At 57.0% G+C, this 57671-nt stretch carries 51 protein-coding genes and 2 tRNA genes (1 of these 53 running past the window's edge); 25 read left to right on the top strand and 28 right to left on the bottom strand.

Going from position 1 to position 57671, the window contains the following annotated elements; genetic code table 11:
• The 3 genes from hflC to ACIQZK_RS03550 form a co-directional block, all read left to right on the top strand.
• Positions 1-644: the 3' portion of a protease modulator HflC gene (gene hflC / locus ACIQZK_RS03560; RefSeq protein ID WP_395635470.1), read on the top strand. Its footprint begins 199 nt before the window's first position; 644 of the gene's 843 nt are visible here — the last part of the coding sequence; the start codon falls outside the window, past its left edge; the stop codon is at positions 642-644.
• A gap of 117 nt (positions 645-761) precedes the next feature.
• A complete protein-coding gene (locus ACIQZK_RS03555) occupies positions 762-2255 on the top strand; it encodes a trypsin-like peptidase domain-containing protein (RefSeq protein ID WP_397574956.1) in 1494 nt (497 codons plus the stop codon).
• A 39-nt stretch (positions 2256-2294) separates the two neighbouring features.
• The gene (locus ACIQZK_RS03550; protein ID WP_397574938.1) at positions 2295-3497 is read left to right on the top strand and encodes a M20 family metallopeptidase; all 1203 of its coding nucleotides are present in this window, start codon (positions 2295-2297) and stop codon (positions 3495-3497) included.
• A 26-nt stretch (positions 3498-3523) separates the two neighbouring features.
• Here ACIQZK_RS03550 and ACIQZK_RS03545 read toward each other — a convergent pair whose 3' ends face one another.
• Genes ACIQZK_RS03545 through ACIQZK_RS03535 form a run of 3 tightly spaced genes read right to left on the bottom strand, consistent with a single transcriptional unit; the run spans position 3524 to position 7209 of the window.
• Positions 3524-4720, bottom strand: coding sequence for a dipeptidase (locus tag ACIQZK_RS03545; RefSeq protein WP_397574937.1), 1197 nt, complete (start codon positions 4718-4720; stop codon positions 3524-3526).
• The gene (nadB, locus tag ACIQZK_RS03540; protein WP_397574936.1) at positions 4717-6291 is read right to left on the bottom strand and encodes an L-aspartate oxidase; all 1575 of its coding nucleotides are present in this window, start codon (positions 6289-6291) and stop codon (positions 4717-4719) included. Before nadB ends, ACIQZK_RS03545 begins: the two co-directional genes overlap by 4 nt.
• Positions 6292-7209, bottom strand: a complete 918-nt coding sequence (locus ACIQZK_RS03535) for an ABC transporter ATP-binding protein (RefSeq protein WP_397574935.1) — start codon at positions 7207-7209, stop codon at positions 6292-6294. It abuts the gene before it with no gap.
• 223 nt (positions 7210-7432) lie between these two features.
• Here ACIQZK_RS03535 and ACIQZK_RS03530 point away from each other — a divergent pair, with 223 nt between their 5' ends.
• Positions 7433-7618: a zinc-finger domain-containing protein gene (locus ACIQZK_RS03530; RefSeq protein ID WP_395635448.1), complete on the top strand. Its 186-nt coding sequence runs from the start codon at positions 7433-7435 to the stop codon at positions 7616-7618.
• On the opposite strand, the gene ACIQZK_RS03525 is transcribed toward ACIQZK_RS03530, so the two are convergent.
• The 7 genes from ACIQZK_RS03525 to ACIQZK_RS03495 all read right to left on the bottom strand — a co-directional run bounded on the left by ACIQZK_RS03525 (position 7579) and on the right by ACIQZK_RS03495 (position 12149).
• Entirely contained in the window at positions 7579-8295 is a 717-nt protein-coding gene (locus ACIQZK_RS03525; RefSeq protein ID WP_397574934.1) for a Crp/Fnr family transcriptional regulator, read from the bottom strand. The genes ACIQZK_RS03530 and ACIQZK_RS03525 overlap by 40 nt on opposite strands.
• Positions 8296-8383: 88 nt before the next feature.
• Positions 8384-8460, bottom strand: a tRNA-Met gene (locus ACIQZK_RS03520).
• An 87-nt stretch (positions 8461-8547) separates the two neighbouring features.
• Positions 8548-9054, bottom strand: a complete 507-nt coding sequence (locus ACIQZK_RS03515; protein WP_397574933.1) for a 2'-5' RNA ligase family protein — start codon at positions 9052-9054, stop codon at positions 8548-8550.
• A gap of 180 nt (positions 9055-9234) precedes the next feature.
• Complete coding sequence (rplI, locus tag ACIQZK_RS03510) at positions 9235-9912, bottom strand: 50S ribosomal protein L9 (protein ID WP_397574932.1); 678 nt, start codon at positions 9910-9912, stop codon at positions 9235-9237.
• A gap of 11 nt (positions 9913-9923) precedes the next feature.
• Entirely contained in the window at positions 9924-10148 is a 225-nt protein-coding gene (gene rpsR, locus ACIQZK_RS03505) for a 30S ribosomal protein S18 (protein WP_143774744.1), read from the bottom strand.
• Positions 10149-10151: 3 nt separating this feature from the next.
• Entirely contained in the window at positions 10152-10592 is a 441-nt protein-coding gene (gene rpsF / locus ACIQZK_RS03500; protein WP_395636811.1) for a 30S ribosomal protein S6, read from the bottom strand.
• A 162-nt stretch (positions 10593-10754) separates the two neighbouring features.
• A complete protein-coding gene (locus tag ACIQZK_RS03495) occupies positions 10755-12149 on the bottom strand; it encodes a glutamate ligase domain-containing protein (protein ID WP_397574931.1) in 1395 nt (464 codons plus the stop codon).
• A gap of 188 nt (positions 12150-12337) precedes the next feature.
• On the opposite strand from ACIQZK_RS03495, the gene ACIQZK_RS03490 reads away from it, so the two are divergent.
• The 7 genes from ACIQZK_RS03490 to mltG all read left to right on the top strand — a co-directional run bounded on the left by ACIQZK_RS03490 (position 12338) and on the right by mltG (position 18400).
• Positions 12338-13174, top strand: coding sequence for an LD-carboxypeptidase (locus ACIQZK_RS03490; protein WP_397574930.1), 837 nt, complete (start codon positions 12338-12340; stop codon positions 13172-13174).
• Positions 13175-13210: 36 nt separating this feature from the next.
• Entirely contained in the window at positions 13211-14149 is a 939-nt protein-coding gene (gene fabD, locus ACIQZK_RS03485; RefSeq protein ID WP_397574929.1) for an ACP S-malonyltransferase, read from the top strand.
• A complete protein-coding gene (locus tag ACIQZK_RS03480; protein ID WP_333569313.1) occupies positions 14149-14952 on the top strand; it encodes a crotonase/enoyl-CoA hydratase family protein in 804 nt (267 codons plus the stop codon). The genes fabD and ACIQZK_RS03480 overlap by 1 nt, the downstream gene beginning before the upstream one ends.
• Position 14953: 1 nt before the next feature.
• Complete coding sequence (gene fabG, locus ACIQZK_RS03475) at positions 14954-15691, top strand: 3-oxoacyl-[acyl-carrier-protein] reductase (RefSeq protein ID WP_395629468.1); 738 nt, start codon at positions 14954-14956, stop codon at positions 15689-15691.
• 93 nt (positions 15692-15784) lie between these two features.
• Positions 15785-16018: an acyl carrier protein gene (locus tag ACIQZK_RS03470; protein WP_125229739.1), complete on the top strand. Its 234-nt coding sequence runs from the start codon at positions 15785-15787 to the stop codon at positions 16016-16018.
• Positions 16019-16167: 149 nt separating this feature from the next.
• Positions 16168-17424: a beta-ketoacyl-ACP synthase II gene (gene fabF, locus ACIQZK_RS03465; RefSeq protein ID WP_397574928.1), complete on the top strand. Its 1257-nt coding sequence runs from the start codon at positions 16168-16170 to the stop codon at positions 17422-17424.
• A gap of 4 nt (positions 17425-17428) precedes the next feature.
• Positions 17429-18400, top strand: coding sequence for an endolytic transglycosylase MltG (gene mltG / locus ACIQZK_RS03460; protein ID WP_397574927.1), 972 nt, complete (start codon positions 17429-17431; stop codon positions 18398-18400).
• Positions 18401-18404: 4 nt separating this feature from the next.
• On the opposite strand, the gene ACIQZK_RS03455 is transcribed toward mltG, so the two are convergent.
• A complete protein-coding gene (locus ACIQZK_RS03455) occupies positions 18405-20351 on the bottom strand; it encodes an alkyl/aryl-sulfatase (protein WP_397574926.1) in 1947 nt (648 codons plus the stop codon).
• Positions 20352-20448: 97 nt separating this feature from the next.
• A complete protein-coding gene (locus tag ACIQZK_RS03450) occupies positions 20449-22626 on the bottom strand; it encodes a primosomal protein N' (RefSeq protein WP_397574925.1) in 2178 nt (725 codons plus the stop codon).
• 175 nt (positions 22627-22801) lie between these two features.
• On the opposite strand from ACIQZK_RS03450, the gene fsa reads away from it, so the two are divergent.
• The 4 genes from fsa to ACIQZK_RS03430 all read left to right on the top strand — a co-directional run bounded on the left by fsa (position 22802) and on the right by ACIQZK_RS03430 (position 25898).
• Complete coding sequence (gene fsa / locus ACIQZK_RS03445) at positions 22802-23455, top strand: fructose-6-phosphate aldolase (protein WP_395635459.1); 654 nt, start codon at positions 22802-22804, stop codon at positions 23453-23455.
• Between the two features lie 160 nt (positions 23456-23615).
• Positions 23616-24251: a GTP cyclohydrolase I FolE gene (folE, locus tag ACIQZK_RS03440; RefSeq protein WP_324479518.1), complete on the top strand. Its 636-nt coding sequence runs from the start codon at positions 23616-23618 to the stop codon at positions 24249-24251.
• 80 nt (positions 24252-24331) lie between these two features.
• On the top strand, positions 24332-25180 hold the full coding sequence (gene nadC, locus ACIQZK_RS03435; RefSeq protein ID WP_397574924.1) for a carboxylating nicotinate-nucleotide diphosphorylase: 849 nt from the start codon (positions 24332-24334) through the stop codon (positions 25178-25180).
• On the top strand, positions 25167-25898 hold the full coding sequence (locus ACIQZK_RS03430; protein WP_397574923.1) for a ribonuclease T: 732 nt from the start codon (positions 25167-25169) through the stop codon (positions 25896-25898). The genes nadC and ACIQZK_RS03430 overlap by 14 nt, the downstream gene beginning before the upstream one ends.
• On the opposite strand, the gene ACIQZK_RS03425 is transcribed toward ACIQZK_RS03430, so the two are convergent.
• From ACIQZK_RS03425 to ACIQZK_RS03385, 9 genes are all read right to left on the bottom strand, one after another.
• Positions 25895-26317: a DUF4112 domain-containing protein gene (locus ACIQZK_RS03425; protein WP_397574955.1), complete on the bottom strand. Its 423-nt coding sequence runs from the start codon at positions 26315-26317 to the stop codon at positions 25895-25897. The two genes, ACIQZK_RS03430 and ACIQZK_RS03425, sit on opposite strands and share 4 nt — an antisense overlap.
• 19 nt (positions 26318-26336) lie before the next feature.
• Entirely contained in the window at positions 26337-27791 is a 1455-nt protein-coding gene (locus ACIQZK_RS03420) for an ABC transporter substrate-binding protein (RefSeq protein WP_397574922.1), read from the bottom strand.
• Between the two features lie 42 nt (positions 27792-27833).
• The gene (locus ACIQZK_RS03415; RefSeq protein WP_397574921.1) at positions 27834-29393 is read right to left on the bottom strand and encodes a S1C family serine protease; all 1560 of its coding nucleotides are present in this window, start codon (positions 29391-29393) and stop codon (positions 27834-27836) included.
• Complete coding sequence (locus tag ACIQZK_RS03410; RefSeq protein WP_397574920.1) at positions 29390-31498, bottom strand: transglycosylase domain-containing protein; 2109 nt, start codon at positions 31496-31498, stop codon at positions 29390-29392. The genes ACIQZK_RS03415 and ACIQZK_RS03410 overlap by 4 nt, the downstream gene beginning before the upstream one ends.
• A gap of 135 nt (positions 31499-31633) precedes the next feature.
• Positions 31634-32626, bottom strand: coding sequence for a quinolinate synthase NadA (nadA, locus tag ACIQZK_RS03405; RefSeq protein ID WP_397574919.1), 993 nt, complete (start codon positions 32624-32626; stop codon positions 31634-31636).
• A 109-nt stretch (positions 32627-32735) separates the two neighbouring features.
• Complete coding sequence (locus ACIQZK_RS03400; protein WP_397574918.1) at positions 32736-33647, bottom strand: MBL fold metallo-hydrolase; 912 nt, start codon at positions 33645-33647, stop codon at positions 32736-32738.
• A gap of 109 nt (positions 33648-33756) precedes the next feature.
• Positions 33757-35352: a M56 family metallopeptidase gene (locus ACIQZK_RS03395; protein WP_397574917.1), complete on the bottom strand. Its 1596-nt coding sequence runs from the start codon at positions 35350-35352 to the stop codon at positions 33757-33759.
• The gene (locus ACIQZK_RS03390) at positions 35349-35720 is read right to left on the bottom strand and encodes a BlaI/MecI/CopY family transcriptional regulator (RefSeq protein ID WP_395636283.1); all 372 of its coding nucleotides are present in this window, start codon (positions 35718-35720) and stop codon (positions 35349-35351) included. Before ACIQZK_RS03390 ends, ACIQZK_RS03395 begins: the two co-directional genes overlap by 4 nt.
• A 236-nt stretch (positions 35721-35956) precedes the next feature.
• Positions 35957-38350: a TonB-dependent receptor gene (locus ACIQZK_RS03385; RefSeq protein WP_397574916.1), complete on the bottom strand. Its 2394-nt coding sequence runs from the start codon at positions 38348-38350 to the stop codon at positions 35957-35959.
• Positions 38351-38562: 212 nt separating this feature from the next.
• Between ACIQZK_RS03385 and ACIQZK_RS03380 the strand changes: the two genes are divergently transcribed.
• Genes ACIQZK_RS03380 through ACIQZK_RS03365 form a run of 4 tightly spaced genes read left to right on the top strand, consistent with a single transcriptional unit; the run spans position 38563 to position 43566 of the window.
• Complete coding sequence (locus ACIQZK_RS03380) at positions 38563-40575, top strand: alpha-glucosidase (RefSeq protein ID WP_397574915.1); 2013 nt, start codon at positions 38563-38565, stop codon at positions 40573-40575.
• Positions 40572-41603 (top strand): LacI family DNA-binding transcriptional regulator, encoded by a 1032-nt coding sequence (locus tag ACIQZK_RS03375; protein WP_395636277.1) that lies wholly within the window; start codon positions 40572-40574, stop codon positions 41601-41603. The genes ACIQZK_RS03380 and ACIQZK_RS03375 overlap by 4 nt, the downstream gene beginning before the upstream one ends.
• The gene (locus ACIQZK_RS03370; RefSeq protein ID WP_397574914.1) at positions 41600-42502 is read left to right on the top strand and encodes an aldo/keto reductase family oxidoreductase; all 903 of its coding nucleotides are present in this window, start codon (positions 41600-41602) and stop codon (positions 42500-42502) included. Before ACIQZK_RS03375 ends, ACIQZK_RS03370 begins: the two co-directional genes overlap by 4 nt.
• Positions 42499-43566 carry an LLM class flavin-dependent oxidoreductase gene (locus tag ACIQZK_RS03365; RefSeq protein ID WP_397574913.1) on the top strand — a complete coding sequence of 356 codons (1068 nt, stop codon included), beginning with the start codon at positions 42499-42501 and terminating at the stop codon, positions 43564-43566. The genes ACIQZK_RS03370 and ACIQZK_RS03365 overlap by 4 nt, the downstream gene beginning before the upstream one ends.
• A 106-nt stretch (positions 43567-43672) precedes the next feature.
• Here the strand turns inward: ACIQZK_RS03365 and prfA are convergent, their stop codons facing one another.
• Together prfA and hisS are read right to left on the bottom strand one after the other, a co-directional pair.
• A complete protein-coding gene (prfA, locus tag ACIQZK_RS03360; RefSeq protein WP_397574912.1) occupies positions 43673-44752 on the bottom strand; it encodes a peptide chain release factor 1 in 1080 nt (359 codons plus the stop codon).
• Positions 44749-45969, bottom strand: coding sequence for a histidine--tRNA ligase (hisS, locus tag ACIQZK_RS03355; RefSeq protein WP_397574911.1), 1221 nt, complete (start codon positions 45967-45969; stop codon positions 44749-44751). Before hisS ends, prfA begins: the two co-directional genes overlap by 4 nt.
• A gap of 95 nt (positions 45970-46064) precedes the next feature.
• Here hisS and ACIQZK_RS03350 point away from each other — a divergent pair, with 95 nt between their 5' ends.
• From ACIQZK_RS03350 to ACIQZK_RS03340, 3 genes are read left to right on the top strand one after another with little or no spacing between them, the layout of a single operon-like run.
• Complete coding sequence (locus tag ACIQZK_RS03350; RefSeq protein WP_397574910.1) at positions 46065-46649, top strand: hypothetical protein; 585 nt, start codon at positions 46065-46067, stop codon at positions 46647-46649.
• A 23-nt stretch (positions 46650-46672) separates the two neighbouring features.
• Entirely contained in the window at positions 46673-47209 is a 537-nt protein-coding gene (gene ppa / locus ACIQZK_RS03345) for an inorganic diphosphatase (RefSeq protein WP_397574909.1), read from the top strand.
• The gene (locus ACIQZK_RS03340) at positions 47206-47517 is read left to right on the top strand and encodes a hypothetical protein (RefSeq protein WP_397574908.1); all 312 of its coding nucleotides are present in this window, start codon (positions 47206-47208) and stop codon (positions 47515-47517) included. Before ppa ends, ACIQZK_RS03340 begins: the two co-directional genes overlap by 4 nt.
• Positions 47518-47569: 52 nt before the next feature.
• Here ACIQZK_RS03340 and sppA read toward each other — a convergent pair whose 3' ends face one another.
• The gene (sppA, locus tag ACIQZK_RS03335) at positions 47570-49444 is read right to left on the bottom strand and encodes a signal peptide peptidase SppA (protein WP_397574907.1); all 1875 of its coding nucleotides are present in this window, start codon (positions 49442-49444) and stop codon (positions 47570-47572) included.
• A 445-nt stretch (positions 49445-49889) separates the two neighbouring features.
• Positions 49890-50420 (bottom strand): hypothetical protein, encoded by a 531-nt coding sequence (locus ACIQZK_RS03330; protein WP_397574906.1) that lies wholly within the window; start codon positions 50418-50420, stop codon positions 49890-49892.
• Between the two features lie 49 nt (positions 50421-50469).
• Between ACIQZK_RS03330 and ACIQZK_RS03325 the strand changes: the two genes are divergently transcribed.
• Positions 50470-51210 carry a TlyA family RNA methyltransferase gene (locus ACIQZK_RS03325; RefSeq protein WP_397574954.1) on the top strand — a complete coding sequence of 247 codons (741 nt, stop codon included), beginning with the start codon at positions 50470-50472 and terminating at the stop codon, positions 51208-51210.
• A 132-nt stretch (positions 51211-51342) separates the two neighbouring features.
• Here ACIQZK_RS03325 and ACIQZK_RS03320 read toward each other — a convergent pair whose 3' ends face one another.
• The 3 genes from ACIQZK_RS03320 to ACIQZK_RS03310 form a co-directional block, all read right to left on the bottom strand.
• Positions 51343-53103 carry an AMP-dependent synthetase/ligase gene (locus ACIQZK_RS03320; protein ID WP_397574953.1) on the bottom strand — a complete coding sequence of 587 codons (1761 nt, stop codon included), beginning with the start codon at positions 53101-53103 and terminating at the stop codon, positions 51343-51345.
• Positions 53104-53248: 145 nt separating this feature from the next.
• Entirely contained in the window at positions 53249-54991 is a 1743-nt protein-coding gene (gene ggt, locus ACIQZK_RS03315; RefSeq protein WP_397574905.1) for a gamma-glutamyltransferase, read from the bottom strand.
• A gap of 44 nt (positions 54992-55035) precedes the next feature.
• Positions 55036-56073: a quinone-dependent dihydroorotate dehydrogenase gene (locus ACIQZK_RS03310; protein WP_397574904.1), complete on the bottom strand. Its 1038-nt coding sequence runs from the start codon at positions 56071-56073 to the stop codon at positions 55036-55038.
• A gap of 480 nt (positions 56074-56553) precedes the next feature.
• On the opposite strand from ACIQZK_RS03310, the gene ACIQZK_RS03305 reads away from it, so the two are divergent.
• Positions 56554-56628, top strand: a tRNA-Thr gene (locus ACIQZK_RS03305).
• Positions 56629-57175: 547 nt separating this feature from the next.
• Positions 57176-57671 (top strand): cation:proton antiporter (locus ACIQZK_RS03300; RefSeq protein WP_397574903.1); only part of this gene is annotated, 496 nt, incomplete at its 3' end.

The raw sequence follows: 57671 nt of genomic DNA, 5'->3' as shown, positions 1-57671 counted from the left end.
TCCCTTTTGTTGAACAAATCCAGATTGTCGACAAGCGCGTGTTGAGCGTCGAAATGGATCAACAGGAAGTGCTTTCCACGGACCAGCTGCGCTTACAAGTCGACGCCTTTGCGCGGTTCCGCATCACGCAACCTGATGTCATGTATCGGACCATCCGTACCGAAGATCGCCTGCGTGACCAGTTGAAGACAATCTTGGGCTCATCGCTTCGCAACGAATTGGGCAAACGCACATTTGTTGCCTTGCTGAGTGCCGAGCGCGGTGAAGTTATGGAAAATATCCAGACTGCGTTGAACCGCGAAGCCAAGAAATATGGCGCCGAAGTTATTGATGTCCGCATTAAGCGCGCCGATTTGCCCGCAGCAACGCTGCAGTCGGCCTATAACCGGATGCGCAGCGCGCGGAATCAGGAAGCGATTGCCATTGATGCCGAGGGCCAGAAAGAAGCGCAGATTATCCGTGCTGATGCCGAAGCCGAAGCTGCACGTATCTACGCCATAAGCTATGGCAAGGATCCGGGTTTCTACGACTTCTACCGCGCCATGCAGAGCTATCGTCAGACTTTCCAGAATGGCGAGGGATCAAGCAACATCATCTTGTCACCGCAGAACGCGTATCTTGAGAAATTCCGTACCGGACGTTAATCGAACGACGGAGGACTTTGGCCAATTGGATGGCATCCATTCAATTGGCGTTAAGCTTTAATTCGCCATCGAATGGCTGATTTCCGGGCCTGCTGCCCATATGAGTATATGAGAGGAATGATATCCGTGCGTTACGCTTATGCAGTTACCACCGCGCTTTTAATGACAGGTGCCGCCGTAGCTTTGGTCAACGACAATCCCGTGACCGCGCAAACCGGCCTTGCTGTTTCGGAACAAGTTAATCTCGCGCCCGGCGGCGCTCCATCGAGCTTTGCGGACTTGGCCGCACAGTTGCAGCCAGCGGTGGTCAACATCGCCACGCGAAAAAAGGTACAAGTCGCCACCAGCTTTAACCCGTTAACCGGCGAAAGCCGTCCGATAACGCAGGACCAAGCAAGCGGCGGTTCCGGCTTTTTGATCTCCAGCGATGGCTATATCGTGACCAACAACCATGTCGTCGCGGGTGGCCGATCGGGCGACGCGGTTGACCGCGTGACCGTCACCTTGTTTGATGGCAAGGAATATCCGGCCGAAATCGTCGGCCGTGATCCACAGTCCGACATCGCGTTGCTCAAAATCCGTGCGACCGATTTGCCGTTCGTCAAAATGGCCGATTCCAGGAAAAGCCGTGTGGGCGACTGGGTCATTGCAATCGGTAACCCGCTTGGCCTTGGCAACACCGTGACCGCAGGCATTATCTCCGCGCTTCAGCGCAACATCGGCGCCGGTGGCGCATATGACCGCTTCATTCAAACCGACACCGCCATCAACCCCGGCAACTCGGGTGGCCCCTTGTTCAACCTCAAGGGCGAAGTCGTTGGCATCAACAACCGCCTGATTTCACCAGTTGGTGCAAATATCGGCGTCGGATTTGCCATTCCTGCCGAAGAAGCCATTCCTGTTGTCGAATCCCTGAAAAAGGGCGTCCGTCCGGAACGCGGCTATTTGGGTATCACCATCCGGCCCGTGGATGAAGATACGGCCGATGCGCTTGGTTTGGACAAGAACCGCGGTGAGTTTGTCGCGCGCGTTGTTGCAGGCGAAGCTGCGGATAAGGCTGGCCTGAAAGAAGGCGACATCGTTCTACGTGTCAATGACCGCGATGTTTCGCCCGAAACCACATTGTCCTTCATCGTTGCCAATATCAAACCTGGCACACGCATTCCGCTGGATATCTTGCGTGAAGGCAAACCGATGAAGCTGACCGCAACCGTCGGCGCACGTCCGCCAGAAGAGAAGTTGCCTCAAAGTTTCAATCCTGAAGAAAATAAGGATTTCGACAAGCAAAGCGACACGGCAGATTCAAAGGTTGTGCGTGATGCTTTGGGCATCAGCGTTATTCCGCTTGATGCCGAAATCGCCCGCGCGCTTGGCCTGACCACTGATATAAAAGGTGTCGTTATTGACGTTCCGGGCACCGGCACGGGTGCACAGGTTGGTCTGCGTCGGGGTGATGTCATCGTATCGGCAAACTACAAGCCGGTAAGCACAGCAGCCGGTCTCGCCGCTGTCGTCAAGGAAGCCAAGGCAGCCGGTCGTGGCGCAATCTTGCTGGGCGTCAAACGCCGCGGCGCGCCAACACAATATGTGACGGTACGTCTGGAAAAATAAGGCAGTTGTCGGGCGCGCCAGGGTGGTGCTAGTTAAGCTATGGACTTAATCAGCACCGACTGGCGCGACGACGCCGAAGACATCCTTCCCGACCTGATCGCGCTGCGCCGCGCAATTCATGCCGAGCCTGAGCTTGGCCTGCAAAACCCCAAGACATTGGCTAAAATCAAGGCCGCGCTTGCTGGCCTGCCGCTGGAGCTGCGTGAAGGGCCATCGACCACCGGGCTCATCGCGACACTCAAGGGCCCGGCCAATGGCCGTACGGTGCTTCTACGGGGCGATATGGACGCGTTGCCGCTCCATGAGGATACGGGCCTTGAATATAGCTCGCTGACCGAAGGCGCGATGCATGCGTGCGGGCATGATACCCATGTCGCGATGCTCGTGGGTGCGGCCAAGATGCTATGCGCCAAACGCGATCAGCTGGCCGGCACCGTCCAATTCATGTTCCAGCCCGGCGAAGAAGGCCATCATGGCGCGCGCTTCATGCTCGACGACGGCTTGATTGATCCATTACCCGACGCCGCCTTTGCCTTGCACATCATGCCCAACGCCCCGCGCGGCGTGTTTAGCGGCCGAAGCGGACCATTATTGGCATCCTCTGACGTCCTGAATATTACCATCAAGGGCGCGGGCGGCCACGCGTCGATGCCGCATGACGCCGTTGATCCCATACCTGTTGCCTGCGAAATCGTATCCGCCATCCAAACGATGGTGACGCGCAAGATTTCCGTATTTAACCCGGCGGTCATTACCATTGCCAAAATCACAGCAGGCACGACCAACAACATCATTCCCGAGACCGCGCATCTATTGGGCACTATCCGGACACTGTCGCCGCAATCACGCGCGCGCGTGGCGGAGGAACTGCATCGTCTCGCCCCCGGAATCGCCGCCGCCCATGGTTGCAGTGCGGAGGTCCATATCGAACAAGGCTTCCCTGTCACCGTGTGCGACGACCGTGCGGTGCAATTCGGTAAAAAAGTGGTTGAGGATATATTTGGCGCCGAAAGCTGGATCACGCTCGACACGCCGATCATGGGCGCGGAGGACTTCGCCTATGTCCTTGAAAAAGTGCCCGGCGCCATGTTCTTCTTGGGCGCGTCACATGAGGGCGACGACTGGCGGTCCTGCTGCGGTCTGCATTCCAACCGCATGGTCCTAGACGACAGCGTCATGGCCCGCGGCGCCGCCCTCCACGCCGCAATAGCCGAACGATATTTGTCCGAGGGTTTTGCTTAACTTTTTATAACGCAAAGCCGCGACAGCTATTTCCACGCTGCCTTCTCGACCCCGCGCATGACGCGTAGGGCGTTGCCTTGGGCGATTTTGGCGAGATCGCTTTTGGAATAGCCACGACGGACCAGTTCCGCGAACAGAGCGGGATAGGTCGATACGTTTTCGAGGCCCACTGGCAGTTCATCGACACCGCCAAAGTCGCCACCAATGCCGATATGGTCAATGCCGGCAACTTTGCGGATGTGGTCGATATGGTCAGCGACCTGCGCCAATGTTGCTTTGGGCTGTGGGTTTGCGGCAATCCATGCGTCTACCGCGGCTTTCTCGCCAACGGGGTTGCCGGAAAATTCCGTTTTCGCACGACCCGCTACCGCCGACCGATCAAACTCCCATTGGCGGCGCTCGGGCGAGGTAAAGCCGGGGACGAATGTGACCATGACCACGCCGCCATTTTGCGGCAAACGCTTCAACACGGAGTCCGGCACGTTACGTGGATGCGGTGTGATGGCGCGGGCATTGCTGTGCGTGAACAGCACGGGCGCGGTGGTTTTATCCAATACGTCATGCATCGTTGCCTCTGACACGTGGCTGATGTCCGCAATCATCCCCAACCGGTTCATTTCCGCCAGCACTTCAAAACCGAATGGCGACAGCCCATCATGCTTTGGCGCATCGGTCGCGCTGTCGGCCCAATCGGTCGTTAGGCTGTGCGTGATGGTCATGTAGCGTGCGCCGAGCGCATAAGTTTGCCGCAGGATCTCAAGCGAGTCACCGATGGAATGCCCGCCTTCCATCCCAATCATCGACGCGATCTTGCCGGCCTTCATCGCGCGTTCTACCTCAGCGGCTGTCGATGCATAAGCAAAGCTCTCTGGATAACGCGCGATCATCTGCCGCACGACGTCAATCTGCTGAATTGTCCGCGTTACCGCCTCATGCTTCGGCAGTGCGGCATCGACATATACCGACCAAAATTGACCGCCGAGGAAACCGGCGCGCGCGGCGCGGATATCGGTATGCGTTTTGGCAAGAACATCGGCAGGCAGTGCGGAGAGATTGAATTTCGAGAAATCCCGATCGAACAGTTCCGCAATCTGGTGCGGCGTATCATTATGTCCGTCGATAATCGGGGATTTCGCCAACACCTCACGCGCGGTTTCTTCGGGGGTCGCGGCATAGGCCGGCGAGAGCGCGGCCAAGGCAAAAAGCGGGAGTAGTTTTTTCATGGGACCAACACGGTATCAACCGCCTCCTTTAGCGTTTCGGGATAATCGAGCGTGAAATGCAGGCCCCGGCTTTCATGCCGTGACAAAGCGGACTGAATGATAAGCGCCGCGACCTCAACCAGGTTGCGCAGTTCAATCAGGTCAGGCGTCACACGGAAATGGCTGTAATAATCGGCAACTTCGCTGCGCAGCAAATCGATACGATGCTGCGCGCGCTCCAACCGCTTGGTCGTGCGCACGATACCTACAAAGTTCCACATGAACTGGCGGATTTCGCGCCAGCATTGCGCAATGACAACCTCTTCATCGCTGTCCGTCACGCGGCTTTCATCCCACGCGCGGATGGGCGGCGGCGGTGGCAGGCTATCCCAATGGGCATCAATATGGCGCGCACAAGCATCACCAAAGACGAAACATTCGAGCAGTGAATTCGACGCAAGGCGGTTGGCACCATGCAGCCCGCTTTGCGTCACTTCGCCAGCCGCATACAGCCCCGGCGCATCGGTTCGGCCATCCAGATCAACCAGAACACCACCGCAGGTATAATGCTGCGCCGGCACCACAGGAATAGGCTCGCGCGTGATGTCGATGCCAAGCCCCATCAGCTTTTCATAAATGTTCGGGAAATGCGCCTTCACAAAATCGGCCGGTTTGTGGCTGATATCCAAATGGACATATTCCAGCCCGTCGCGCTTAATCTCCGCATCATTGGCGCGCGCCACGATATCGCGCGGCGCAAGCTCTGCACGCTCGTCATAATCGGGCATGTAGCGATGCCGGGTTTTCGGATTTTTCAGTATGCCGCCCTCGCCGCGCACCGCCTCGGTAATCAGGAAGTTTTTGACCTCAAGATTGTACAGGCAAGTCGGGTGGAATTGCATGAATTCCATATTCGATACGCGGCAGCCAGCGCGCCACGCCATGGCAATGCCATCGCCCGTCGCCCCGCGTGGTGCGGTGGAGTAAAGATAGGTGCGTCCAGCACCGCCGCTGGCCAAGATGGTGGCGCGCGCGGTGAACGCTTCCACTTGCCCCGTCTTGCGGTTGAGCGCATAGACGCCATGGACGCGTCCTGATGTCGAAAACCGTTCTTGATGGCGGCCGGATATCAAATCAACGGCGACCATATCGGGCACCAGCACGATATTGGGATGCGCTCTCGCTGCGGCTTCCAATGCCTGCTGCACCGCCCATCCGGTGGCGTCATCGACATGGACGATGCGGCGGTGGCTGTGGCCGCCCTCACGCGTCAGGTGCCAGTCATTGCCCTCAAGATTGAACGGCACGCCCAGCTTTGCCAGCCGTTCGATGGCGACCGGTGCATTTTCGACAACAAATTCGACGGTGGCACGGTTATTCAGCCCGGCGCCTGCGACCATGGTATCTTCGATGTGGCTTTCGAAATTGTCGCCGGGCTCAAGCACCGCAGCGATGCCCCCCTGCGCCCAGGCTGTCGCCCCATCGGATATCGCGCCCTTTGCCAAGACGGCGACTTTTCGGCTTGTTGCGAGCTGCAGCGCAGCGGTTAATCCCGCCGCGCCCGATCCGATAATAAGAACATCGACGTCCATTTATGCACTGCTTGTGAGACGCAGGAAAACGTCTTCAAGGTCGGCTTCCTTGGTTGTCACGTCCAATATCCCAAGGCCGAGTCCCTGAATGGTCGTCAACACCTCGCCCGCATTCATGCGATCCTTGTTATAGGTAATCTCGATTGTGCGCTCATTCACCAATTCGGATTTTTCAAATGCGTCGTGGGTAGGCGCAGCGGTGACATCCCGGTCGAGCGTCAGAACAACGGCCTTTTCCCGGGCCATGCCGACCAGCTCGCGCGTTGGCTTGTTGGCGATCAGCTGCCCATGGTTGATGATGGCGATACGATCACACAATTGTTCTGCTTCTTCGAGATAGTGGGTGGTCAACACCACGGTCACGCCCTGCTTGTTCAGTTCAAGCACATAATCCCACAATTGCTGACGCAGCTCGATATCGACACCAGCCGTGGGCTCATCAAGAACGATAACCGGCGGCGCATGGACCATGGCTTTGGCCACCAACAACCGTCTTTTCATGCCACCTGACAAAGTACGGGCATAGGCGTCCGCCTTGTCCTCTAACCGGACAGCCTTGAGCAGTTCCATCGTCCGCCGCTTGGACTTCGGCACGCCATATAGGCCCGCCTGCAATTCCAGCGCTTCCTTCGGTGTGAAGAAGGGGTCGAACATGATTTCCTGCGGGACAATACCGATCGATGCCTTGGCATTGCGCGGGTTGGCATCAATATCAAAACCCCAGATTGATGCGGAGCCCGAGCTTTTCATCACCATCCCGGCCAATATGTTGATCAGCGTGGATTTACCCGCACCATTCGGCCCCAGAAGCCCAAAAATAGATCCCTGCGCGACGTCGAAGCTGACATCACTCAGCGCCTGTTTGCCGCTGGCATATTTTTTGGAGAGATTTTTGATCGAGATAGCTTGTTCAGACATAAGCATGCGATAGCGAACGCCGCCCAGCTAAGCAATCACGGGAAGTGACAGATTGCGGGCGTACCATGAAATGCACGCAATGCGTTGATGCGGCTATGTGTGCAGTGACACGCTTGACGTTGCCGCGAACCAAGCACCCGGCGTATATTCCGGAAACTGGTCGATCACGCTCAATTATTTCTGACCCGTTGCAGCCCCGCAGCGGTTTTGCTACGCGCCGCGCATGAATAACGAACCTGAAACGATCCGAGTCCGTGAACCGCGCGTTGCTTGCGACGGCAGCGGCGATATCCCTGCCGCATTGGGGCACCCCCGCGTCTGGCTTCAGATTGATGAAAAAGGCTATGTCGATTGCGGCTATTGCGACCGTCATTTTGTGCTTGTCGGCGGCCCTGCGGATAAATCCTGAAGCCGCGCACGGTCTTGAATGGCCACCGTCCGGCGGTCTGGCAAGTTGATCACACCGTCGGCCTTTAACAGCGACAATTGCCGGCTGACCGTTTCAATCGTTAAGCCAAGAACATCACCCATCTGTTGACGATCGAGCGGCAATTCGAACCTATCCAAGGCGCTTTTGTCCGCCGAACAGCCAGTCTCGCCAAGACGCGCGGACATTTCCAGCAGCAAGGTCGCAATGCGCTCTGTTGCGGTCTTTTTCCCCAGCAGCAACATCCATTCATGCGCGCGATCAAGTTCAGTCAACGTCCGACGCAGCAGCTTATGCTCCAGTTCCGGATGCTGCCGCGCGAAGCCGTCAAAAGTGGAACGGGAAAATATACATAATTCGGCATCGGTGAGCGCAGTGACGCTATAGGGGCTTTGCTGACCAAAGGGACGGCCGATAAAATCAGAGGCGAAGACAAGGCCGACAATCTGTTCGCGCCCATCCGAAATGCTCATGGAAACTTTCAGGACGCCTTCGATGACATTGGCGACGACAACCGAATCATCGCCTTCCCAAACAACCGTCTGTCCCTTCGTCACGCGCTGCTTTCGGCCAAGCTGCCCCAACGCATCAAGTTCATCGGGTTCGAGGCCGGCGCAAATTGCACGGTTACGCACAACGCATTGGGAGCAGTCCTTCATAACCCAAGCTTAGCCCTCGCACGGGCGGCGGGCAACAACTCATGAAGCCGTAACGGCTATTGTCTGGCCAATCGTGTAAGTGGGAGGATGGTAGCGAAGGAGGGACTTGAACCCCCGACCTATGGATTATGATTCCACCGCTCTAACCAGCTGAGCTACTTCGCCATCCAAGCGTGAATCCCGGCGTTTGCGGGGAAGCACGCGGCGCTATAAGCGTGGGGGGTGCATGGGTCAAGGGCTGCGAAACGTTATTCAGCCCCGAAATGCCCATCTGCCGATTTGCTCCCACGGACCGTCGCGATAATAATAGGCTGCAAGGCCGTTTATGGCCAAGGGCCGCGGCTGGAAATTGCTGGAAAACGCATCATAGAGCGCTTTCGCAACAGTCGGCTCGACCTTGTTCTGGACGGTGATATGCAGCCGCGGACGCGCTTGGTCCTGCGGAATGAGCAAGCCGCGAAACCCTTCTGCCAGCGCATCGCGAATCGAGAGGAGCTCGGGGCTTTCAACGCGATAGGCAACCCCGCCGCCCAGATTCATAAGTTCGCTTAAACGGGCTTTCGGAGCAGGGCATTCAGCCGCAAGAGCCGCCAAGCGGGCTTTGACCTCAGCAATATGGCTTGGGGGCAAATGGTGGAACAGCGTAATGTGCGCATCGACCATGTTGCGGTCGGCAGGATAATGCGCGCGCCGCAAGCCATTGGCCCACGCCTGATCCGCTTTGCCCATTTCGGCGGTGATGATGATGGGTGCGGTCATGGACTGGCTTTAACGGTGCGGGCACGTCACCGCTACCACACAGTTAAATGGACCGACATTAGCGGCGTCATCCTGAACTTGTTTCAGGATGACGAATTGTGTTGCGCGGGCAAGATATGGCACAAAAAAACCGCCCGGTCTTGCGACGGGGCGGCCTTTTGTTTTTCTTGTCGTGAAAGCTTACGCTTCTTCAGCCTCGGCTGACAAACCACCGGCCGCTTCAGCAGCAGCCTTGGCAGCAGCTTGCTCTTCACGGCGCTTTGCGTTTGCAGCGGCTTCAGCTGCGTCTGCAGCGTCGGCAGCAACTTCGGCTTCAACCTGTGCTTCAATGGCTTCAGCAGCGATCTCAGCCTGTTCTGCTTCGAACATCTGTTCGAGAACGTTGACGCCGTCCTTCTGCAGCTCGGCTTCGTCGTCCGAACGGGCCACATTGACCTGAACAGTAACCGAAACTTCGGGATGCAGAACAACCTTAACGTCAAATACGCCGAGCGTTTTGATGGGGCGTTCGAGAACGATCATCGACTTGGTAACCTTGGCGTCCTGGGCAGTCAGACCGTCAACGATATCCTTAACCGAAACCGAACCATAAAGCTGGCCAGTTTGCGAAGCCGCACGGATCAGAACGATCTGCTTGCCTTCAACGCCGCCAGAAGCCTTTTGCGCTTCTTCACGACGGGTTGCGTTGTCGCTTTCAATTTTCGCACGGTTGGCTTCGAAAACCTTGCGGTTTGCGTCGTTCGCACGGAGCGCTTTTTTGTTTGGCAACAGGAAGTTACGGGCATAGCCGTCCTTCACAGTGACAACGTCACCGATTGCACCAAGCTTTTCAACGCGTTCGAGAAGTATGATATCCATGTTTCGGCTCCTTACTTCACGATGTACGGCAGAAGGCCGATGTGACGGGCGCGCTTGATAGCTTGGCCCAGCTCACGCTGCTTCTTTGCCGAAACGGCGGTGATGCGTGATGGGACAATCTTGCCACGCTCTGAAATGTAACCCTGAAGCAGGCGTACATCTTTATAATCAATTTTCGGCGCATCTTTACCCTGGAATGGGCAGGACTTGCGGCGACGGAAAAACGGACGTGCCATAATTTAAGCCTCCTGCTCTGCACGGGGTGCGCGATCGGGACGGTCGCCACGATCTGGACGTGGGGCACCGCGATCACGGTCGCCGCCACCAAATCCACCGCGCTCGCTGCGCTCTGGACGGTCGCTCTTGCGCATCATGACCGATGGGCCTTTTTCATGCTCGTCAACGCGGACAGTCATGTAACGAATGATGTCTTCGTTCATACGTGTCTGACGCTCGAGCTCGGCGATGGTGTCGCCATTAGCTTCGATGTCGAGCATTACGAAATGCGCTTTGCGGTTTTTCTGAATTTTGTAAGTCAGTGTGCGAAGACCCCAGGTTTCAGTCTTTACGACCTTACCTTTATTGTCTTCCACAATCTTGGTGGCAACTTCTGCCAGCGCATCAACCTGGGCCTGTGAAAGGTCCTGACGCGCCAAAAATACATGCTCGTAATTTGGCATGGGCGTTTCCTTGTTCCTACCGATCGCTGACGCAGCACCATGCATACGCCCCTCCGGCTTTCTTCGTTTTCACGTAGGTTACCCCAAGCGAAGTGGCGCGCTTAGGTGGGATTTGCGGGAAAAGCAAGCGATTCGCCGGAATGGCCCGACGTCGAGATATTGCTAAGCGCCAAGCCGTGCCAAAATATCTGCCGCAAACGCGCTCAACGTATCATCCCGCGCGCCCATGATGACTATGCGGTCGCCGGGTACCGCGAGATCGACCATGCGGTTGCCGCAGTCTTCGCGCGCCGGGATGTACTCGGCATTTTGTCCGGCGGCAGTGACTGCGTCGGTGATGCTTTGGCTGCCGACGCTTTTGTCGACAGTGCCGCCGAAATAGACAGGATCGCAGAGGATGAGGTGATCGTCCTTGCCAAGCATGTCTGCAAATACGCCTGCCAATTCAGCACCCATCACGCGGATTGGGCCGTAGCCATGCGGTTGAAAGAAGGCGATGATCCGGCCCGGAAAGGCCTTGAGTGTGGCAAGCGTTGCGGCGATCTTGTCGGGGTTATGGCCGAAATCATCGATGACGGTGATGTCGTTTGCGGTACCAACAATGTCGAAGCGGCGGGCAAGGCCATTGAACCGCTCGATCGCGCGAACGGCCTGCGCAACGGTCACGCCGAGCGCGGTCGCAGCGGCGATGGCGGCAAGTGCATTGGCAATATTGTGGCGACCGGGAACGATAAGCGCGACGTCATGGGTATCGCCCATTGCGTGTAGCGTGAAACGACTGCCCAGCGGCAGGTCCACGATATCGGTCGCACGGAAATCCGCCCGCGCTGAAAAGCCGAAGCTGATCGCCCCTGCCAGCGCCAAGGGTTCAATGAGCGCCACAGTCTCCGCGTCATCGGCGTTCCACACGCTTGTCTTTGCTTTCTTGGCAAAGTCACCGAACAGCTGACGCAATTCTTCAAGGCTTTTATGGTCGAGGCTGACATTGTTAAGCACCGCGACTTCGGGGGTAAACAAGGCGATAGAACCATCGCTTTCGTCGACCTCCGAAACAAAAACATCCCCCTGCCCGACGCGCGCGCTGGCGAAAGGCGCGTCATCGGCGACGAAATTTTTCATCACCGCGCCGTTCATGATGGTCGGGTCCAGCCCTGCATCGGTCAATATCCAGCCGATCATGCCCGTGACGGTGGATTTCCCGCTGGTCCCGCCAACGGCAACGCTGCGCGGCGCATTATTGAATAAATCCGCGAGAAGCTCGGCGCGCGTCATGCGGGCGCAGCCCAAAGCATTCGCCTTGGCAACATCAGACACGCTGTCTTCGATAGCGGCAGACGCGATCAGGATTTGGTCACCGCTGATAAGGCCACTGCCGTCTTGGGCAAACAGGTCGATGCCAAGGCTTTGTAACCATTCAAACTTCGCGCCCAAGCGGCCCTGATCCAACGCGCGGTCCGACCCGGCAACGGTTGCGCCTGCATCGCGAACGATATTCGCCAAGGGCAACATGCCCGAACCGCCAATGCCACAGAAGAAATAGGATTTGTTTTTGTGCATAAGCGTCGGTTATTGGGTAAGAGGAGATTTGGCAATGGCAAGCGAAGGTAACCGCAGCCCTGAGCAGCAGTCGCATCGCGGCTGCGTCCGTCGAAGGGCGGCTATCGGCGGCAAAGCGCCCTTCGACTTTTCGCCAGCGCTTGCGCGCTGACGGCTCAGGGCTACGGTGTGGGGATGGAAGGTTTTTCATGAAAATCGGGATTTGCGCGCCGTCGACGCCCTTTACGCGTGAAGACGCTGCACGCGTTTCGGCGCTTGCCGCAAGGTCGCATCCAAGCGCGGAGCTTTACTTTCATGACCAATGCTTTGCCGAGGCGGGGCATTTCGCGGGTTCGGATGACGAACGGCGCGACGCTTTTGTGGCGCTTGCCAACGACCCCAGCTTTGATGCGGTCTGGTTTGTGCGTGGCGGATATGGCGCATGCCGGATCGCCGAAGACGCTGTCACGGCTCTAAAATCCGCCGCGGCTGACAAGATATATATGGGCTATAGCGACGCCGGCAATGTGCTCGGCGCTTTATATCGCGCGCGCATTGGCCGCGTGTGCCATGGCCCCATGCCCGCAGACATACGGCGCGCAGGCGGCGATGCAGCCGTGACCCGTGCGCTTGACTGGATCGTGCACCAATCGCCGCAGGCGCTTGAGCCGCATGTGCAGGCCGGGGAAAAACATGCCGCGTTCAACCTGATGACGCTGGCCATGATGGCCGGAACGCCCTTGATGCCGGACCTAAATGGCCATGTGTTGATGGTCGAGGAAGTCAGCGAATATCTCTATGGATTTGACCGAGCTTTTTTCAATGTCAGTACCCATTTGCAATCGGCTGGCCTCGCCGGATTGCGCCTTGGCCGGGTCAGCGATGTGCCCGAAAATGACCGGCCATTTGGGGAAGGCGCCGAAGACATTGCCCGGCGCTGGTGTGCCAAGACGGGCATCGCCTATCTGGGCCGCGCGGACATTGGCCATGACGCGGATAACCGCATCGTGCCGTTCGGGCTTGCATCATCCAGCGCCGCGCCATAGGCGATTTGGCACAAACACGGACTGACGGGAGCGAATATGCGCGCATTTATATTTCCAGGACAAGGCAGCCAGGCGGTTGGCATGGGCAAAGCGCTTGCCGACGCCAGCCCCACCGCCCGCGCGGTGTTTCAGGAAGTCGACGAAGCGCTTGGCCAACATCTGTTCCGATTGATGTGTGATGGCCCCGAAAGCGAACTTACGCTGACCGAGAACGCCCAGCCCGCGATTATGGCAAATGCCATTGCGACATTGCGCGTGCTCGAAACCGAAGGCGGCGTCCGCCTTTCGGAAAAATGCAATTTCGTCGCGGGCCATTCCTTGGGCGAATATAGCGCGCTATGTGCCGCTGGCGCGTTGCCATTGTCCGTGACGGCCGCATTGTTGAAACTTCGTGGACGCGCCATGCAGGCCGCTGTTCCCGTTGGCATTGGCGCCATGGCTGCATTGCTTGGGGCAGATATCGAGAAAGCCGAAACATTGGCTGCTGCGGCGGCTGAGGGCGAAACCTGCACCGTCGCAAATGACAATGATCCATCGCAGGTGGTGATTTCAGGGCATAAAGGCGCGATTGATCGCGCCATTGAGCTGGCCAAGGACCATGGGATCAAGCGCGGAATATTGTTGCCAGTGTCCGCACCCTTTCATTGTCCATTGATGCAACCGGCGGCCGATGAAATGCAAAACGCGCTTGGCACGACGACCATTCATGCGCCGCTGGTCCCGCTTTTCGCGAACGTGACGGCAGCGCCGGTGTCCGAACCCGATCTCATCGCCGCGCAATTGGTGCAGCAGGTAACGGGACGCGTGCGCTGGCGTGAGTCCGCAATCGCGATGGCAGAGACCGGCGTCACCCATTTCGTTGAGTTCGGCGGCAAAGTGCTATCCCCCATGGTGAAGCGCAGCACGCATGAAGACATCACCACCACGAGCGTCATCAGCATGGATGACATCGAAGCTTTGTTGAAAGCGATATAATGACGGACCAAATTCTCCAGTCGCGCGATGGCGGCATATTGACCATCACGATGAACATGCCGGAAAAGCGCAACCCGATATCGGACGTCGGCGTCGTCGAGCAGATTTGCGATGCCTTCATGGCTGCGGACCAAGATATGTCGGTGCGCTGCGTCATCCTGACGGGGGCAGGAACGGTGTTTTCATCTGGCGGCGACCTGAAACAGATGCGCCCCGACAGCGGCGGCCTGCGCGCCGGATTGCCAGCCGAAACGCGGCGGAACTATAAATATGGTATTCAGCGGCTCCCGCTGATGTTTCAGGCGCTTGAGGTTCCGGTTGTTGCTGCGGTCAACGGCCCCGCCATTGGTGCAGGGCTTGACCTAACCACGATGTGCGACATTCGTATCGCAGCAGCCTCGGCCAAATTCGCGGAGAGCTTTGTGCGCCTTGGCATTACGCCGGGTGATGGCGGCGCATGGCTTTTGCCCCGCATCGTCGGTTTTTCCAAAGCGACCGAGCTTGCGTTGACAGGCGAAACCATCGACGCGGCAGAGGCGCTGCGCATTGGCCTCGTGTCCGAAGTTGTGGATGATGCCGATCTGATGACCGCCGCGCGCAAGGTGGCGGACAAGATCGCCGCCAACCCGCCACATGCCGTCCGCATGACCAAGCGGCTGTTGCGCGAAGGGCAGACGGCGGACCTGAAAAATATCCTCGAAATGTCCGCCGCTATGCAAAGCCTTGCGCATGCCACCGCGGATAATGATGAAGCCATCACCGCGTTCCTCGAAAAACGCGCACCCGAGTTTAAGGGAGAATAATATGTTTGATCTTACTGGCATGACAGCACTCGTCACCGGAGCATCGGGCGGTATTGGCAGCGCAATCTGCCACGCGCTTGCGGCTCAAGGCGCGCAGCTGGCTGTTTCCGGCTCTAACGTCGAAAAGCTTGAGGCGTTTCGCGCATCACTGGGCGGCGATCATGTCGCGGTGCCATGCAACCTTGGCGACAAGGATAGCGTTGAAGCGCTTGTCCCGGCTGCGCTCGAAAAATTGGGCAAGATCGACATATTGGTCAATAATGCGGGCGTTACACGCGACAATTTGACCATGCGTATGAAGGATGAGGAATGGGATGACGTCATCCGCATCAACCTCGAAGCGACATTCCGCCTCATGCGCGCTGCGACCAAACCGATGATGAAAGCACGCTTCGGCCGTATCATCACGATAACCAGCGTTGTGGGCACGACCGGCAACCCCGGACAGGCCAATTATGCCGCATCAAAAGGCGGCCTCACCGCCATGACCAAGGCGATTGCGCAGGAACTGGCCAGCCGCAATGTCACCGCAAACTGCGTCGCACCGGGCTTCATTGCGACCGCGATGACCGAAACTTTACCCGATGCGCAAAAGGAAGCGCTGAACGCCCGTATCCCAATGGGACGCATGGGCGAAGGCGCAGATATTGGCGCTGCGGTGGCGTATCTCGCGTCGCGAGAGGCTGGCTATGTCACGGGCCAGACAATCCATGTAAATGGCGGCATGGCGATGCTTTGAAGCATAACCGTCGCTTGCCACTTGCCAGCGGGCAATCTGGACATTAGGGCGATTACTGAAATTCATCCTCCCAACAATATAAGGGGCACAAAAATGAGCGATACCGCAGAACGGGTCAAAAAAATTGTAGTTGAGCATCTCGGCGTTGAAGCTGACAAGGTCACGGAAGCTGCAAGCTTCATCGACGATCTTGGCGCAGACAGCCTCGACATCGTCGAACTCGTCATGGCGTTCGAAGAAGAATTCAACGTTGAAATCCCTGACGATGCGGCTGAAAAGATCGCTACCGTTAAGGACGCGATCGACTTCATCAACAGCAACGGCTGAACCGTCTCGCGCGCTGTGTCGCGCGGGCAGTTATAAATTCCAACGGCTTTCCGACCAGCGCCATCAGCGCTACCGTCGGAAAGCCGTTTGCATTTTGGCACTTGTTCGCGGTATTGGGCTGCGAAGATTAGCATTTTGGAGATAACGCAATGCGTCGTGTCGTGGTCACTGGACTGGGTCTGGTTACACCTTTGGGGGCTGATGTCGAAACGACATGGTCCAACCTGATTGCCGGCAAATCCGGCGCGGGCATGATTACGCGTTTTGACGCCAGCGACCATAAATGTCATATTGCCTGCGAGGTAAAGCCAAAGGACCACGCATGGGGCTTTGACCCCGACAAGCGCGTTGACCACAAGGTTCAGCGGCAGGTTGATCCCTTTATCATTTACGGCATCGATGCCGCAGGTCAGGCATTGGAAGATGCCGGCCTCACCGAATTGACCGAAGAACAAAAAGTGCGCGCAGGCTGCTCCATTGGATCCGGCATTGGCGGTCTGCCCGGCATTGAAAGCGAAGCATTGTTGCTCGCTGAAAAAGGCCCAGGTCGCGTCAGCCCGCATTTCGTGCATGGCCGGCTCATCAACCTGATTTCTGGTCAGGTCAGCATTAAATATGGCCTGAAAGGCCCCAATCACGCCGTAGTGACCGCCTGTTCCACGGGCGCGCATTCCATTGGTGATGCCGCACGCATGATCCGCGACGATGACGCCGACATTATGTTGGCTGGCGGCGCAGAGGGCACGATTAACCCACTGGGCATCGCGGGCTTTGCGCAAGCACGCGCACTGAACATGAGCTTTAACGACCGTCCCGAAGCCGCAAGCCGCCCCTATGACAAGGACCGCGACGGTTTTGTTATGGGTGAAGGCGCAGGCATTATCGTTCTGGAAGAATATGAGCACGCAAAGGCGCGCGGCGCAAAAATCTACGCCGAAGTTGTTGGCTATGGCCTTTCGGGCGATGCCTATCACGTCACCGCGCCGCATCCCGATGGCGACGGCGCCTATCGGTCGATGCAGATGGCGTTGAAAAAGGCCGGCATGACGCCAAGCGATATTGATTATATCAACGCGCATGGCACATCGACGATGGCCGACACCATCGAACTTGGCGCTGTGAAGCGTCTATTTGGTGATGCGATTGCGAACGTCTCAATGAGCTCGACCAAGTCCGCCATCGGCCACCTTCTCGGCGGCGCTGGCGCGGTCGAAAGCATTTTCTGCATCCTCGCGCTCCGCGACCAAATCGTTCCGCCAACGCTCAATCTGGACAATCCGGATGAAGGCACAGACGGCGTCGACTTGGTGCCGCATGTGGCCAGAAAACGTGAAGTGAAAGCTGTGTTGAACAACAGCTTTGGCTTTGGCGGTACGAATGCCAGCCTGATCATGAAGGCGATCTGACGATATGCGCCGCCTCGCCAGATGGGCGATATTAGCGGCGGCGCTGCTGCTTGCTATCATTGCGGGCAACTTCATCTACGGCTGGACCGCACCCGGTCCGCTGGAGCGCGAAGTGACTGTCGTTATCAAGCCGGGCTCCAGCATTACCCTGGCCGCACAGCAGCTTGAAAAAGACGGCGTTATCAAGTCCGCCGACGCGTTCGTAAACCGCGCGCGCATTTTTGGCGGCACCGGCACGATTAAGGCTGGCGAATTCATCATCCAACCGCAGGCGTCGAATTCCGAGATATTGTCCATCCTCACCGGCGGCAAAACCGTCCAGCGGATGGTCACGATCCCCGAGGGGATGCCGTCGATCATGGTCTACGAACGCTTGATGGCGAATGACCGCCTCAGCGGCACTATCGCAATGCCGGCCGAAGGCTCCGTGCTTCCCGACAGCTATGCCTTTGGCATAGGCGAGCCGCGCGCTGCCGTGCTGAAACGCATGCAAGACGCGATGACAAAAACAATGGACGAGCTTTGGCCAGAGCGTAGCCCGAACACGGTCGTTAAAACACGGCTTGAGGCGTTGACGCTGGCGTCGATTGTCGAAAAGGAAACGGCGCTGAAATCCGAACTGCGGATTGTGGCCGGAGTATATTCCAACCGCCTGCGCAAGGGCATGCGGCTTCAGGCGGACCCGACGATCATTTACCCGATTACCAAAGGCAAACCGCTTGGCCGCCGCATCCGCAAATCCGAAATAAGCGACGTCAACGATTATAACACTTATGCGATGGCGGGCCTGCCAAAGGGCCCCATTGCCAATCCGTCACGCGCCGCGATTGCCGCCGTGTTGAACCCGCAAGCGACGAGCGCGTTATTCTTCGTCGCCGATGGCAAGGGCGGCCATGTGTTTGCCGACACGCTGCAACAGCACAACGCCAACGTCAAAAAATGGTACGCAATCCGCCGCGAACGCGGAGAAATGTAATCCCTTAAGGTTCAGCGATGTTGAATGCGCCCGGCATCGGGTCAAGCGCGGCCTGAAGCTTGTCAACGACCGACCGGTCGCCTTCGATCTTCAGCCCAGCCATTTGCAATTGCGCCGCCGGCATTTTCAAGAACAACAAAGCGAGGAACAGCTGACGCGGTCCGGTAACGGTAACGGCTGGCGCAGCATGGCCTGCTCCCATTTCGCTGATCATCACCGCGTTGCCGACGGTGACTTTTGCTGTCTCTTTCCGGTCGGAAATCACAAAATTCAGGTTCAGCGACGTATTGCCGATAATCGTCGGATCCAGTCGGGTCGCGACAGAATCGAGCAACAGGCCAGTGGGTATCGCTGAAATCATGTCGATGCTTTGCGTGCTTACGCCCGCCTTCATGCCTTGCCTTAGCTCAGCCGCACCGGTCAGGAACATATTACGCCAAATCGCGGACTCAGCCTGAAAACCTTGCTGTTCATAGCTGTCCGCCAGCAAAGCCCGGCCTTCAACATTTTTGGGATCGGCAAAGACCAATTGGTTCAACAGGTCCGAAGACCAGCGATAGTCCCCCGCCTTCATCGCCTTTTTGGCCGCCGCGAGCAGTTTCTTTGCGCCGCCCATTGCCGCGACCATTTTCGCCGCGCGAATTTCGGGTGGATGGGGGTTAAGATTGGCAGGGACTGCGTCGTACCAGCCAAGATAATATTGATATATCGCCTTCGAATTGTGGCTGTAGGTGCCGTAATAGCCCTTGTTAAACCACTGGTCGCCAATGGCTGGCGGCGCTTTCAACACCTCTGCAATCTCGGCCTGGGTCATGCCCTTGTTCATCATGCGGACTGTCTGGTCGTGCATATATCGATAATTATCGCGCTGCCCCGACAGCGATCCTTTGACCTCGGATTGCCCAAAGCGCGGCCAGCAATGGCTTGAAATCATTATATCGCTGCGGTCGCCGTAAAGGTTGACGGCTTCGTTGAGAAACCCGGACCAGCTTAAGCTATCGCGTACCTTCGCACCGCGCGGGGTCAAAATATTATGCAGACTGCACGTTGCTATTTCAGCCGCCAAAAATGTGCGCGCTGAGGGGATATAAACGTTCATTTCAGCTGGCGCTTCTGTCTCGGGCACCATTTGAAATTCAAGGCTCACGCCGTCAATTTCGCGCACTTCGCCGGTTTTGCGAATGTCGATGGTTGGCGGAATGAGCGTAATGTCGCCACCGCCAATGCCTTTGCCGATGCCGCTGCCCATTTGACCCTGCGGCCCCGGTGCCAAGTTCGTGCCAAATTGGAATGTCGCCCGCCGTCCCATCGCCGGCCCGGCCATGACATTTTCGGACGCGGTTTCAGCCAGAAAATGTTCGGGCGCGATAATGGCGACTTTGCCGGCTTTAACATCGGCTTCATTGACGATGCCGCGCACCCCGCCAAAATGGTCGCCATGGCTATGGCTATAAACAACCGCAGAAACAGGGCGCGTGCCCAGCTTTTCATTCACAAGCTTCAACGCTGCCGCCGCCGTATCGCGGCTGGTCAATGGATCGATGATAATCCAGCCCGTTTGCCCTTTGATGATGGTCATGTTGGACACATCAAACCCGCGCACTTGCCACATATTGTCGGTCACCGCATATAAGCCATGCTTGCGCAAAAGCCCCATGTGCCGCCACAGGCTGGGGTTTACGGTGTCCGGCGATGCCGAATTGCCCATCCAGTCATATGCGCCGAGATTCCAGACAGGCTTGCCATCTTTGTTCCTTATGATGGGGTCCGCCAGACTTCCAAGAAACCCGCGATCTGCAAATTCGAGGTCACGACCATCTTCGACCGGAAGCTGCGCCGCCATGCTGCGCTGCGCGGCAATAGTGGCGTCCGATGCTGGCTTGGCGTCTTGCGCGAAAGCGCCTGTAGCCGACGCCGTGCTCAATAGCAGGGCGCATAAGAATTTCTGCATGTTGGTCTCTCCCCCAAAATTTTTTTTAGACGATGCATCATAAGGCGGCGCAGGTAAATCAGGTATTTTAACCCCGGGATAATCCAACCATCAGAATTTATAAGAAACTGTAGGGATCAACGTCCACCCCGACCCGAACGCTGCGGGGGAAATGCAAGCTGCCCAGCCATTCGCGAATGATGGTCTGCACCTCGACCGAACGTTGCGCATGAACCAACAGCCGCTGTCGATAGCGACCGCGCAGCATAGCGAGCGGCGCTGGCGCAGGGCCGTAAACATACATGCCGTCAACCTGCGGTGCGGCACCACCGACCGCCCGCGCCGCTTCAATCGCCTCACGTTCGTCTTCTGATGAAATGATGATCGCGGCGAAGCGTCCGAACGGCGGGGCGCCAGCAGATTTGCGTTGCTCGGTTTCCGCATCATAAAATGCGTCGCGGTCGCCCGCGACCAATGCGGCGATGACGGGGTGGTTGGGATTACGCGTCTGTATAAAAACCTCACCCGGCTTTTCGCCCCGCCCTGCCCGGCCGGCCGCTTGCGCGATTTGCTGAAATGTCCGTTCGGCCGCACGCAAGTCGCCGCCTTCAAGACCAAGGTCGGCATCAATAACCCCGACCAAGGTCAGCTCAGGAAAGTGATATCCCTTGGTCACCAACTGCGTGCCGATGATGATGTCGACCGCCTTATCTTCAACCCGCGAGACGAACTCGGCGGCTTTTTCCGGCGACCATAATGTATCCGATGTCGCAACGATGGTGCGCGCATCGGGCAACAGGCGATTTACCTCATCACAAATGCGTTCAACGCCTGGGCCACAGGCGACCAAGGTATCGCTTTCGCCGCATTCAGGGCATTCATCGGGCGGCGGCATGACATGGCCGCAATGGTGGCACGCAAGCCGGCGAACCAGCCTGTGTTCGACCATCCAGCTCGTGCAATTGGGACATTGAAAGCGGTGGCCACATGTCCTGCACAAAGTGAGCGGCGCAAAGCCGCGCCGGTTGAGGAACAACAGGCTTTGCTCGCCGCGTTCCACGCGCTCTTCCAACGCTTTGAGCAATGTGGGCGCAATCCAATGTTGACGCTCGGGCGCGTCCAAGGTGAGGTCAATCGCCTTGATCTCCGGCATTTTGGCCGCGCCGAAACGGGACGGGATTTCCAACCCCTTATAGCGGCCAATCGTAACCATATGGCGCGATTCCAAAGCGGGTGTGGCCGACGCCAGCACCACGGGAAAGCCTTCAAAGCGGCCACGCATCACGGCAACATCGCGGGCATGGTACCGCACGCCATCTTCTTGCTTGAAACTGCTCTCATGCGCTTCGTCGACGATGATCAGCCGCAGATTGGCAAAGGGCAGGAACAAAGCCGACCGTGCACCGACAAGTACCTTTGCACTGCCGTCCGCCACCGCGCGCCACACACGGCGGCGCTGCGTTGACCGCAAATTACTATGCCACACGGCAGGCTCCACCCCGAAACGGGCTTCAAAACGGGCCAGAAACGGCGTCGTCAGGGCGATTTCGGGGAGCAGAACGAGAACTTGCTTGCCCAAGCGAATGGCTTCGGCAACCGCTTCAAAATAGGTTTCGGTTTTGCCAGACCCGGTCACACCGTCGAGGACGAAAGTATCAAACCCGCCCGAGCGCACGGCGGTGACCATTGCGTCTGCCGCGACCATTTGCGCGTCATTCAATTTTGGCGCGCCGAAATCTGCAATGGGTTCAGGCAGCGGAGAATCGACGCTGATCGTGACAGGCTCAAAAGCCCCTGCCTTTATCAGCCCGCGGATAACAGCATCGCTAACCCCCGCTTCTGCCGCAAGCTCACGAACAAGGCCTTGCGCACCTTCCAATGCGTCAAGCGCCACGGCGCGTTGCGGGGTGAGCCGAGCGGGTTCAAAGCCGGTGCGCCGATACTCAATGATCGTACCAGACACCGTAAACGCCGCAGACGATGCCAGGACCATCCGCAACACCGCGGCATGGCTGGTCAGATAATAATCGGCGACCCAGTTGACGAGGCGGCGCAACCCTTGCCCAAGTGGCGGACAGTCGACCCGTTCCAACACAGGCCGAAGTTTGCTGGCATCGACGGCTTCATCGCCAAAAACATCATCATCCCAGATAACACCGGGCAATTTACGCGGCCCCAGCGGGACCATTACCACGCACCCGGGGCCCGCCTCCATACCCGCAGGCAACCGATAGTCGAGCGGACCAATCGCTTGCGTCAACAGGACGACACGGACACGGTTGGTGGGAGGATTCATCCCGTCGATATAGGCAGACAATCAAGGGACGTCACCCACCTATCCCAGCCAATTCAAAAGCATGTTCCATTGGCGTGATATATTGCGGCAAATCCGCACGGAATATTGCCTGTCATTTCCGCCCTGACTTTGGCATTAGGCAATCATCCGAATCTACTATCAGGAATAACGTGCCATGAAATTTTTTGCCGACACCGCTGACATTGCCGATATCAAAGATCTGGCAGCGACTGGCTTGCTTGATGGCGTCACCACCAACCCCACTTTGATCGCCAAATCGGGTCGGGACTTCATTGAAGTTACCCGCGAAATTTGTGCGCTGACCGACGGACCTGTATCCGCCGAAGTCGTTGCGCTGGACCATGCAACGATGATGAAAGAGGCTGAAATCCTCCGCAAAATTGCAAGCAACGTCTGCATCAAAGTGCCATTGACGATTGATGGTCTGAAAACCTGCAAAGCGCTGACGTCAGAAGGGACCATGGTCAACGTGACCTTGTGCTTCTCTGCCAACCAAGCGCTGCTGGCGGCCAAGGCCGGTGCAACATTTGTATCGCCCTTTGTAGGTCGTCATGATGACAATGGCTTTGACGGCATGCAGCTGATCAGCGACATTCGCCTGATTTACGACAATTATGCATTCGACACTGAAATCCTCGTCGCCAGCGTGCGCCATGGTGTGCATGTGCTTGAAGCAGCGAAAATCGGCGCTGACGTCATGACTGCACCTCCTGCTGTCATCAAGGGCCTGTTCAAACATATCCTGACGGACAAGGGCATTGAAGGCTTTTTGGCAGACTGGGCGAAGACCGGACAAGCCATCGGCTAAAGCTATCGGCGCGGGCTTCATTAAGGAGCTGCCCGCGCCAGATATCCCATCGCATCATGGTGAAGTGCCTATGGGTTATTCGCCGTATAGATTTTAAAGGCGGGCGGACCTATTTTTGGGGATAAACATGGCGGGCAATTAAGACCGCTGGAGACCCAAGATGAACCAGCCCGAAAAGGTGTTTCCCATCGCACATATACATTATGAAGACGAAATTGGTGAGAACGGCAAAATTGTCGTTCCTGACGACGTTCAAGACGCCATTCGCACGTTAATCCGTTGGTCCGGTGATGACCCAGCCCGTGAAGGCTTGCTGGATACACCCGCACGCGTGGGCCGCGCATGGCGCGAATATTGTGGCGGCTATGCGGAAGACCCGGCTGCGCATCTGTCGCGGACATTTCAGGAAGTCGGCGGATATCATGAGCTGGTCCTGCTAAAGGATATCCCGTTCCAATCCCATTGTGAGCACCATATGGCGCCGATCATTGGCAAGGCATCGATTGCCTATATGCCAACGGATCGCGTTGTCGGCATTTCAAAGCTGGCGCGCGTGCTGCACGGTTTTGCACAACGGCTTCAGGTGCAGGAACGCCTGACCGCCGAAGTCGCAAACTGCATTTGGGAACATTTGAAGCCAGAGGGCGTCGCCGTTGTCATTGAGGCGCAACATGGTTGCATGACGGGCCGCGGTGTGAAGGTGCATGGCGTTGGCATGGTCACGTCAAAGCTTATCGGTTGCTTTCTGGACGACCAATCCAGCCGCAAGGAAGTCATGAGCCTGATGGGCTACTGATTACGGCATTGCTGCCCGGTTCGAACGCACTTATGGATGGGGGTAACCCCATCCGATAAGAATCGCCGGACTGCACTGACATGGCCTTTACCCTTCCCCATTTTGATCTCGACGCCTTTGTCCGCGCGACGCTTGCCGAAGATCTGGGGCCAACCGGAACCGACGTTACATCGCAAAGCGTTATTCCTGCGGATGTCCGGTTTGAAGGCACGATGGATAGCCGTGACGCAATCGTCGTTGCAGGCCTGCCGATTGCCGTCGCGTTCTTCAGTTCGCTCGATCCCGCGATGGAAATCGAGCTGCTTGTCGAAGAAGGACAGCAGGTTGCCGCTGGAACGGAGCTTATGCGCCTTCGGGGTAATGCCCGTGCAATGCTGACGGCGGAGCGGTCCGCACTGAACACAGTCCAACATCTTTCGGGCATCGCCACGCTAACACGGCAATATGTTGATGCGATTTCGGGCACGGGCTGCACCCTATTGGATACGCGCAAAACCATTCCCGGGCTTCGCGTACTTGAAAAATACGCCACGCGCATGGGCGGGGCAACGAACCACCGCATGGGCTTGTGGGATGCCGCGATGATCAAGGACAATCATGTGGCGGTCGCAGGCGGCGTGGCAGAGGCGGTGCGACGCGCACGCGAAGCTGGCGTCGAACGCATCATATTAGAGGTCGATAGCATCGCGCAGATCGAACCAGGGCTTGCGGCGGGCGCGAGCCATTTGCTGCTCGACAATATGGACGCAGATACGCTGCGCACCGCAGTTGCCTTAATTGCGTGCCGCGTGCCGACAGAGGCGTCGGGCGGTGTCACGCTTGATAGCATTCGCGCAAAAGCCGAAACCGGCGTTACGTACATCTCGGTTGGACGCTTGACGCAAAGCGCACCCGCTGCGGATATCGGCTTGGATTTTGCGCAGGCTTAGCGGCCTCGTCCTTATAGGCGCGTCGGCGTGCCTATCGCCAGCACCGGCGCTGGCGCAAGCATGGCAGTGTCAGCCCACACATTATCTGCCCCGTCCAGCACTTGAGTTGCCGTCACCCAATCAGGTCCGGCGCACGGCAATTGCCGGCTATATTTTGGCATTAAGCTGGAGCCCCGAATTTTGCCGTGGACGCGAACGCGACCCGGCGGTGCGCTTCCAATGTTCCGGAACAATTGGCGACTTTGGCTTCATTCTTCATGGCCTGTGGCCCGAAGCAAAAGGGCCAAATTATCCGCAATATTGCCGGCCGGTGGGTGTGTTGCCACGGCAGACCATTAGCAACAACATCTGCCTTAGCCCGTCGCCCCAATTGCTGCAGCACCAATGGGCCAAGCATGGCAGCTGCATCGCCAAAACGCCGGAGGCTTATTTCGGTGCAGCGCGGCTGCTGTTCAACGCGCTTGAGTTTCCCGACATGGCGCGGCTTTCGCGCGAGCCAGAACGCGGAACAGCATTAACCGCAGCGACGATTGCTGAGAGATTTGCCGAGTTAAACGACGGGATGCCAGCGGGCTCGGTGACGGTAAAGGTCAGCCCGAAAGGCTGGCTTCAGGAAGTACGCATTTGCCTAGACCGCACATTCAAACCGCGAAGATGTCCCAGCTTTAGCCGGGCTGCATCCCGCACAGCACCAGTCAAAATCTGGCGCGGGCGTTAACGTTCGATAATCCGCGTGGACGGATGATGTTTGTCCAGATGCTTGCGGATGATCTTTAGGTTCTTCGTATTGGAACGCCACACCAAGTCAAAGGCATCACCCAAAAACGGCACCGCGCCAATCGCGGTATCAATGCCGATATTCGCGCTCATGCGCAGCAGCTGCCATTTTGACATGCCCAGATTGCGGCCTTCCCAGACCATATAGGCGCCCATGGCTGCGGTCACGAGGTCGCCCAGCACCGGCACCAAGCCGATGACGTTGTCCAAGCCCACCGGAATTTTTGTGCCGGGAATGTGAAATGCCCGTTCAAGTAGCTTTTCGAGTGCTTCGACGCGCATACGAACGGCCCTTGGGTCATTGCCCATTCCGGGCAGATCCTTGGCAATTTGTGCGAACTGTTCCTGCGAAATCGGCACTGGCATAACTCCTTTGGACTTATGTTGGGTCCCGCCCGAGATATTGCAACAGGTGCCAGCCCCGTCCGTTGGCAAAGTGCCCCAAAAGCCCCGGCCGCACGACCGACCAGCGCAGCGGATTGGCAATTGGAATAAAGCCGACCGTGGACTGCATTTCGGCTTCCGCCTGCCCCAATAATTGCGCGCGCACCGCCATGTCCTGTGTCATGCGCGCTTCTGCAACGATTGCGTCCGCCCGCGCGCTGCATATCGCGGCAAATTTGCAGGACAATTGGTCCAGATACCATGAAGGGCTGGATTGCTGCGCCGTCAGGTCAATCAAACGTAGGTCATGCGGCCGGTCGGCGGTCACCCGTTCAATCTCGATACCCACGGCCGCTAGATCAGCGCGCAGGCGCGCGAAAAATATGCGGCTGCCATATCCACGTGGCAAGGCAACACGCAAAGGCCGGATGGTCCCATTCGCACGCTTCCAGTTTGCGATGCTTGCAGCCGCCATCGACCGTCTTTGATCCATGGACGGTGCGGCCCAATCTGGCCGGGCAATGTCCGCGCGGTTTGGCAAGCTTTCGGGCACCAGCGTGACCGTTTCGCGCCATGCGACAATATCGAAAGCAGTGAGCAGCTTTGGCCGGTCAATGGCCATGGCGATTGCAGTGCGGTTGTCCTTGTCCGCCAAAAAGGGACCGGCTTGCACGACCATTAATCCAAACAAACCCGGAACAGCATCAAACTGGATCTCATTAGCATTGATCTTTGCCGCGTCGAGCAACGGGAAGGTTTCAAACCGGCCGCCCTCAATCAAATCGGTCTGCCCAAGCACATAACGCGCGAGCACCAACGAAGCTTCGCCGCGGCGGAGCGTAACGGTTGCGTTGCCCAGAACCGCCGCCCCATCGGCATCCATTTCGTTGCGCCGCAGCTGCATGGCCTGACCCAATTTCTTGGCCTGCATCGGGCCGGACCCGGCACCGCGACGTAATAACCCGAATTCAGGCAAAGCAAGAAGCTCAAGCAAATAAGGCATCGGGGCCTTCAGCCGGATTTCAACGACCTTACCTGTCATCGCGACGACGCGGTCGATGACGGCAAGTTCTGATCCCAGACGTCCCTTTTTGAGTTCGCTTATGCGCCGGGTCAAAAGCTGTGCGACCTCTTGCGAGTCTAGTTCGCGCCCATCGTTCCACCGCGCCTTGTTCAGGCGGAAGATGTAACTCATACCGTCGTCATTGACGATCCAGCGGCTCGCCAACCCCGGCGCAACGCGTCCTTTTTCATCGAAGGTAACAAGCCCCTGCGCCGTGGCACTGCGCAGATAGGCAGAGGCGAGCGGCAATGGCACAGCGGACACGTTAAAAGGCTTGGGACGATCCTCAATCACATCGACGCGGACCCGTTCATTGTCGACGCCCTGCGAACAACCGGCAAGCGTCGCCGACAGCAACAAAAGCAAAAACGGCAGCAGGCGGGTCATGCGGCCACCATAATCAGAATGTCGGGGTGCACAATCCACGATTCAACGGTCAGTGCAGGTGAACAGCAATATCTCGTTCGGGGCGGGCGGCAATTGTGCGGCAATCGCCTTATTCATATTGTCGATGTTGGTCAGCTGGCTCGCGTCGGTTGTACATGTCTTCACGTCATAACGCTGGCGCGCTTCGCGGGCGGACTGCATGGCATCTGTACCCGGGAGAAAACGCTCGATACGATAGATATTGGTGTCGGGGGCGTAACTCGTCACCGAAATTTGTGCGTCATTGTTCGGCACAAAGCTTCGGACCCACCGCCCGCCGCTTTCGACATATTGCGTGCGCCCATTGACGCATCCGTCCGGCCGCCATGTGAAATCAACATCGGCGGTTTCGGACATGGTGATACGGCTGCGTTCGGGCTGCAGCACGCATATTTTGGCCACTTCGGTCACGGCCGCTTTGACCGCTTCGTCCTGCGGCGCATCCGCAGTCAGGGCCGCGCGCACCCTGTCATCAACTTCGTCGAAAGAAGGACGCGCTGCAAAAATGCCAACGGCCGAAACCAGTAATATCGCGCCCGTAGCGGCAGCCGCTTTGAAACGGTCATTTTGCGCCCGCTCCGAAAATTGCCACGCTGCGCCACCGGCGACAGCACTTAAGACCAGCAGCAAAACCGCAAGCGCAATGTGGTTTTCGCGGGCCGATATCACGGCGTGTTCAGCGTCACTGCGCACTTTGCCTTCACGGCTGCGTTGCAATTCGGCGGCGACGCGTGCTTCTTTCTCGACCTTGGCGCGGGTGGCCGCTTCAAGCTCCGCCTCAGCGCGCGTCAATTCCGCGACCGAGCGGCAATCGCCACGAACCGTCCGGAATGCGACACCTTGATTGTCGAGAAATGCCGCCAGCTCGCGGGTCGAAATGGCGAAGTAGAACTCGGCGCCGCCCTCGTTCGCCACCGATCCAAAGCTGTTGATGCCGACAACGCGGCCACATGCATCGACAATCGGCCCGCCGCTATTGCCCGGTGCAATGGGCGCGGTGTGTAAAAGCGATTCAACGGACTTCGATGTCCGGCCCGACGAAATAGTGCCCCGCGTTTTAACGGGCGGTTGCGGCCGCAGTACGTCCGCCTCGCTTTGTTCAAGCGCGACATCCACGCTGGCCGGATAGCCAATTGCGAAGACATCCGCGCCATCGGATACCGTGCCCGCAAATATGCTTGCGGGGACCAATGCGCCCGAAGAAAGCCGCAGGAGCGCAAGATCCTTGCGCGCAACCACGGCGGACACTGTGGCGCGATAACTTTGGGTCCCGTCGGAGGGCACAACGACAATTTCGACACTGTCGTCGAAGCGCGCCTGTTCAACGACATGGGCGTTGGTAACGACCTTGTTGCGGTCAACAACCACGCCAGAGCCAATGCTGACAATGGTCTGCTGGCCTTCTGCGGAGCTAAAAACGACGATGCGCACGACACTGCGTGCGGCAGCGCTAATATCACTGGCATCTGCATATACCGGGGTCGCAACGACCGCGCTGAGGACACATGCCAATGCGAGCACGAGTTTTTTGATGCTTGAATGCAAGGACCGGACGACCATCATCGCGGGCCTTGCGCTGGTCGGGTTTCGGGCGGCGCGGGCTGGATATTCATACCGTCACGGTTAAGCTTGACCTCCACCGGCATGCCACCGACCTCCGCGTTCACGGTCACACCCTGTCCTTGGTCAATCCGGACTTCCGCGTTGCCAACATCGACAGGAAATTCGCTGAGCTCGGGTAAATCCAACGGTTCAATCGGGCCTTCGGGATCAGGTTGCTGACGCAGCTTTGGCCTTGCCGCAGGCGCCGCATTGCGGATCGACTGCGCCATGAAATCGCGCCAGATGCGCGCCGGCAAACCGCTGCCGTTAACGCCGCGCAACGGGGTGTTGTCATCATTGCCGATCCAGACACCGACGACCAAGTCACCCGCAAATCCGACGAATAATGCGTCGCGGTTATCTTGGCTCGTTCCGGTTTTGCCATAAGCGGGGATGGACAGCCGCGCCGCGCGTCCGGTCCCCTTATTGACCGTCGCACCCAGCAAATCGAGCAACATCTGGTGCGTACGGCTGCTGAATGAACGCGGTCCAGAGAACAGCCACTCGATCCATCCTTGCTCTTCGCGTTTGATGGCGTGCGGTTCAACGGGCCACTGGTTACCAGCCACACCGGCATAGGCAGCGGTCAGCTCAATCAGCGTCAGGCCCGAACTGCCCAGCGCCATGCTCTGGTCCATCGTCAATGGACTGCGCACGCCGAGATCCGTCGCTGCGCGTACCACCGCTTCGCCGCCAACTTTTTGATAGAGGCGGACCGCAGCCACGTTGCTTGACTGGGCAAATGCCTGCTCCAGCGTAATATCACCGCGGTAATTCTGCCCCGAATTTTTGGGGCGATACGCGCCTTCATTGATCGGCGTATCGGCAATTAACGATTGAGGCGTCATCCCCGAACGGAGCGCCGCCAGATAGACAAACAGTTTGAAGGTCGAACCCGGCTGCCGCTTTGCCTGTGTCGCGCGGTTGAACGCGGAATCCTTATAGCTTCGGCCACCGACCATGGCCACGACTTCGCCATTGGGGCGCATGGCAACGAGCGCGATTTGGGCATTGCCAACGGCGGATCGCGCCACAACTTTGCGGGCGATGTTCTGCAATCGCGCATCCAATGTCGTGGTAATCCTGACGTCGGCATAACCGCTGTCGGTCAGCAGCCGTGCCTGGGGAATGGCCCAGTCCGCAAAATAGGTGCCCGTGGGCAGCGTTTCCCGCACGCGAACGTCAAGCCGCGCGACCGGTGTCGCGTCGGCCTTGGCCCGCGTAATAACATTATTGGCGACCATTGCATTCAGCACCAATTGCGCTCGCTTGGCCGCCCGTTCGGGGTTCTTTGTCGGGGCAAGCCGCGACGGTGCCTGAACAAGTCCGGCAAGCATCACCGACTGGCTGAGTGTCAGCCGCTCGGGTTGCCTGTAGAAATAATGTAAAGACGCTGCGCGCAGGCCGTACACATTGTCGCCAAAATAGACGTTCGACAAATAGCGCTCAAGAATTTCGTCCTTCGTCAAACGCCCTTCCAGCCAGAAGGCAATGAGCATCTCGCGCGCCTTGCGCGTAAGGCTGCGCTCCGGCGTCAGAAACGTGAATTTCGCGAGCTGCTGCGTAATCGTGCTTCCGCCCTGCGTCATTCCGCTGCCAAAAGCATTGGACCAAAACGCACGCGCAAGGCCGCGGGGGTCGATACCGAAATGCGAATAAAATCGGCGATCTTCGATAGACAAAAACGCCTGCACCACATGCGGGGGCAGCGTGCCGACATCAACCGGTTTGTCGACGATAGCCCCGTTCCGTGCGATGGGCGTACCATCCGACGCCAGCAGAGTAATGCGCGGCGGTGCGATGGGCTGAAGCGATTTGGACAATGGCGCCGTAATCGCAAGCCACAATATCAACAATATAAACAGGCCAAGCAGGGCCGCGCTGGTTCGGCTAAACCACCACCAGCGGGTCTTGCCCAAGATAAGGCGCCGTGTCGACGCTGGCTTAGCATCGGGATTCCAAGGCTGCGGATCATCGGGAAAGCGCTGCGCATAGCTTTCATCGAAGGCCGCAAGCCGACCATCAATATCCGAAGGAATGTTAGAAGAGGAGCGCCGGAAAAGCATCGCGTGGCTGTATTATATCGATATAACGGCGAATGCGAGGGTATATTTACGCATTTCGCTGAACGTCAGATGAAGACGCTTTTTTAGCGTCCACCCGCATCCAGCCAATCACGTCCAAATTTTCTGCAGATCGGGCTAGGCGCGACCTAGGTCGCCTTTACCGACGGTCCCGCTTGCCATTTCAAGCATGCGGTCGAGGCTCTTCTTGGCAGCCAAACCGACGGTTTCGTCGAGATGAATCTGCGGCTGAAGATCGCGCAGCGCGAGATACAGCTTCTCCATCGTGTTGAGCGCCATATAAGGGCAGATATTGCAGGCGCAGTTGCCGTCAGCCCCCGGCGCACCGATGAAGGTCTTGGTGGGTTCCGCCTTTTCCATCTGGTGGATGATGTGCGGCTCGGTCGCGACGATGAGCGTGTCGCCCGTTATCGTCTGCGCATATTGCAGGATACCGCTGGTGCTGCCGACATAGTCCGCATGATCGATGATGTGCGGCGGGCATTCGGGATGTGCGGCCACAGGAACCCCGGGATGCTGCGCTTTCAGTTTCAGCAATTCGGTTTCCGAAAACGCCTCATGCACAATGCACACGCCCGGCCACAGCAGCATTTCACGGTTGAACTTACGGCTCAGATAGCCGCCCAAATGCCGGTCCGGCCCAAAAATGATTTTTTGTTCGGGTGGAATCTGGCTCAAAATCGTTTCAGCACTTGAGGATGTGACGATGATATCAGACAGCGCTTTCACTTCCGCCGAACAATTGATGTATGTCAGCGCGATATGGTCGGGATGTGCTTCCCGGAAAGCCTTGAATTTTCCGGGGGGGCACGCATCTTCCAATGAACAACCCGCCGCCATATCGGGCAAAATGACGGTCTTTTGCGGGCTCAATATCTTCGCGGTCTCGGCCATGAACTTAACGCCGCAAAAAGCGATAACATCCGCGTTGGTTTCCGCCGCACGCTTGCTGAGTTCAAGCGAGTCCCCCACAAAATCGGCAAGGTCCTGAATTTCTGGCTTTTGGTAATAATGCGCGAGAATGACCGCGTTGCGTTCTTTTTTCAGCCGTTTGATCTCTGCGAGCAGATCAAGGCCTTGTAAATTTTCGCGGGGCGTCGGGGCGTTCATGCTATCGTACCTTTGCGTTGCAGATTTGTCATCTGCGTCTCAAGTGAAGCCCTATGTGGTCGATAAGGCCGATCGAAACAAGTTCTGGCGCGCGCTTTTACGCTGTTTTTTACGGGATTAAATGCCAACCTTCGCCTTGGGCAGTCACCCGGCCCTGATTTTGCAAATCGATGAGATGCGCCAGCACGGAACGACCGGCAGCGCCCGTCAGACGCGGATCGAGCCCCTTGTACATCGCAGCGACCATTTCGGGAATGTGGCCCTCGCCTGCCTCAAGCAAATTCAAAATCTGGCGCTCCCGCTGGCGCCGGTGTCCAATCATGCCGCGCACAAGCTGCCGAGGGTTTTCGACCGCCGGTCCATGTGCGGGGTAATAAATACGGTCCGTGCGCTCATATAATTTTTGCAGAGACGCCAAATAGTCGCTCATATCACCATCGGGCGGGCTGACGACGCTGGTGGACCATTTCATGACATGGTCGCCGGTAAACAGCGCCCCGCTCTCGACCAGTCCATAGCATATATGGTTGCTGGTGTGGCCGGGGGTCGTGACGGCTTCCAACGTCCACCCGTCGCCTGAAATACGTTCACCGTCGGTAAGGATGCGGTCGGGGGCATAATCCGGGTCAAAAGCACTATCGGAACGCGGGCCATCGTCGCGCAAGACAAGCGGCGCGCAACCAATGATGGGCGCGCCTGTCGCCACCTTCAACGGTGCCGCTGCTGGCGAATGATCGCGGTGGGTGTGCGTGCACATGATGGCTGCAACACGCTTGCCGGCAACAGCGCGCAAGATCGCCTCGACATGACCCTCGCCATTGATATCAGCCGGATCGCCGACGCTCATTCCGCTACCGACTGGGCCCGGGTCGATTACCGCGACATCGGACCCTGCGCCCACCAACCAGGTTTGCGTGCCTGTATAGGTGTACGGGGAGGCATTGGGCGCAAGCACGCGGCGCACAAGTGGTTCGTGCTGCTCGGTTTCGCCAGCTTCTATGCTATCGGGCCAGTTGCTCATGAAATGGCTATGGCGCAATGTGGCGCAAAGAAAAAGGGGCGGTTTGCGAAAACCGCCCCAAATGGTCTGTCAACTGCGGAGCGTGTTAGCCCAGCGAATGGATTTCCGTTTATTCCGTTGCGTCGCCTTGTGCTTCCAGCTTACGAATTTGCAGATCGATTTGTTTTACGACATCTTTGCGAACGCCCTTGGGCATTTCTTTGTCCTTCCGAATTTCATCACGCGCCTCACGCAAGCCTTTGATCGCTTCGGCCCGTGCTAATTTCGCTTGCCCTTTGCCGCACATAACCAACCGGACGCGCGATTTTTGCTTGCCGTCGAACCCGCTGACATCGGTGGTCACCGACTGGCCTTCACGACAGTCTTTCGGGATTTCGCTAATGTCGATTTCGGGGATGTATGAAGCGATATCCATGTCGCCCTTGACGCGAATGGTTTCCACGCGGCGGATTTTGGCGGGCGCGGGCGTATTGCCTTCAGCACCCTTTGCGCTGTCGGCCTGCGCCACAGCATCTTCAGCCTCTTTCTGGGATTTTTCCGCTCCATCGATCAGCTTTTCGACGTCTTCCGGCGACAATTTCTTATCGGTGCGGAAGATGAAGGTTTTCCCGTCACGTTCGACCTTAGTCACTTCGCCGCCCATGTCGTCCGGACCGACTATGTCGACCGTCTCTCCGTCGCGTTTCAGCTTAATTATCCGGACCTCGCGCTTGACTGCTTCAGGCTTACTTTCTTCCGTCGCCACTTTGTCCTGCGCAACGACCGCGGGAACTATGGTCGCGGTCAGCGGCAATATGATTGCAGCAGCTGTTATGATGCCAATCTTGCCAAGTGAACGGCGGGTATTGCTGGTGTCCTTCATCGTTATTCTCCTCAATCGTTCAATTATTGTTTTGGGTGAATTCAATGCCGTCGCAAAGGTCGGCACGCCATCAAATGCTGTCTTCGCCAACGCCTTACCGTACATCGCACGCTCTTCCGGGCCCTTTCCCGCCAGCACGCGCGCATCGCACGCCGCTTCCTGATCAAACCGGAATGCGTTCCAGCTGATCCACGCAACCGGGTTGAACCATTGCAGGCACAGGATGATGAAAGCGGCCAGATTGGCGAACAGATCGCCCGATTTGTGGTGCGCCATTTCATGCGCAATCGCCAGGTCGCGTTCGGCAGGCGAATAGGCGTTGGTAAAATCTTGCGGCACCGCGATCACGCGGTGAAAAAGGCCAAAAGCCAATGGTCCGGCCACCTGATCAGATGCGACGATTTTGACGCCATCGACAACCGCGATGTCTGTCGCTTCGGACAAAAGGTCATCACGCATTGCGGCGTAACGGATCATCTGGAACATGAACAACAGCACCGCGCCACCAAGCCAGGTCATCACACCGAGTGCCAGAAAATCAATCGTAGGGAGGGCATGTGCCGAGCGTGTCGCACTGGCGATAGCATCTGGCGACGATAGCCCTGCGAGCACGGCTTCCCTCACCGTGTCTTGGATAGCAATGCCGCCGTCAGCTGTTGAAATGGATGGCCCTTCGATCGTGGGCATGCACACCCGAGCAGCGGGTATCAGCCAAAGCGCATATGCGATGGTCGGACCAAAATATTTGGCGACAGGCCGCCGTACAATCAAAATAGCGGCCATCAGCAATGTCGTTGTCAATAAGGTATCAAACAGCCAAGCGCCCATGAAGTCAGTGTTCATGATTTCATCTCCCGCAACAGTCGTTCGATTTCGGAAATGTCAGCGTCGCTCAGCTTTTCCTGCTCGGCAAGATGCGCAACCAGCGGCATGAACCGCCCCCCAAAAAGCCGATCAACTAGCCGCTTGGATTCATGCGAAACATAGTCTTCGCGATCAATAAGAGGGGAGTATAAGAACCGACGTCCGTCGGCGCGATGTTCAACAGCTGCTTTGGTCAGCAGGCGCGACAGCAAGGTTTTCACGGTTGGTAACGACCAGTCACGATCATCGGGTAAGCGCGCAGCGACGTCTGTCGCCGTCAACGGCGCGCGCTCCCACAGGATTTCCATGATTGTTAATTCAGCGTCGCTGATACGTTCTGATGACATTTTGAAATCTCCGACTACAGACGTAGTCGATTCGACTACATCTGTAAACGTCATTTGTCTGCCATTGTCGGTTTCTTGTCGAATTCCTTTACATATGGGCATCGGGCAAAGGACGGGGTGCTATGCCTCTGGTCTCACGCCAACCGTCCTCGCTTTCTCCTCTGAAATTTGAAAACAAAAAAGGCTGGAACCCATCGCGGATTCCAGCCTTTTTTGTGTGCCTTGACGGCTTTTGGTTATTTCGCGCCGAAATTGATCTTTGCAGTTACGCCAACATACCGATCCGCCTCGCGGGGGATGATGTAGCGATATGCGCCGCCAGGGCCACCCGATACGATCGAAGAAGCAAAGCTTTTATCGAACAGGTTCTTCACCTGCAGCGCGATCCGCCAGCCATCGTTAGGATCAACCAAGGCTGCTGACACATCGACAATCGCATAACCCTCTACGGTCGAGCCAAGGCGAACAGCTGGGTTCGCACTCGCTTCGTAAATCTGGTCGGACTGGCTTGAGATCTGGCTTGCCAACTCGATATTCGCAAAGCCTGACGTTTCAATGTCATATTGTGCGCCAAACGACATTTTCCATTTTGGTGCGTTCGCCAAAGGCGTGCCCTTGGCAACCAATTGCGATGCATCGGCACCTGGCGGCAAGCGGAAATTCTCAACCTGCGCCTTGTTGTAAGCAACGCCGCCCGAAAGCGAGAAGTTACGCAATGGCGTCGCAACAAAATCAACCTCGAAACCTTGGGTTGATACCGAACCTGCATTGGTCAGGCGCGTGGTGCGAACACCGGCTACGAAGTCTGGGCTGTTTGCCTGATAATTGTTATACTTGGCATAATATGCCGCGAGATTAAGTATCAGGGCGCCGTCGAAAAGGGTATTTTTCAAGCCCACTTCATACGCGTTGACCGTTTCTGGTGCGATAACACCAGCGCCGGGTGTCGTCAGGTTATAGAAGATGTTGTAGGCAGGGCCCTTATAACCACGCGTGTAGCTCGCATAAGCCATATTGTTTTCAGTCAGGTCCGCCTGAACGGCTGCCTTACCCGAAAGGTTATTGTTGCTGGTGCTGGCGGTGAAGGGAACGCCGTTTGACGCGCCTGCCACAAAGCCAGTAGCAGGCGCGGTTGCCACGAGACCATTATTGTAAACGCCAGCGTCAAAATTTGGTTGCACGCCTGGACCTGCGAGCGAGGTGCGGCGGATATGGTTTACATCCAATTCGTCATTTGTGTAGCGCAAGCCACCAATAAAACGCAGGCTGTCGGAAAGGTTGAGCGTAGCCTGACCAAATAGCGACATGTTTTTGAACGTCGATCCAAAGTCCGCGGTTCCGGCAGGGGTTGTGATCGTCGAAACGCCTGCAGCGGTCGAACAGGGGACGAGGCCGGGCACAACCGCAGCGAGCGTCGATGCTGAACAGGTAATCACCTCGCGCGTGAATGTACGGTCAGAATCGGCCTTTGAATAATATGCCCCGACGACATATTCGAGGAATTCACCGGTCGGCGAAGCAACGCGAATTTCCTGGCTAAAGGTAGTCGATGTTTGCGGTCCATTATCGTGCAATTGGTTCAAACCAACATAGGGGCGGTCGAGCCAGTCACCATCGCGAATTTCGGTATTATCCCAACCACGATAGCTGGTGATCGACGTCAAGCTATGTTCACCCAGTTCGATATCTGCTTGCAGCGCAATGCCCCAGCTTTCTTCCTTAGTCGTGGTGACAAGGTTCTGCCGGATGTTGCGTGAATCCGAACGATCGAAACCCGTTCCAGCGAGCGCCAGCGCGGCTGCGTTCGTTGGCGTGTTGCCAATAATTTCCGCACAGCAATCATCGTTGGCTTTACGGTAATCGGCGCGCAGCGTCAGCATGACATTTTCGCTAACGTCGGCTTCAATCGCGCCACGAACACTGTAATGTTCATAGCCATTGACCTTGTTGCCCGTGGTCAAATTGTTGATGTTGCCGTCATAGCTTCCGTAAAATCCGGTGAAGCGCGAACGCACATTGGCGCTCAGCGGCACGTTAACGGTCGCACGACCGCGATATTCGGATTTCGCGAAGAATGAACCTTCAACGGTCGCGCCAAATTCTGCTGTTGGACGCTTCGTTACGATGCTGACAACACCAGCCGATGCGTTCTTTCCAAACAATGTACCCTGCGGTCCGCGCAGGACTTCGATACGCTCAACGTCGAACAAATCGGTAAAACCTTCGCCAGCGCGGCTCAAGACAACGCCGTCAAGAACGGCAGCAACCGATGGTTCAGCGGCAATCGAAAAGTTGATGGTACCAACGCCGCGCAGGAACAATGCCTGGTTCAGCGACGTACCCGCCTTGCGGAAGTTCAAGCTTGGAACGAGATACTGCGCATTTTCAAGCGTGACGCCGCCATTATTGGCAATAGCCTCACCGCCGACAACGGATACAGCGAGCGGAATATCCTGCAAACGCTCTTCGCGCTTTTGCGCGGTTACGATGATTTCTGCAGTGGCCGATTCATCTTCTGCCGGAGCGGTCTGCGCCATCGCGGGCAGGCTGACCCCAGCCATAATTGCGGCGCTTGCGAGCAACGACGCGCGAATGAAAGACGTTTTCTTAAATTCAGAACTGAACATCATGTACCTCCCTAAAAATGGCTATCCGCTTCTCAACCAAATCACTTGAGTTTTCTCAAGCAACAAAAGCTATTCTGGGATATACCTAATCAATGGGCGGGTTGTTACCAGATTGACTCAATATGTCTAGCGGTGTCATATAGTGACGTTATTTAAGCCGTGACTGTTGCAATACTGCCATAGTCACAGGCCCGAAACAGCGAGAGGGACAGAAGGTGCCATTTACAGTCATCATGCATCCTGAAGGTTTTGACCTGCTGCATGGTGACATCAGCATGTTATCGCACCGGAATGACGCGCCAGCGATCAGCATCGGTATTGGCGCGCCTGATCTGGAAATGGTCCGCGGCAATTTTCGCATAGACGACATCGTTGAAGCACGATTGGCGCTTGATTGCTTCGCCCAAGTCGATGGCGGTATCCAGCTTTGGAACGCAAAGCAGCCTGACATCGTCGCAACGCTGCTGCTTGAGGAACGGGCGCTGCAATCCATCCTCACATTTCGCTGCACAGATCCGGCCTTTAACCGGCTTTGGATAGATATGCAGTGCGCGACGTCCGAAGCCTTTTGGGGCGGCGGCGAACAGATGTCCTATTTGCGCCTCAACGGCAGGCGTTTTCCGTTCTGGACATCGGAACCCGGCGTTGGCCGCGATAAGTCGACCGCGCTTACGCAGACGATGGATGCAAGTGGTTTGGCCGGTGGTGACTATTGGACCACCAATTATCCGCAACCGACATGGGTAAGCAGTGCGCGTTATGCGGTGCACCTCGAAACGGCGGCTTATTCGGTGCTTGATCTGACTGCAGCGGGCCGGGTCGGGGTCGAATGCTGGTCGGCAAATGTCGATCTGGAGCTTTTTGACGCGCCGACGCTTCCCGCGCTTGTGACCAAAATGTCTGATCGCTTTGGTCGCCAGCCTGCCCTGCCAGATTGGGCCATTTCCGGTGCGATCATCGGGCTGAAGGATGGCGTCGACACCTTTGACCGGTTCGAAAAAATTGCAGCATCGGGCGCCACAATTACGGGCCTGTGGTGCGAAGATTGGATCGGCATTCGTCAGACCAGCTTTGGCAAGCGATTGTTCTGGGACTGGAAATGGAATGCTGCGCGCTATCCGGATTTACCCGCACAAATCGCCGCGCTTGCCGAACGCGGCATTCGCTTCCTTGGCTATGTAAACCCCTATCTGGCGGTGGATGGGTCGCTATATCAAGAGGCACGCGCCGCCAACTTCCTCGCGCTGCGGCAGGACAACGACGAACCTTATGCCGTCGACTTCGGCGAATTTGACGCAGGCGTTGTGGATTTCACAAACCCTGCCGCCGCGGCGTGGTTTGCCGACCGCATCATTGGTCAGGAAATGCTCGACTTCGGGCTTTCGGGATGGATGGCAGATTTTGGCGAATATCTGCCGACGGATGTGCGCCTGTTCGACGGGTCTGACCCGATGGAGGCGCATAATCGTTGGCCCGTGCTTTGGGCGAAGGTCAATGCTGACGCCATCGCATCGCGCGGCAAAACGCATGACGCAACATTTTTCATGCGCGCCGGTTTTTCGGGCGTGCAGGCGCATTGCCCATTATTGTGGGCGGGCGACCAATGCGTCGACTTCACCCGCCACGACGGGATCAACACGGTCATCACGGCGGCATTATCGTCCGGATTGCTGGGCAACGCCTATCACCACAGCGACCTCGGCGGATATACCAGCCTGCATGGCGTGGTCCGGACCGCAGAATTGATGCACCGCTGGATTGACTTGGCGGCCTTTGCGCCCGTCATGCGCAGTCATGAGGGCAATCGTCCAGCAGACAATCTGCAACTCGATAGCAGCGCCGAAATACTCACGCATTTTGCGCGGATGAGCCAAGTGCATGCCCGCCTTGCGCCTTATGTCCGGGCTTTGTCCGACGAGGCTGTGGCGACGGGCCTGCCGCTTCAACGTCCGTTGTTCCTGCACTATGACGAAGCGGCCTATTATGACATTCAGGACCAGTATCTCTATGGCGCGGACATGATTGTCGCACCTGTGGTCCAAGAGGGTGCAAGCAGCCGCAACGTCACGTTGCCAGATGGCGATTGGGTCCATCTTTGGTCCGGCGACATTTTCGCCAAGGGCACATATGACATCGCGGCTCCGCATGGGCAGCCACCCGTGTTCACCCGCAAGGACAGCGCGCACGCATCGCTGTTCAGCGCGATCACGCGGGAATTCAGGTCATGAACAGCCGATCCAATATCCGTGATGTTGCAAAGCTCGCCGGTGTGGCCGTCAAAACCGTCAGCCGCGTGCTCAACAACCACCCATATGTCAGTGCAGACACCAAAGCGAAGGTCGACGCCGCAATGGCGGAGCTGCGCTTTTCGCCCAGCATCGCAGCGCGCATATTGGCGGGCACGAAGTCAGGCCAAATTGCGCTGATTTATGACAATCACAGCCCGTATTACATGCACCAGATTATGCAGGGCTGCTGGGACCGCTGCCATGAAGAAGGCATGCGCCTGATTGCCCAGCCCGTCGACGTGTCCGACCCCGATGTGGGCGAGCAGGTGCGCGGCATGGTCCGGCAGACGCATGTGGATGGTGCGATATTGTCTTCACCTGTCACCGATTGCGGCCCCGTGTTGAACGTCCTTGAGGCGATGAACATTCCCTTCGTGCGCATTTCCCCCGGCACCAACCATGCGCTTACCAGCTCGGTATTCATGGATGATATGCAGGCCGCGGACGACATGACGACGCACCTCATCAACATTGGACATCGGCGGATTGCCTTTATCAAGGGTCATGCGAACCATATGGCGAGCGCGGAACGGCAGGCAGGATATGAACGCGCGCTGAGCCGCGTTGGCATATCGGTAGATCCCGACTTGATCGCCGAGGGTCATTTTGATTTTGAAAGCGGCGTTGCGGCGACAGAGCAGTTTCTATCGCTGAAATATCCCCCCACGGCAGTCTTTGCATCGAACGATGACATGGCCTCGGGTGTCCTTGCCGTGGCCCATCGCCGCGGCATTCAGGTACCTGAACAATTGTCTGTCGCAGGGTTTGACGACACCACGCTTGCCCGCGTTGTTTGGCCGCCCTTAACCACCGTGCGCCAGCCTGTACGCGACCTTGCGTCGACCGCTGCCGACCTATTATTTGGCGAGGGCGGAATTGAGCATCGCCGCCTTCCCCATGAACTCATCAGCCGCGAGTCGGTTGCCCCACCTTATTCACCTTCCATAAAAAAGAGCAAAAACACATGACCCTTCCAACACCCCCGTCCACGCGCCTTTTGGGCAAGAGCGGCATTGAAATTTCATCGATTGCCTGGGGCATGTGGCGCTTTGCGGGTCTTGAAATCTCCGCAGCCCGCGCGGCCATTGATGCGGCGTTCGAAGCAGGCATAACCCTTTTCGATACGGCGGACATCTATGGCTTTGGCGAACAAGGCTTTGGCAAGGCAGAGGAACTGCTTGGCCGCGTATTTGCAGAGGCGCCGGAATATCGTGACCGGATGGTGCTGGCCACGAAAGGCGGAATTACCCCGCCGACGCCATATGACAGCAGCGCGGAATATCTGACCAAGGCGATTGACGACAGCCTGTCGCGTTTGGGCACTGACTATGTCGACCTGTGGCAAATACACCGTCCCGATATCCTCACCCACCCGCAAGAAATCGCACGGACCATTGAAGACGCGCATAAAGCCGGAAAAATCCGCGCCTTTGGTGTGTCGAACTTCACGACGGCGCAAATCACGACCTTGGCACAGTTCAGCAGTGTTCCGATTGTTTCGACACAGCCGGAGCTTTCCCCATTGCGGATCGATACCATCGAAAATGGCGAGCTTGATCAAGCCATCGCCATGGATTTGGCCGTGTTGGCGTGGTCACCACTTGGCGGCGGTCGTATCGGCAATCCCGGCGACACGCGCGAACAAAATGTAGCGGCAGCCCTGTCGAGCGTTGCAGCAGCGCATGGCGTTTCGCGCACCGCAGCGGCCTATAGCTGGATTATGGCGCACCCTGCCCGGCCAATTCCGATTGTCGGTTCGCAAAACCCGGCACGCATCATTGAGGCTGCCGATGCCTTCAAAATCAAATGGACCCGCGCTGATTGGTATAGCGTGCTGGTCGCCGCGCGAGGAGTTCCGCTGCCATGAAAAATCCCATCGAAGTCAGCTGGTTCTCCGCATTATGCGACGATGATTATGAATTTCTTGGGCTACCCGATCCCATGCTCGCGTCGAGTTGGGAGCATTGCCGCAATATCGTGCTCGCTGCTGAAAAGGGCGGGTTCGACAATATATTGCTCCCCTCGGGCTACGCACTTGGGTTGGATACCACTGCTTTTGCCAGCGCCATTGCCGCGCTGACAACACGCATCAAATTGCTGATGGCGGTGCGTATTGGCGAAAGCTGGCCTCCGCAATTGGCGCGGCAGATTGCCACGCTGGACCAGATTTCGGGTGGGCGGTTGAACGTCAACATCATCTCGTCTGACTTGCCGGGTGACAAGATGGACAGCGAACCACGCTATCGCCGGACGGTCGAAGCGATGCACATCCTCAAGACATTGTTGAACGGCGAACATCTGTCGATTGATGGCGAACATTATAAAATCGATCTCGACCCGCCGCGCATGAAGACCGTCAGCGGCAAATGCCCGCCGCTATATTTCGGTGGTCTCTCGCCCGCCGCAAAGGACGCTGCTGCCGAAGGTTGCGATGTCTATTTGATGTGGCCGGAAACGGTTCAGGGCGCAAAGGACCTTGTCGAAGACATGACCGCGCGCGCCGCAAAATTTGGACGGACGTTGAAATATGGCTTCCGCGCGCATGTGATCGTGCGTGAAACCGAAGCTGAAGCCCGGGCCTATGCGGACCGCCTCTTGTCCAAGCTGGATGCGCAGCAAGGCGAAGCAATCCGGAACAAATCCTTGGATACGCAAACCTTCGGTGTGGCGCATCAGGCCGAATTGCGCGCGCAATCGGAAGCGAACGACGGATATTTGGAAGACAATCTGTGGACCGGAATTGGCCGTGCACGTTCAGGCTGCGGCGCTGCGATCGTTGGCGACCCGGACCAAGTGCTCGCCAAAATCGAGGCATATCGCGCCGTCGGTATCGAAGCGTTCATTTTGTCGGGTTACCCGCACATCAACGAATGCGACATGTTTGCGCGTTATGTGTTGCCGAAGTTGGACCATGGGCGTTTGGTGGTCTGAAGCCACTTAACGCCATTTCGTCATCCTGAACTTGTTTCAGGATAACAGGCAACGGCGGTGCGTTATCCTGAAACGAGTTCAGGATAACGGTAGAGAGATTACAGGATTAATCCGACAGACCCGCCATGCGCTCGGCCTGATCCTCGGCGATCAACGCCGCGACCAATTCACCAAGGCCACCGCCCTCCAATATCTCCGGAAGCTTATGCAGCGTAAGGTTGATCCGGTGGTCGGTCACGCGGCCTTGCGGGAAATTATAGGTGCGGATGCGTTCCGAACGGTCGCCTGAACCAACCATCGCTTTGCGCGCCTCGGCCTCCGCGCCTTGGGCTTCCTCGCGTTCTTTTTCGTACATGCGCGCGCGCAGCACTTGCATCGCTTGTTCTTTGTTCTTGTGCTGGCTGCGCCCATCCTGACAGGTCACAACAATGCCCGTCGGCAAGTGGGTAATGCGCACGGCCGAGTCCGTGGTGTTGACGTGCTGTCCGCCTGCACCCGACGCACGGTACACGTCGATTTTCAGGTCGCGCGCTTCGATCTGGATATCAACCTCGGTCGGCTCCGGCAGTACCGCAACCGTCGCTGCGCTGGTGTGAATGCGGCCGCCGCTTTCGGTCACGGGCACGCGCTGCACACGGTGGACGCCGCTTTCATATTTCAGCTTGGCGAAAACACCATTGCCCTTGATCGCGACAACAACTTCCTTGAACCCGCCCACGTCGGACGCGCTGATCGAGATAGGTTCGATCTTCCACCCCTGCCCCGCGGCATAGCGTTCGTACATGCGGTAGAGGTCACCGGCGAACAACGCCGCTTCATCACCGCCCGTGCCCGCACGAATTTCGAGCATGGCGGGCCGGTCATCGGCGGCATCTTTCGGCAAGAGCGAGATCGCCAAAGCGGTTTCAGCTTGGCCCAACTGATTGCTGACTTCCTCCAGTTCCTCAATCGCCATTTCGTGCAGGTCGGGATCAGAAGAATCCTTCGACATATGCTGCAAGGTTTCGATTTCCTTGCGCAGTCGCCGGACATTGGCAGCGGCCTTGGCGACCGGTTCCAGCTCCGAATATTCCTTGGATGCCGTGACAAAGGCATCGCCCTCCAACTGCCCCGAAGCCATCCGCGCCTCAAGCTCGGAAAAGCGCGATTCAATAAGCGCGATACGTTGCGGGGAGATTTTGGTCATGCGAGCGACTGAAGTACGCTCTTAAGCCGGTCATTATTGCCTTCACCGGACATCCCGTAATAGCCATCCTCATTGACGCGCAGGATAGCAGCCGGGCTTTGCTTGACGGCCTTGTCATAACGCTTTTTGGGTGAGCCCGTTGCAATCATGTCGGCCGAAATTCCCGCTTGGCGCAGCTGACGCAAAAGCGCGAAGGCATGCCCAAGACCCGCGTCATTTTCCAAAACAATCATGGCTTCGATCTGCTGTGTTGGTACGGCATCAATCAACATGCCCAACCGCTCAATGCCAGCCGCCCAGCCAACCGCTGGCGTTGCTGGTCCGCCGAGATTTTCGATCAAGCCATCATAGCGTCCACCGCCCAGCACGGTGCCCTGTGCGCCCAGCCGGTCGGTCACAAATTCAAACGCGGTGTGGCGATAATAATCCAGCCCGCGTACCAGCGCAGCATTGCGTGTCCAAGCGACGCCAGCGGCATCAAGGCCCGCTGTGACCGCGCCAAAGAAATCCTGTGCCTCGCCCGATAAATAATCGTCGATCACCGGCGCGGCGTCGGCAATTGGGCGATCTTTGGGGTCTTTGCTATCCAGAATCCGCAGCGGATTTTTCTCCAACCGCGCGAGGCTATCTTCGGACAGCGCAGCCTTATGATCGTTGAAATAGCCGACCAATGCCGCCCGCCACGCATCGCGGCTTGGCGTGTCGCCCAATGTATTAAGCTGCAACGTCACGCCGTCATTTATGCCCAATTCCTTCAGCAATTGGTCCGCCATCACCAGCAGTTCAACATCGGCAGAAGGCTCTGCTGCGCCGATAATCTCCGCATCAATCTGGTGGAATTGACGATAGCGGCCCTTTTGCGGGCGCTCGTAACGGAACAATGGCCCGTGCACCGACAGCTTCATCGGCGCAAATTGCTGCCAGCCATTGGTAAGGTACGCGCGCGCAATCCCCGCCGTAAATTCGGGGCGCAGCGTGATCGAATCCCCGCCGCGATCTTCGAAGCTGTACATTTCCTTTGAGACAACATCCGTCGCCTCACCCAGGCTGCGCGAAAATACCGCCGTTGGCTCAATGACGGGCAGTTGCAGCCCCTTAAATCCATAAAGCCTGCGCACGCGTTCAAATGTTGCGACGACATACGCAAAACGCTCTTCTGTCTCGCCGAACATGTCCTGAGTACCGCGAACGGCTTGGGGTGTCTGTATCTTTGCCATATTAAAGCGCCCTAGCGGCTAATTGTTGATAGTGGAATAGGGCTGGACGCGCCAATCGGCTTTCGCCAAAAGTCTGGCCCATGAATCCACGCATATTGTCGCGCGCTATCGCCGCATTCGCCCTTTCTGCCAGCCTCGTTTCTGCAGCATCTGCGCAAAACAGTGCCCCGCAGCCAGTGCCTATCGTCTCGAACATCCCTGAGCCGCAAGACCGCCCCTTGTCGGAACCGATGATCTTGTCTGTGGACGCAACCGATGTTGATCGCGCTATTTTCCAAGTGCGTCAGGTCATTCCTGTAGAAAAAGGCAAGCCGCTGATCCTGCTTTACCCGCAGTGGCTGCCCGGCAAGCATGGCCCACGCGGTGCACTGGCCGAAATGACGGGGCTTATGATCCGTGCAGGCGGGAAGACGCTGCGTTGGACCCGCGACCCGGTTCAGGTTTACGCCTTTCATGTCGATGTGCCTGCCGAAACATCGTCCGTCGATGTAGAATTCAGTACGGCAATCAAGGCCGCAAAGGATGGGGAAAAGCCCGTGCGCCTTATATTGGAACGCAACAAACGTTTTGAGCAAATAGACATCGCCTATTCGGGCGGCTTGCGCTATCCGCACCTCGAAGCCACGGGCAAGGGTGAAACGGCGATCGATCGTTTGCTGAGTCCGCGGCGGACCAACTAAAAACAATTTGAAAGCATTCTCCCATGCGTATTGATTTGATTCCAGCAGGCGACAATGTGCCTGAAAGCCTGAACGTGCTGATCGAGGTTCCCATTGGCGGTGAACCCGTAAAGTATGAATTTGACAAGGCTTCTGGTGCTCTTTTCGTAGACCGTTTCCTGCACACGCCTATGCGTTACCCCGCCAATTATGGCTTTGTTCCGCATACTTTGGGTGAAGATGGCGACCCGTTGGACGCACTTGTCGTCGCGCGTTCGCCTATCGTAGCCGGTGCAGTGGTCAAATGCCGCCCGATTGGCGTTTTGATGATGGAAGACGATGCTGGCGGTGATGAAAAATTGCTCTGCGTGCCCGTCAACAAGACCTTCCCTTATTATTCAGACGTTGTGACCTATAAGGATATGCCGCCAATCGTCCTTCAACAGATCGAGCATTTCTTCACCCATTATAAAGACCTGGAGCCCGGCAAATGGGCCAAGTTAAATGGCTGGGGTGATGAAAACGACGCCAAGCGCATTATTACGGAATGCGTCGAACGTGCGAAGGAACGCGGTATATGAAACGGGCAGCGCTGGTCGCACTAATTGCACTGGCGCTCTCGGCATGTGCCACCCCTGAAACACGCGTCAGAACCGCGCTGATGGATGCCGGTCTGTCCCAACCGATTGCAGCCTGCATGGCTGACCGGATGGTCGACCGGCTTTCATTGATACAGTTGAACAAACTGAGCAGCCTTAAAAAGCTGCGTGGTCAGGACATGCGCAAGATTACCGTCGAGGACTTTCTGAAGCGCACACGTTCGCTGCAGGACCCCGAAATTCTCGGCGTCGTAAGCTCGTCCGGGCTTATTTGCGCAATTAAGGCGTAAGCAGCCAACGTCATAATTGTCATCCCGGACATGGGTTCGGGATGACAGTTATTTAGCTTAAAGCCTTCATCAACATTGCGAACCAGCCAGTATCAGCCTTTGCCGTCGCGGGTGCGCCAAAATCCACACATTCAAGGCACTTGGCCTGTGCACCACGCACGCCAGTCAGCATGTTCAGATCAGCCGAAATCCGTTGGAACAGCAACTGCTGCTGCCATGATGCTTGCGCAAAAACATCCATCGGTGCTGCAGCCTGCGTCCGCTTTGGCATCAGGCCGCTGATCAACGTACCTGCGAAGCTCGTCGGCGGTTCAATATATTCGGCATGCCATCCATCGGGTTTCAATCCGGCACGCTTTGCCGCTTCCGCAAGCGCATCATGCATACCACCCGTCCTGTCGACAAGGCCAAGCTGGCGGGCCGTGCCACCTGCCCATATTCGCCCCTGGGCGACGGCATCGACTTGTTCGGGCGTTTTCTTACGCGCCGTTGCTACGCGCGTCAGGAACTGGCGATAGCCATTCTCAATGGCGCTTTGAGCCACCCGGTCAAATTCGGGGCTGAAGCCGTTCAAAATATCCGGTTCGCCCGACAATGGCGTCGTCTTCACGCCGTCCGCATTCACCCCGATTTTCGCAAGGCCAGCCTCCGCACTTGGGATGACACCAAAGATACCAATGGATCCGGTAATCGTGGCAGGATCGGCAAAAATGACATCCGCAGGAAGCGATATCCAATAACCGCCACTTGCGGCCAAATTCGCCATCGAAACGATGACCGGAATCTTCTTGGCCTTCGCCGCTTCAATCGCCAGACGGATTTTTTCGGACGCCATGACGGAACCGCCCGGCGAATCCACGCGGACCACCAAAGCTTTCAAATCCTCATTGTCGAGCGCATCGTAAATAAGACCGCTGACGGTATCGCCCGCGGCGGTTCCAGGGCCGCCCTCGCCATCGACGATGGTACCCGCAATGGTCACAACGCCAATCTGCGCACCGGCGGTCGCTGGACCATAGCTCGCAAGTAATGCATCCATCGGTGTGTGGGCAAAACCGCCGGTCGTTTTCTTATCGTCCGCGCCGACCTTTCCGGCGATGAATTTACCGAAAGCGATACGGTCGCCAAGTTTGTCGACCAAACGCGTCGATAGCGCCAATTGCGCCAGATCACCTTTGGCGGACTCCACTGCACCGGCGGGGTCGGTCAGCATGCGGTCCAATTGTGCCTGAGGGCGCGCTTTGGCTACACCCGCTTTCCACTGTCCCCAAACCTCATCATACACGCCCTTGATCGCCATTTTGGATTCAGGGGACTGCTCTGACCGTGTATAAGGCTCAACGGCGCTTTTGAAGGTGCCGACGCGGTAGATGTTGGCCTTCACGCCAAGCTGGTCGAGCAAGCCTTTATAATAGGGCTGCGATCCGCCGGGGCCGGTAATCATTGCGCCGCCCAACGGGTCCATCCAGATTTGCGTGGCATGGGCCGCCAGTTGATAGCTGTCGTCGGAATAGGCCGTGGCGAAGGCATAGACAGGCTTGCCCGCCTTTTTCACCGCTTCAAGGCTGTTGCCGATTGCTGCAAGGCTGGCCTGTCCGCCGCCCATGAACCGCTCCATGTCGACAACGACCAGTTTTACCCGCTTATCTTTTTCCGCCAGCTTGAGCGCGCGAACGACATCGCGTTGCCGGATTTCGCCCGTCGGCATGGATGAGGATGTGAGCGTTGTCAGCGGGTCAACTTCCGCAGGCTGTTCGGAAATAACGCCATCAAGTTTCAGCAACAATGCACCATCGCGCACGACCGCCGGATTGGGGCTGGCGTTCAGAAGCGCAAATATCGCGAGGAAGAAAAAGAACAGGAAAAAGAGCACCAATAGGTCTTTAAGCCCGACCAATATTTTCCAGCTGACGCGCAGAAACTGCATAATGTGATGCCCCTTTTTGATCTTTTGACCGATGTAAGCATTCGAACATCATTTGCCACTATTGTTCGACAAAAAGATGCTGCGGGCGGACAAGATGGCGACATACAGGCGTTACAGAAAAGGGCCGCCGGAATGATCCAACGGCCCTTAAACATGGGTCAGCGGTCGGATATGCCGCTGCCGGAAGTTGCTTTCATGCCGTGACCGGCATCGCCGATATCATCGGCGGCCGATCTCCCGAACGGAATTCCCCGACCTCTTAACTGAACCATGAGACATCGGATCACCTCCTTTCGTTGAATGGAAATTGCTTGCTTCAAACATATATCTGCCCTCCGCAGGACCGAAGTTGAATCAAACGGGTGACTTAAACAAGCCTTGTATTAAATTTTTTTTCGGGCAAATATTGGGGTTCCGCGCCGTGATATTTGATGTCGTCAAATGGCTATTTTCGGCAATCTTCGACAATGCGTGCAATCTCTGCCCATGCGGGCAAAATGATGGGCGGATGTCCGTCGGTTTCCAATAATATCCGCCCGCGGCTAAACGCCATCGCATCCAATATCGCGTCCATCGGCATGATTTCGGCTGCGAGATAGGCGGGCGTTCCGCCGGCCGGCTTTGCAGCAAATTCCTTCGTTGACGACGATGTCCGTATGACAATGCGTTGCCCGGGTGCAGTCGCTTCACGCGACACATATATGCGCCGATTTTGCAGGTCGCAGCGCAGGCTGACGACGGCATTTTGGCCAGTCGGTCCAAACAAAGCGGCCGATCCGCGATCATCGCGCCGATACACCCAATCGCCCGCAGAAAACGGCCAGTCATTCCAATCCGCCGACAGCGGCGGCGTTGGCGCAGGTGTGGCGACCACTGGTGGCGGCGCGGGTGCGGCCCTTGGTGCTGGCGGTGGCGGCGGCGCAACGCAGGATGCGAGCAGCAACATTGCGATGAGAGTCAGGTTACGGGTTTGCATGACTTTGTCTTATGGCCAAATCGCATCTGCTCCGCTAGCGCGTTGCGACATGGCGACCAAAAAAACACGACTAGACCAATTGATCGTTGATCGCGGCCTTGCCGAAAGCAAGACGCGCGCGCAGGCATTGGTCATGGCGGGCCATGTCTATATCGGTGATGCCAAGGCACTAAAGCCGGGGCAACAAATTGCCGAAGATACCGACATTAGTGTGAGGGGCAGCGATCATCCCTGGGTGTCACGCGGGGGCATTAAACTTGCCCATGCCCTTGATGAATTTGCCATCGATGTCGCCGGCATGGTTGCCATTGATGTGGGTTCATCAACGGGCGGCTTTACCGACGTTATGCTGACGCACGGCGCAACGCGCGTTTTCGCCGTCGATAGCGGCACGAACCAGCTTGCGTGGAAACTGCGGCAAGACCCCCGCGTGGTGGTTCATGAACAGACAAGCGCGCGCATATTGACCGACGTCCATATCACCGAACCGGTTGACCTCATCGTTTGTGACGCAAGCTTCATCGGCCTCGCCAAAGTACTAGATCGGCCTTTGACCTTTGCCAAAAGCGGCGCGCAATTGATTGCACTTATCAAACCACAATTTGAGGCGGGCCGCGAAGAAGTGGGCAAAGGCGGCGTTGTGCGGGACCCCGAAGTCCATGAACGCGTTTGCAACGAGGTGCAGCACTATTTGGTCGAAAAAAACTGGGCGGTCCGCGGTTTGACCACCAGCCCGATTACAGGGCCGCAAGGCAATGTCGAATTTCTTATCTGGGCGCAAAATGCCTAGCACCCCGCCGGGGGGCAGTTATATGAAAATCCGTTCCATCAAAACGCGTCTGAAAACCCAACCCCGGATCCGTTCCGAGGTCAGTGCATGGCTGAACGCGAAATACGCAAACCGACAAAAGGTCGCGCCGCGTCAGTCCTTGTAAAGGCCATTGACGCGGGCGGCGTACCGTTCGCGGATGACATGGCGCCGAATTTTCATGCTCGGCGTCATTTCGCCATTTTCTATTGAGAAAGGCTCATCAGCAAATTCGAACTGGCGGACCTTTTCGGTGACCGACACATCGGCGTTAACCCGGTCAACCGCGGCACGAACCGCAGCACGAAACTGCGGATTTGCCTGCAAGTCATTGAAATCATATTTCATGTCTTGCGCACGCGCCCATTCCAACGCCCATTCGGGATCCGGAACGATGAGGCCAACGATGTACGGCCGCTTGTCACCTGAAACCATCGCCTGCAAAATTTCGGGCTGAAGTGTGAGCATGCCCTCAATCTTTTGCGGCGCGATGTTATCGCCCTTGTCGTTGACGATCAGGTCCTTTTTGCGATCGGTAATGGCGATACGTCCGCAATCATCAATATGGCCGATGTCGCCCGTGTGCAGCCAACCGTCCTTGATGACACGGTCGGTCTCCGCCTTGTTCCGCCAATAACCCTTCATCACCAAAGGACCGCGCACAAGTATCTCGCCATCTTCGGCAATCTTGACCTCAGTGTTCTTCAGCGGCGGGCCAACGGTATCCATCTTGATGCCCGCTTGCGGCCGGTTGCAGCTGATGACGGGGCCAGACTCGGTCTGCCCGTAGCCTTGAAGCAAGGTGATGCCCAAGGATTGGAAAAACACGCCAATGTCGGGGTTGAGCGGCGCACCGCCCGATACCATGGCCTTCATCCGGCCACCAAAGCGCCCTTGAATTTTGGGCTTAATCGTCCGCGATAAAATCAACCGCATCGGCGCATCGGAAAGCCGCTTGCGCCCCGAATAGTCGCGCTCGCCAATGGTCAGGGCTTTATTGAGCAGGTAATTTGGAAACTTACCCTGCTTTTCGACGGCCTTGATCATTCTTTGCCGCAGGACTTCAAATAATCGCGGAACGACCACCATCACGGTTGGCCGTGTTTCCTCAATATTGGAAGCAAGCTTTTCCAGCCCTTCCGAATAATAGATTTGCGCGCCAACGCTGATGGGCAGGAATTGCCCGCCGCTATGTTCATAAGCATGTGACAGCGGCAAAAATGACAGGAACACTTCTTCTTCGTCCAGCCCAAAATCTTCGCGCAACACTTCAGCGGCGCCATCGACATTGTGCAATATCGCGCCATGATGCTGCATCACACCACGCGGCGCACCGCCGGTACCGCTGGTGTAGATGATGCACGCCAAATCGTCGCGCGTCACTGCCGCCATGGCCGCCTCAGCAGCCCGTACATCGGCGTCATTGCCCTGAACCATGTCGGACCATTGGTGCATCGACAACTGGCCATGCTGCACCGCTGGCTGCGGTTCCATAGCGATGATGAATTCCGCTTGCGACGACCGCAACGCCGCCGGCATCAGGGTTTTGGCAAGCTTTGCCGTCGAGACAATCACCGCGCGCGCGGCGCTGTCGTCGAGAATATGTTGATGGTCGCGTTCGGTATTGGTGACGTAAGTCGGCACAGTCACGCATCCAGCGGCCATGATGCCCAGATCGGCAATACACCATTCGGGGCGATTTTCCGACACGAGCATGACCCGGTCGCCCTTTTCCAGCCCAAGCTGGCGCAGCGACTTGGCAAATCCTGCAACCTGGCGCGCGACCTCAGCCCAGCTTAAGGATTGCCACGTAGAATCATGCTTTGCCCATAAAAATGGTGCGTCACCGCGATAGCGCGCGCGCGCAAAAAACATGGTGACGAGGTTGGGGAAGCTGTCAAAATCGTCGAATTGCTCGGCAGCCACTTATTCTCTCCTAAAGAACATTTTGCGGTCCATTATGGAACTCTGAAGCATTACGCTAGCGCGCCAATGCGTTGGGCGCAACGGGCTGTTGGCGTTAACCGACATCCTCCGTTGGTGCTTCATCCACCAATCGCGGCACGGTTACGTGCACTTTGCCCTTGGCGTCGATAGTGGCCGATGTGCCCTCGCTGCGTGGATCGGATGCCCCTGTCCAGCTATTGCCGATACGCTGCGCGCCGTTAACTTTTGAACCCAAATCCACCGGGCGAACCGTCTGTCCAAATTTGCTGAGCCCATCAGACATCGCCGAAAGCATGGTATTTTGTTCAACCTCAAGACCACCACCGCCAAAATAGATATTTGGCAGCGCAATCGCTTGATCGAGCGGAAGGCCGAAGTCGATGACACCAATCAACGTCTTGGTCACGTGCATGATGATGCGTTTTCCGCCGGCTGAACCAAGCGCGAGAACCGCCCGGCCATCGCGATCAAACACGATTGTGGGGGACATGGAAGACAATGGCCGCTTTCCGCCCATCACGCGGTTGGCAACCGGGGCGCCATTCTTTTCGGGTGAAAAGGTGAAGTCGGTCAATTCATTGTTCAAGAAGAAGCCGCCTGCGACCAACTGGCTGCCAAATGGCCCCTCAATCGTCGATGTCATATTGGCGATGTTGCCATTGCGGTCGACTGCTGTGAAATGCGTTGTGCCGGCAACTTCGCTGGAAATGGCAGCCGTGCGCGGCATCGCGCCGGGCGGGTTCCCTGCCGGATAGTCCATGCGCGCCTTTTCGGGGTCAATAAGCGCGGAACGCTCTTTGATATATTCGGGGTTCAAAAGGCCTGCGACTGGGACGTCAACAAACGCGTCATCCGCCAGATATTTTTCGCGGTCCGCATATGCCAGCTGCATCGCCTGACCAATTAAATACCAGCTTTTCGGGCTGTCTTTGCCCGATGCTGCCAAGTCGAACCGCTGCAACGTGCCCAATATTTGCAAGACCGTCGTCGCGCCTGATGAAGGCGGGGCCATGCCGCACACCACATAGACGCGGTACGGCGCGCAAACCGCTTGCTGTTCCTTTGCGCGATATTGCGCAAGGTCCGTCATGGTCATGTCGCCGGGGCTAAGCTTGCTCGTCGTGACCGCACTTACAATCTGGTTGGCGATGGGGCCGGTGTAAAATGCATCGGGTCCTTTTTTCGCCAGCAACTTTAACGTCGCGGCAAGCTCCGGATTCTTGAGCGTCATGCCTGCGGTCACGGGCGCGCCGTTCCGCCAGTAAATCGCACGCGCAGCATCAAAGTTGGACCACAGTGGCTGAATGCCCTTCAGCCGTGATTCAAGCGTCTTGTTGACGATGAACCCTTTGTCGGCAAGGCGAATGGCGGGCTTGAAAATCGTCGCCCAAGACAGCTTGCCCCATTTGCGGTGGGTTTCCGCCATAAGCTTGATATTGCCGGGAACGCCTACGGAACGTCCGCCCTGAAAGGCCTCCAAGAAACCGAGCGCTTTGCCGTCGGGTCCGACAAAACGATCCGGTGTCGCCGCAGCTGGCGCCGTCTCGCGCCCGTTGATTGTCGATAAAACGCCCTTTGCGCTATCCTGATACAAAAGGAAGCCACCACCACCAATGCCGCTTGATTGCGGTTCAACGACGGTCAGCGCCAACATCATGGCCATCGCCGCATCGGCAGCGGAACCACCCTGACGTAACATTTCCATCCCCGCTTCGGTAACGCGGGGATCGGCCGATGATGTGACACCGACATTTTCGGCAACAACCGGTTGAGCGGCAAGGACGAGTGCGCTGATCGCGAAGGACAATTTTTTCATGCCCGATACCTAGCCCTGTTCATAGGACAATGCCAAGTCCGGATTTACGCGTCCGTCCCGACGGCGTCCGAGATATTGGCAAATCCGTCCCGCTGCAAAAGGTTTAGCAATTGCCGGTTGATTTTCAGCGCCAGTCCGGGGCCATGATAGACAAGCGCACTGTAAATCTGCACCAGCGATGCGCCCGCACGGATGCGCGCATAGGCATCTTCGGCCGAAGCAATCCCGCCGACGCCAATTAAGCCCAGCTTCCCGCCACTTGCTTTGCGAAAGTCAATCAAGCGCTGCTGTGCAAGGTCACGCAATGGCGCACCCGACAAGCCGCCGGTTTCCCTTGCATGTTTCGATTGTAGGTCTGGCCGCGAAATGGTGGTGTTCGATACGATCAAAGCCGCAACGCCGCGCGCCATCGCCACGCTGACAATATCGTCAATGTCGGCTGGCTGCAGATCAGGCGCGACTTTCAGGAAGACCGGCGTTGCCCGCGACCGCGCGGCCATAACCTGCGCCAACAGATCATCCAACGCAGCCTTGTCCTGCAGCGCACGAAGCCCTGGCGTATTGGGCGAGCTGATATTGACCGTCAAATAATCGGCCAGAGGCTCCATATTACGCACGCCGATGACATAATCGGCAATGCGATCGGCGCTGTCCTTATTGGCACCGATATTGATGCCCAGCGGCCCTGCCAATGCCTTGTCCGGAATGTTCTGCAGCCGCGCGATGGCCGCCGCCTGTCCTTCGTTGTTGAAACCCATACGGTTGATGACCGCTGCGTCCTCGACCAACCGGAACAAGCGGGGTTTTGGGTTGCCCGCCTGCGGCAACGGCGTTAACGTACCGACCTCTGTAAACCCAAAGCCAAGGCGCATGATCTCAACGGGCACTTCGGCGTTTTTGTCATAGCCCGGCGCAAGCCCAATGGGATTTGCAAAATGCAGCCCAGCAAAGCTTTGCTGCAAAGCCGCGTCCTGCGTTCCCATAGACGGGATCGGCAACATTTTCAGCGCCGCAAGGGACATGTTGTGGGCGGTTTCGGCATCTGCCTGAAACAAAAAGGGGCGTGCAAGTCGGTAAAACATTGCGGTGCTATTCACGAGTCGCGTGCAAGGTGCAACGGCGAGATTATGCGCATGCAGCGTACCAAGATCATTTTGGCCGCAAATGCCCGAATTTTATGGGGTGGTGACGATTCCATCCAATCGCATTTTGCCAAATGTCTGCATTGCCGTAGTGCGACCCAAGAGCTCCATCGTTGAAAAACGCGAGTTCTTGGTTCCGTTTCACGGCTGCCATCGTCCCTGCCCTGCCGCTGGGCGGCTATGCCTTTGGCGCGTCCGGTTCTGGGCTTTGCGGCTTTGCTTTGCGGCGGCGGAGATTCGCACGCAGGGCCTCGCGCAACCGTTCGGCCTTAATCCGCTCTTTGTCTTGCGCGTCTTTTGCCAAGTGCCTTCTCCGATCCATTCCGACTGCCCGCGCACCCGATGCCAAATCGCCCGCAAAGGCGCAAGCCGCTTGACAACCGCCCCGTCCCTTCGCATAGGGCCGCACCTTCGGTGTATGCTGCTGTAGCTCAGTGGTAGAGCGCGTCATTGGTAATGACGAGGTCGGGAGTTCAATCCTCCCCAGCAGCACCAGGATTTTCTCAATATCTCCGGTGCCCAATTTCGTCGCACCACTTTTGTTTTGAGGCAGCGCTAACTAAACCCGAGAAATTGCCGCTGCTGCTGCTGCTCCATCGGGAGATCTGCGCAGCGCATAACGTGCCGGGCAGTGAGCTGTCCGGTGCCAGCCAAGACATTCTCGCGAGCCGATGCAAGATTTCTTGAGGCTTTTAGGGGACTGCGATTGTCTCGATGCCCTCCGGCTTTTTGGTCTTTGTCATAGGTGGCTTTCCTAATCGACGCAGCATCATGCTGCCCCACCACCCAAAGCCCAGCAAAATACCCAGCCGGGTCTATCGCCGCCTTATGTCGGGGCGCTTTAGCGTGCGTGGAAGGCGGCCGTTTACTTCTAAATTAGAAGCTGCCTGATTACTTTTCTGCCCAAATAGCAAAATTATGCTCTATGCGCTTCTACCGCAATCGTGTCATGGGTTGCCCTGTAGCGACGTTTCCGGTCCACAAATGGTCAGTATAAATGTAGCCACCTATAAGCGCTTCATATCCATGTAAGGGGAAGGGTATGTTTTCTGAAATGCTCGTAAGTGCAATAGATACGCTTTCCAAAGTGCTGGATCCAAACGGTCCTGCCCAGGCCGCGACGGCTAATAGCTTCACGCCGACGGATTTTAGCGTCCACTTTTTTCTGCAGTTAGCTATCATCATATTAACCTGCCGGATCGTCGGAAAACTGGGCCAAAAGTTTTTAGGTCAACCTCAGGTTGTTGGCGAAATGATCGCGGGCGTGATCCTTGGGCCGTCATTATTTGGCTATTTTTTCGCGGATGCACATGCGGCGGTTTTCCCCGGACCGACTAAAAATGTGCTCTATTCGGGGGCACAGCTGGGCGTCGGTTTGTACATGTTTTTGGTCGGCACAACGTTGCAACTGGACCATTTCAAATCCAAAGCAAAGAGCGCGATAAGCGTATCCTTAGCTGGCATCGTGGTACCGTTTTTGATTGCGGTGTTGATAACCCCGTGGCTGCTGACTGTTCCCGGGCTCTTTACACCGGGAA

It is taken from the genome of Sphingorhabdus sp., from assembly GCF_044338195.1.
GTDB lineage: Bacteria > Pseudomonadota > Alphaproteobacteria > Sphingomonadales > Sphingomonadaceae > Sphingorhabdus_B.
This window is presented reverse-complemented; position numbering and strand designations above follow the sequence as displayed.

Coding starts and splice junctions, on each gene's coding strand:
- rpsF (WP_395636811.1), bottom strand. CDS start 10,592: ATGCCAAATTACGAGCATGTATTTTTGGCGCGTCAGGACCTTTCACAG.
- ACIQZK_RS03415 (WP_397574921.1), bottom strand. CDS start 29,393: ATGATGGTCGTCCGGTCCTTGCATTCAAGCATCAAAAAACTCGTGCTC.
- ACIQZK_RS03455 (WP_397574926.1), bottom strand. CDS start 20,351: ATGCAGAAATTCTTATGCGCCCTGCTATTGAGCACGGCGTCGGCTACA.
- ACIQZK_RS03550 (WP_397574938.1), top strand. CDS start 2,295: ATGGACTTAATCAGCACCGACTGGCGCGACGACGCCGAAGACATCCTT.
- ACIQZK_RS03310 (WP_397574904.1), bottom strand. CDS start 56,073: ATGTTTTACCGACTTGCACGCCCCTTTTTGTTTCAGGCAGATGCCGAA.
- ACIQZK_RS03340 (WP_397574908.1), top strand. CDS start 47,206: ATGAAACGGGCAGCGCTGGTCGCACTAATTGCACTGGCGCTCTCGGCA.
- ACIQZK_RS03375 (WP_395636277.1), top strand. CDS start 40,572: ATGAACAGCCGATCCAATATCCGTGATGTTGCAAAGCTCGCCGGTGTG.
- nadA (WP_397574919.1), bottom strand. CDS start 32,626: ATGAACGCCCCGACGCCCCGCGAAAATTTACAAGGCCTTGATCTGCTC.
- ACIQZK_RS03535 (WP_397574935.1), bottom strand. CDS start 7,209: ATGTCTGAACAAGCTATCTCGATCAAAAATCTCTCCAAAAAATATGCC.
- ACIQZK_RS03390 (WP_395636283.1), bottom strand. CDS start 35,720: ATGTCATCAGAACGTATCAGCGACGCTGAATTAACAATCATGGAAATC.
- nadB (WP_397574936.1), bottom strand. CDS start 6,291: ATGGACGTCGATGTTCTTATTATCGGATCGGGCGCGGCGGGATTAACC.
- sppA (WP_397574907.1), bottom strand. CDS start 49,444: ATGCAGTTTCTGCGCGTCAGCTGGAAAATATTGGTCGGGCTTAAAGAC.
- fsa (WP_395635459.1), top strand. CDS start 22,802: ATGAAATTTTTTGCCGACACCGCTGACATTGCCGATATCAAAGATCTG.
- ACIQZK_RS03325 (WP_397574954.1), top strand. CDS start 50,470: ATGGCGACCAAAAAAACACGACTAGACCAATTGATCGTTGATCGCGGC.
- fabF (WP_397574928.1), top strand. CDS start 16,168: ATGCGTCGTGTCGTGGTCACTGGACTGGGTCTGGTTACACCTTTGGGG.
- ACIQZK_RS03525 (WP_397574934.1), bottom strand. CDS start 8,295: ATGAAGGACTGCTCCCAATGCGTTGTGCGTAACCGTGCAATTTGCGCC.
- ACIQZK_RS03330 (WP_397574906.1), bottom strand. CDS start 50,420: ATGCAAACCCGTAACCTGACTCTCATCGCAATGTTGCTGCTCGCATCC.
- rplI (WP_397574932.1), bottom strand. CDS start 9,912: ATGGATATCATACTTCTCGAACGCGTTGAAAAGCTTGGTGCAATCGGT.
- ACIQZK_RS03370 (WP_397574914.1), top strand. CDS start 41,600: ATGACCCTTCCAACACCCCCGTCCACGCGCCTTTTGGGCAAGAGCGGC.
- ACIQZK_RS03450 (WP_397574925.1), bottom strand. CDS start 22,626: ATGAATCCTCCCACCAACCGTGTCCGTGTCGTCCTGTTGACGCAAGCG.
- ggt (WP_397574905.1), bottom strand. CDS start 54,991: ATGAAAAAATTGTCCTTCGCGATCAGCGCACTCGTCCTTGCCGCTCAA.
- ACIQZK_RS03555 (WP_397574956.1), top strand. CDS start 762: ATGATATCCGTGCGTTACGCTTATGCAGTTACCACCGCGCTTTTAATG.
- hisS (WP_397574911.1), bottom strand. CDS start 45,969: ATGGCAAAGATACAGACACCCCAAGCCGTTCGCGGTACTCAGGACATG.
- ACIQZK_RS03470 (WP_125229739.1), top strand. CDS start 15,785: ATGAGCGATACCGCAGAACGGGTCAAAAAAATTGTAGTTGAGCATCTC.
- ACIQZK_RS03400 (WP_397574918.1), bottom strand. CDS start 33,647: ATGAGCAACTGGCCCGATAGCATAGAAGCTGGCGAAACCGAGCAGCAC.
- folE (WP_324479518.1), top strand. CDS start 23,616: ATGAACCAGCCCGAAAAGGTGTTTCCCATCGCACATATACATTATGAA.
- fabG (WP_395629468.1), top strand. CDS start 14,954: ATGTTTGATCTTACTGGCATGACAGCACTCGTCACCGGAGCATCGGGC.
- ACIQZK_RS03490 (WP_397574930.1), top strand. CDS start 12,338: ATGAAAATCGGGATTTGCGCGCCGTCGACGCCCTTTACGCGTGAAGAC.
- ACIQZK_RS03545 (WP_397574937.1), bottom strand. CDS start 4,720: ATGAAAAAACTACTCCCGCTTTTTGCCTTGGCCGCGCTCTCGCCGGCC.
- ACIQZK_RS03515 (WP_397574933.1), bottom strand. CDS start 9,054: ATGACCGCACCCATCATCATCACCGCCGAAATGGGCAAAGCGGATCAG.
- nadC (WP_397574924.1), top strand. CDS start 24,332: ATGGCCTTTACCCTTCCCCATTTTGATCTCGACGCCTTTGTCCGCGCG.
- fabD (WP_397574929.1), top strand. CDS start 13,211: ATGCGCGCATTTATATTTCCAGGACAAGGCAGCCAGGCGGTTGGCATG.
- prfA (WP_397574912.1), bottom strand. CDS start 44,752: ATGACCAAAATCTCCCCGCAACGTATCGCGCTTATTGAATCGCGCTTT.
- ACIQZK_RS03480 (WP_333569313.1), top strand. CDS start 14,149: ATGACGGACCAAATTCTCCAGTCGCGCGATGGCGGCATATTGACCATC.
- rpsR (WP_143774744.1), bottom strand. CDS start 10,148: ATGGCACGTCCGTTTTTCCGTCGCCGCAAGTCCTGCCCATTCCAGGGT.
- mltG (WP_397574927.1), top strand. CDS start 17,429: ATGCGCCGCCTCGCCAGATGGGCGATATTAGCGGCGGCGCTGCTGCTT.
- ACIQZK_RS03410 (WP_397574920.1), bottom strand. CDS start 31,498: ATGCTTTTCCGGCGCTCCTCTTCTAACATTCCTTCGGATATTGATGGT.
- ACIQZK_RS03530 (WP_395635448.1), top strand. CDS start 7,433: ATGAATAACGAACCTGAAACGATCCGAGTCCGTGAACCGCGCGTTGCT.
- ACIQZK_RS03385 (WP_397574916.1), bottom strand. CDS start 38,350: ATGATGTTCAGTTCTGAATTTAAGAAAACGTCTTTCATTCGCGCGTCG.
- ACIQZK_RS03395 (WP_397574917.1), bottom strand. CDS start 35,352: ATGAACACTGACTTCATGGGCGCTTGGCTGTTTGATACCTTATTGACA.
- ACIQZK_RS03420 (WP_397574922.1), bottom strand. CDS start 27,791: ATGACCCGCCTGCTGCCGTTTTTGCTTTTGTTGCTGTCGGCGACGCTT.
- ACIQZK_RS03495 (WP_397574931.1), bottom strand. CDS start 12,149: ATGCACAAAAACAAATCCTATTTCTTCTGTGGCATTGGCGGTTCGGGC.
- ppa (WP_397574909.1), top strand. CDS start 46,673: ATGCGTATTGATTTGATTCCAGCAGGCGACAATGTGCCTGAAAGCCTG.
- ACIQZK_RS03365 (WP_397574913.1), top strand. CDS start 42,499: ATGAAAAATCCCATCGAAGTCAGCTGGTTCTCCGCATTATGCGACGAT.
- ACIQZK_RS03320 (WP_397574953.1), bottom strand. CDS start 53,103: ATGTTTTTTGCGCGCGCGCGCTATCGCGGTGACGCACCATTTTTATGG.